51 protein-coding genes and 1 tRNA gene are annotated in these 54,693 nt (G+C 72.2%); 34 read left to right on the forward strand and 18 right to left on the reverse strand.

What is annotated here, in order from left to right; genetic code table 11:
- Nucleotides 1-934 (reverse strand): lytic transglycosylase domain-containing protein (locus UO65_RS33740; RefSeq protein ID WP_233427866.1); only part of this gene is annotated, 934 nt, incomplete at its 3' end.
- Nucleotides 935-1,664: 730 nt separating this feature from the next.
- Here UO65_RS33740 and UO65_RS37630 point away from each other — a divergent pair.
- The 8 genes from UO65_RS37630 (at nt 1,665) to UO65_RS27160 (ending at nt 11,549) form a co-directional block, all read left to right on the forward strand.
- A complete protein-coding gene (locus UO65_RS37630; RefSeq protein WP_035287974.1) occupies nt 1,665-2,909 on the forward strand; it encodes a DUF6801 domain-containing protein in 1,245 nt (414 codons plus the stop codon).
- 49 nt (nt 2,910-2,958) lie between these two features.
- Entirely contained in the window at nt 2,959-3,906 is a 948-nt protein-coding gene (locus UO65_RS27130; RefSeq protein ID WP_035287977.1) for a Ppx/GppA phosphatase family protein, read from the forward strand.
- A 228-nt stretch (nt 3,907-4,134) separates the two neighbouring features.
- A complete protein-coding gene (locus UO65_RS27135) occupies nt 4,135-5,784 on the forward strand; it encodes a peptide ABC transporter substrate-binding protein (protein WP_035287979.1) in 1,650 nt (549 codons plus the stop codon).
- Nucleotides 5,785-5,849: 65 nt separating this feature from the next.
- Nucleotides 5,850-6,779 (forward strand): ABC transporter permease, encoded by a 930-nt coding sequence (locus tag UO65_RS27140; protein ID WP_035287982.1) that lies wholly within the window; start codon nt 5,850-5,852, stop codon nt 6,777-6,779.
- Nucleotides 6,772-7,749: an ABC transporter permease gene (locus tag UO65_RS27145; RefSeq protein WP_035287984.1), complete on the forward strand. Its 978-nt coding sequence runs from the start codon at nt 6,772-6,774 to the stop codon at nt 7,747-7,749. Before UO65_RS27140 ends, UO65_RS27145 begins: the two co-directional genes overlap by 8 nt.
- Nucleotides 7,750-7,752: 3 nt before the next feature.
- Complete coding sequence (locus UO65_RS27150; protein ID WP_200873484.1) at nt 7,753-8,775, forward strand: ABC transporter ATP-binding protein; 1,023 nt, start codon at nt 7,753-7,755, stop codon at nt 8,773-8,775.
- Nucleotides 8,768-9,787 (forward strand): ABC transporter ATP-binding protein, encoded by a 1,020-nt coding sequence (locus UO65_RS27155; protein ID WP_035287986.1) that lies wholly within the window; start codon nt 8,768-8,770, stop codon nt 9,785-9,787. Before UO65_RS27150 ends, UO65_RS27155 begins: the two co-directional genes overlap by 8 nt.
- Nucleotides 9,788-9,875: 88 nt before the next feature.
- Nucleotides 9,876-11,549 (forward strand): S8 family serine peptidase, encoded by a 1,674-nt coding sequence (locus UO65_RS27160; protein WP_052021852.1) that lies wholly within the window; start codon nt 9,876-9,878, stop codon nt 11,547-11,549.
- 121 nt (nt 11,550-11,670) lie between these two features.
- Here the strand turns inward: UO65_RS27160 and UO65_RS27165 are convergent, their stop codons facing one another.
- The gene (locus UO65_RS27165; RefSeq protein ID WP_052021845.1) at nt 11,671-12,408 is read right to left on the reverse strand and encodes a uracil-DNA glycosylase; all 738 of its coding nucleotides are present in this window, start codon (nt 12,406-12,408) and stop codon (nt 11,671-11,673) included.
- An 84-nt stretch (nt 12,409-12,492) separates the two neighbouring features.
- Here UO65_RS27165 and UO65_RS27170 point away from each other — a divergent pair, with 84 nt between their 5' ends.
- The 12 genes from UO65_RS27170 (at nt 12,493) to UO65_RS27230 (ending at nt 24,726) form a co-directional block, all read left to right on the forward strand.
- Nucleotides 12,493-13,965, forward strand: coding sequence for a S10 family peptidase (locus UO65_RS27170; RefSeq protein WP_035287990.1), 1,473 nt, complete (start codon nt 12,493-12,495; stop codon nt 13,963-13,965).
- A 413-nt stretch (nt 13,966-14,378) separates the two neighbouring features.
- On the forward strand, nt 14,379-15,062 hold the full coding sequence (locus UO65_RS33750) for a DUF4129 domain-containing protein (protein WP_152552309.1): 684 nt from the start codon (nt 14,379-14,381) through the stop codon (nt 15,060-15,062).
- Nucleotides 15,059-15,523: a hypothetical protein gene (locus UO65_RS27185; protein WP_035287995.1), complete on the forward strand. Its 465-nt coding sequence runs from the start codon at nt 15,059-15,061 to the stop codon at nt 15,521-15,523. Before UO65_RS33750 ends, UO65_RS27185 begins: the two co-directional genes overlap by 4 nt.
- A complete protein-coding gene (locus UO65_RS27190) occupies nt 15,520-16,473 on the forward strand; it encodes an AAA family ATPase (RefSeq protein ID WP_035287997.1) in 954 nt (317 codons plus the stop codon). Before UO65_RS27185 ends, UO65_RS27190 begins: the two co-directional genes overlap by 4 nt.
- Nucleotides 16,470-17,804, forward strand: a complete 1,335-nt coding sequence (locus UO65_RS27195; protein WP_035288000.1) for a DUF58 domain-containing protein — start codon at nt 16,470-16,472, stop codon at nt 17,802-17,804. The genes UO65_RS27190 and UO65_RS27195 overlap by 4 nt, the downstream gene beginning before the upstream one ends.
- Nucleotides 17,801-18,301, forward strand: coding sequence for a hypothetical protein (locus tag UO65_RS33755; protein WP_052021847.1), 501 nt, complete (start codon nt 17,801-17,803; stop codon nt 18,299-18,301). Before UO65_RS27195 ends, UO65_RS33755 begins: the two co-directional genes overlap by 4 nt.
- A gap of 104 nt (nt 18,302-18,405) precedes the next feature.
- Complete coding sequence (locus UO65_RS27205) at nt 18,406-19,731, forward strand: NAD(P)/FAD-dependent oxidoreductase (protein WP_035288003.1); 1,326 nt, start codon at nt 18,406-18,408, stop codon at nt 19,729-19,731.
- 89 nt (nt 19,732-19,820) lie between these two features.
- Nucleotides 19,821-19,897 (forward strand) — tRNA-Leu (locus UO65_RS27210).
- 296 nt (nt 19,898-20,193) lie between these two features.
- Nucleotides 20,194-20,943 (forward strand): MerR family transcriptional regulator, encoded by a 750-nt coding sequence (locus tag UO65_RS27215; RefSeq protein ID WP_035288006.1) that lies wholly within the window; start codon nt 20,194-20,196, stop codon nt 20,941-20,943.
- 95 nt (nt 20,944-21,038) lie between these two features.
- Nucleotides 21,039-22,811, forward strand: coding sequence for an SDR family oxidoreductase (locus tag UO65_RS27220; protein ID WP_084176306.1), 1,773 nt, complete (start codon nt 21,039-21,041; stop codon nt 22,809-22,811).
- A 47-nt stretch (nt 22,812-22,858) separates the two neighbouring features.
- A complete protein-coding gene (locus UO65_RS27225) occupies nt 22,859-23,713 on the forward strand; it encodes a metal-dependent hydrolase (RefSeq protein WP_035288009.1) in 855 nt (284 codons plus the stop codon).
- Entirely contained in the window at nt 23,710-24,726 is a 1,017-nt protein-coding gene (locus tag UO65_RS27230) for a PDR/VanB family oxidoreductase (protein ID WP_084176308.1), read from the forward strand. Before UO65_RS27225 ends, UO65_RS27230 begins: the two co-directional genes overlap by 4 nt.
- Here the strand turns inward: UO65_RS27230 and UO65_RS27235 are convergent.
- The 4 genes from UO65_RS27235 to UO65_RS27250 all read right to left on the reverse strand — a co-directional run bounded on the left by UO65_RS27235 (nt 24,723) and on the right by UO65_RS27250 (nt 28,558).
- Nucleotides 24,723-25,106, reverse strand: a complete 384-nt coding sequence (locus UO65_RS27235; RefSeq protein WP_152552310.1) for a hypothetical protein — start codon at nt 25,104-25,106, stop codon at nt 24,723-24,725. The two genes, UO65_RS27230 and UO65_RS27235, sit on opposite strands and share 4 nt — an antisense overlap.
- A 159-nt stretch (nt 25,107-25,265) precedes the next feature.
- The gene (locus tag UO65_RS27240) at nt 25,266-26,153 is read right to left on the reverse strand and encodes a coiled-coil domain-containing protein (protein ID WP_035288017.1); all 888 of its coding nucleotides are present in this window, start codon (nt 26,151-26,153) and stop codon (nt 25,266-25,268) included.
- Between the two features lie 185 nt (nt 26,154-26,338).
- Nucleotides 26,339-27,100, reverse strand: coding sequence for a class F sortase (locus tag UO65_RS27245; RefSeq protein WP_035288019.1), 762 nt, complete (start codon nt 27,098-27,100; stop codon nt 26,339-26,341).
- A gap of 6 nt (nt 27,101-27,106) precedes the next feature.
- Entirely contained in the window at nt 27,107-28,558 is a 1,452-nt protein-coding gene (locus UO65_RS27250) for a SpaA isopeptide-forming pilin-related protein (RefSeq protein ID WP_052021849.1), read from the reverse strand.
- 425 nt (nt 28,559-28,983) lie between these two features.
- On the opposite strand from UO65_RS27250, the gene UO65_RS27255 reads away from it, so the two are divergent.
- The 3 genes from UO65_RS27255 (at nt 28,984) to UO65_RS39080 (ending at nt 31,205) form a co-directional block, all read left to right on the forward strand.
- Nucleotides 28,984-29,796 carry a Bax inhibitor-1/YccA family protein gene (locus UO65_RS27255; RefSeq protein WP_035288021.1) on the forward strand — a complete coding sequence of 271 codons (813 nt, stop codon included), beginning with the start codon at nt 28,984-28,986 and terminating at the stop codon, nt 29,794-29,796.
- A 184-nt stretch (nt 29,797-29,980) separates the two neighbouring features.
- Nucleotides 29,981-30,568 carry a Panacea domain-containing protein gene (locus UO65_RS27260; RefSeq protein WP_035288023.1) on the forward strand — a complete coding sequence of 196 codons (588 nt, stop codon included), beginning with the start codon at nt 29,981-29,983 and terminating at the stop codon, nt 30,566-30,568.
- A gap of 37 nt (nt 30,569-30,605) precedes the next feature.
- Nucleotides 30,606-31,205: a Fic/DOC family protein gene (locus tag UO65_RS39080; RefSeq protein ID WP_411431381.1), complete on the forward strand. Its 600-nt coding sequence runs from the start codon at nt 30,606-30,608 to the stop codon at nt 31,203-31,205.
- On the opposite strand, the gene UO65_RS27265 is transcribed toward UO65_RS39080, so the two are convergent.
- Together UO65_RS27265 and UO65_RS27270 are read right to left on the reverse strand one after the other, a co-directional pair.
- The gene (locus UO65_RS27265; protein WP_035288026.1) at nt 31,108-32,328 is read right to left on the reverse strand and encodes an acetyl-CoA C-acetyltransferase; all 1,221 of its coding nucleotides are present in this window, start codon (nt 32,326-32,328) and stop codon (nt 31,108-31,110) included. The two genes, UO65_RS39080 and UO65_RS27265, sit on opposite strands and share 98 nt — an antisense overlap.
- A gap of 86 nt (nt 32,329-32,414) precedes the next feature.
- Complete coding sequence (locus UO65_RS27270; protein ID WP_035288028.1) at nt 32,415-33,227, reverse strand: SGNH/GDSL hydrolase family protein; 813 nt, start codon at nt 33,225-33,227, stop codon at nt 32,415-32,417.
- Between the two features lie 160 nt (nt 33,228-33,387).
- Here UO65_RS27270 and UO65_RS27275 point away from each other — a divergent pair, with 160 nt between their 5' ends.
- The 3 genes from UO65_RS27275 to UO65_RS27285 all read left to right on the forward strand — a co-directional run bounded on the left by UO65_RS27275 (nt 33,388) and on the right by UO65_RS27285 (nt 37,462).
- Nucleotides 33,388-34,767, forward strand: a complete 1,380-nt coding sequence (locus UO65_RS27275) for a cystathionine beta-synthase (protein WP_035288086.1) — start codon at nt 33,388-33,390, stop codon at nt 34,765-34,767.
- 160 nt (nt 34,768-34,927) lie between these two features.
- The gene (locus tag UO65_RS27280; protein ID WP_035288030.1) at nt 34,928-36,166 is read left to right on the forward strand and encodes a hypothetical protein; all 1,239 of its coding nucleotides are present in this window, start codon (nt 34,928-34,930) and stop codon (nt 36,164-36,166) included.
- Nucleotides 36,167-36,304: 138 nt separating this feature from the next.
- Entirely contained in the window at nt 36,305-37,462 is a 1,158-nt protein-coding gene (locus tag UO65_RS27285) for a cystathionine gamma-synthase (RefSeq protein WP_035288033.1), read from the forward strand.
- A gap of 58 nt (nt 37,463-37,520) precedes the next feature.
- Here the strand turns inward: UO65_RS27285 and UO65_RS27290 are convergent, their stop codons facing one another.
- Together UO65_RS27290 and hppD are read right to left on the reverse strand one after the other, a co-directional pair.
- On the reverse strand, nt 37,521-37,757 hold the full coding sequence (locus UO65_RS27290) for a hypothetical protein (RefSeq protein ID WP_052021850.1): 237 nt from the start codon (nt 37,755-37,757) through the stop codon (nt 37,521-37,523).
- A 118-nt stretch (nt 37,758-37,875) separates the two neighbouring features.
- Nucleotides 37,876-39,045 (reverse strand): 4-hydroxyphenylpyruvate dioxygenase, encoded by a 1,170-nt coding sequence (gene hppD, locus UO65_RS27295; protein ID WP_035288038.1) that lies wholly within the window; start codon nt 39,043-39,045, stop codon nt 37,876-37,878.
- Nucleotides 39,046-39,210: 165 nt separating this feature from the next.
- Between hppD and UO65_RS27300 the strand changes: the two genes are divergently transcribed.
- Entirely contained in the window at nt 39,211-39,669 is a 459-nt protein-coding gene (locus UO65_RS27300) for an Lrp/AsnC family transcriptional regulator (RefSeq protein WP_035288040.1), read from the forward strand.
- A 417-nt stretch (nt 39,670-40,086) separates the two neighbouring features.
- On the opposite strand, the gene UO65_RS36280 is transcribed toward UO65_RS27300, so the two are convergent.
- The 3 genes from UO65_RS36280 to UO65_RS27310 form a co-directional block, all read right to left on the reverse strand.
- Nucleotides 40,087-40,815 (reverse strand): hypothetical protein, encoded by a 729-nt coding sequence (locus UO65_RS36280; protein ID WP_152552311.1) that lies wholly within the window; start codon nt 40,813-40,815, stop codon nt 40,087-40,089.
- A 151-nt stretch (nt 40,816-40,966) separates the two neighbouring features.
- Nucleotides 40,967-41,461 carry a transcription elongation factor GreA gene (gene greA / locus UO65_RS27305; protein ID WP_035288042.1) on the reverse strand — a complete coding sequence of 165 codons (495 nt, stop codon included), beginning with the start codon at nt 41,459-41,461 and terminating at the stop codon, nt 40,967-40,969.
- A 156-nt stretch (nt 41,462-41,617) separates the two neighbouring features.
- Nucleotides 41,618-42,058, reverse strand: coding sequence for a DUF4307 domain-containing protein (locus UO65_RS27310; protein WP_035288044.1), 441 nt, complete (start codon nt 42,056-42,058; stop codon nt 41,618-41,620).
- 136 nt (nt 42,059-42,194) lie between these two features.
- Here UO65_RS27310 and mca point away from each other — a divergent pair, with 136 nt between their 5' ends.
- Both mca and UO65_RS27320 read left to right on the forward strand, forming a co-directional pair.
- Nucleotides 42,195-43,076: a mycothiol conjugate amidase Mca gene (gene mca / locus UO65_RS27315; RefSeq protein ID WP_035288047.1), complete on the forward strand. Its 882-nt coding sequence runs from the start codon at nt 42,195-42,197 to the stop codon at nt 43,074-43,076.
- 17 nt (nt 43,077-43,093) lie between these two features.
- Nucleotides 43,094-43,369 (forward strand): hypothetical protein, encoded by a 276-nt coding sequence (locus UO65_RS27320; RefSeq protein WP_411431380.1) that lies wholly within the window; start codon nt 43,094-43,096, stop codon nt 43,367-43,369.
- A 3-nt stretch (nt 43,370-43,372) separates the two neighbouring features.
- Here UO65_RS27320 and UO65_RS27325 read toward each other — a convergent pair whose 3' ends face one another.
- The 3 genes from UO65_RS27325 to UO65_RS27335 form a co-directional block, all read right to left on the reverse strand.
- Entirely contained in the window at nt 43,373-45,886 is a 2,514-nt protein-coding gene (locus UO65_RS27325; protein WP_035288050.1) for a polynucleotide kinase-phosphatase, read from the reverse strand.
- Nucleotides 45,886-47,298 carry a 3' terminal RNA ribose 2'-O-methyltransferase Hen1 gene (locus tag UO65_RS27330; RefSeq protein ID WP_035288090.1) on the reverse strand — a complete coding sequence of 471 codons (1,413 nt, stop codon included), beginning with the start codon at nt 47,296-47,298 and terminating at the stop codon, nt 45,886-45,888. Before UO65_RS27330 ends, UO65_RS27325 begins: the two co-directional genes overlap by 1 nt.
- Before the next feature lie 110 nt (nt 47,299-47,408).
- Entirely contained in the window at nt 47,409-48,266 is an 858-nt protein-coding gene (locus UO65_RS27335) for a class I SAM-dependent methyltransferase (protein ID WP_035288053.1), read from the reverse strand.
- 113 nt (nt 48,267-48,379) lie between these two features.
- On the opposite strand from UO65_RS27335, the gene UO65_RS27340 reads away from it, so the two are divergent.
- On the forward strand, nt 48,380-48,967 hold the full coding sequence (locus UO65_RS27340) for a hypothetical protein (protein ID WP_052021851.1): 588 nt from the start codon (nt 48,380-48,382) through the stop codon (nt 48,965-48,967).
- 103 nt (nt 48,968-49,070) lie between these two features.
- Nucleotides 49,071-49,601 (forward strand): GNAT family N-acetyltransferase, encoded by a 531-nt coding sequence (locus tag UO65_RS27345; RefSeq protein ID WP_035288056.1) that lies wholly within the window; start codon nt 49,071-49,073, stop codon nt 49,599-49,601.
- A 10-nt stretch (nt 49,602-49,611) separates the two neighbouring features.
- Here the strand turns inward: UO65_RS27345 and trhA are convergent, their stop codons facing one another.
- Nucleotides 49,612-50,232, reverse strand: coding sequence for a PAQR family membrane homeostasis protein TrhA (gene trhA, locus UO65_RS27350; protein ID WP_035288096.1), 621 nt, complete (start codon nt 50,230-50,232; stop codon nt 49,612-49,614).
- Between the two features lie 120 nt (nt 50,233-50,352).
- The gene (locus UO65_RS27355; protein WP_035288059.1) at nt 50,353-50,790 is read right to left on the reverse strand and encodes a CoA-binding protein; all 438 of its coding nucleotides are present in this window, start codon (nt 50,788-50,790) and stop codon (nt 50,353-50,355) included.
- Between the two features lie 49 nt (nt 50,791-50,839).
- Here UO65_RS27355 and UO65_RS27360 point away from each other — a divergent pair, with 49 nt between their 5' ends.
- The 3 genes from UO65_RS27360 to UO65_RS27370 all read left to right on the forward strand — a co-directional run bounded on the left by UO65_RS27360 (nt 50,840) and on the right by UO65_RS27370 (nt 54,484).
- Nucleotides 50,840-51,616, forward strand: a complete 777-nt coding sequence (locus UO65_RS27360; protein ID WP_035288062.1) for an isoprenyl transferase — start codon at nt 50,840-50,842, stop codon at nt 51,614-51,616.
- 501 nt (nt 51,617-52,117) lie between these two features.
- Complete coding sequence (locus tag UO65_RS27365; protein ID WP_035288065.1) at nt 52,118-53,491, forward strand: PhoH family protein; 1,374 nt, start codon at nt 52,118-52,120, stop codon at nt 53,489-53,491.
- Between the two features lie 132 nt (nt 53,492-53,623).
- The gene (locus UO65_RS27370) at nt 53,624-54,484 is read left to right on the forward strand and encodes an SGNH/GDSL hydrolase family protein (RefSeq protein ID WP_035288068.1); all 861 of its coding nucleotides are present in this window, start codon (nt 53,624-53,626) and stop codon (nt 54,482-54,484) included.
- Nucleotides 54,485-54,693 lie beyond the last annotated feature (209 nt).

The following is a 54,693-nucleotide window of genomic DNA, read 5'->3' on the forward strand; positions in this document are numbered from 1 at the left end:
TGGAGTTGACGTCGCTGCTCAACGTCCTGCCCCCGGACCGGAAGACGACCGTGCCGGGGGCCGACGGGAGTGCCAGGTCGACCGCGGTGACCGGGGTGGTGGCGACCGGGGTGACGCCCTTGGCGTAGGCGTCCGCCCAGACCAGCACCGTGCGGACGTAGGTGTCGGAGTGGTTGTAGCGGAACACCGCCGTCGCGCGCTGCTGGGGGTTGGCGACGTTCATCCCGCCCGAGCACAGGTACTTGGCCGACCCGAGGGCGGCGTCGTAGATGTTGTTGGGGTCGGTCTGGCCGTCGCCGTTGCCGTCGGAGGCGTAGCCGCGCCAGGTGGAGGGGATGAACTGCATGGGGCCGACCGCGCGGTCCCAGCGGGCGTCGCCGTCCCACTTGCCGCCGTCGCTGTCGGCGATGGCGGCGAAGCCGCCGCCGTTGAGGACCGGGCCCAGGATGGGGGTGGCGGTCTTGCCCGCCGCGTCGGTGCGGCCGCCGCGGGCGTGGTTGGACTCGATGCGGCCGATGGAGGCCAGCAGCGGCCAGTCCATGTTGCAGGCGGCGGGCATGGCGGCCGCGGCCTGCTGGTATGCCTTGAGCATGTTGCCGGGGATGCCGAGCGCCCCGGTGGGGGTGGCGATCTCCGGGCCCGCGCCGTACGCCAGCAGGTCGGGGTTGCCCGCCAGGGCGAGGACCTGGGCGTCGAGCGCGCTGTCCTCCGCCGGGGAGCCGTCCGCGGCGCCGGAACCGGCGCTCAGGCCGATGAGCCCACCACCGGTGGCCAGGGCGGCCGGGACGATGTCCTCGGGGTGGTCGCTCCAGTTCACCGGCTCACCCGCGGCGGCCACGGGCACCAGCAGCAGCGCACCCGCCGCCGCCATCACCCCGCGCCCCCTGGGCCGCTTGTGCCTGTGCTTCCCGACCCGCGACTTGCCCGACTTCACAGCGTGACCCCGTCCCTCGTTCTTCCTCGAAGAAACCGGGTTCGCACCCGGTTCGGCTGACCTGACCGGCCACCCACACTGCCTCATCCATCGCACCGAGTCACGGTGTTGAAACACAATCACCGCGAGAAAGTCCGGAACTCATCACCGGCCTGCCCCATCCGGGCGGGACCATTGACGCACACGGACAAATTTTGCGGCACCCCTGTTCTACGCCCCGTGGCGTCACTTTCGGGTGAGGGCAGCCGCCGAACCCGCCGTGCGCCCCTCGGCGCGACCCGTGCGGGCACCGACCGGGCGTCGCCGCCGCGCGGGACCGCCACCCGGTCGCCCGGGGGCGGCCGGGACTCCCCGGATCTGACAAACCCGCCGGTGCGGTTTGCCCCCGGGGTGCGCGTTCGGGTAATCGCCCAGTGGGTTTCCCGTATCCGGTGACAGATGTGCTCAACTGTTTTCACCGGTGTGCGATGAGGTGGGGTATCGCATCGTACCCAGGTGTCAATACTCCTTCTGAGCTGCGGGTTCTCGCTGGAAGACAAGTTCGACCGAGGTGTTCATGGTCGACTGACAAATTGTCCCGCGAGCTTGTGTGCACTTCTGTGGCGGCTCTACTCTGGTCGGTGCGCGGCGGTCCGGGAAAGACAATTCCCTTTCGGCCCCCCGCATTCCGAAAGCCACCCTCGCGCGCATTCGGTCTCGTGTCAGTCGTCGATACCGAGGAAGGAAGACCGTGAGTCCTCGCAAGGTTTCCCGGAAGCTGGTGGCCGCCCTCGCGGCCACCACCACGTCCGGACTGGTCGCGGCCGGGCTGGTGCTCGGCACCGGCAGCAGCGGTGCGGTGCCGGTCTCGCTGACCCTGAACTACACCTGCCCGTTCCCGCTGATCGGCAACCAGGCGATCAAGGCCGTCATCTCGACGGACCTGCCCGCCACCGTGGGTATCGGTGAGCCGACCGGCGAGATCAAGATCAACGCCGTCACCACGGTCCCGGAGACCGCCACCCAGGGCCTGACCCTGGTCGGCGCGACCACCGTCGAGGGCACCGCCCTCGCCGCCTCGACCGTCGCGGCCCCCGGCATCACCCTGCCGGTGAACGTGCCGATCACCGTGGCGAAGACGAACGTCCCCGCCTCGGGCGCGTTCGACGTGAACGCCACCGGTTCCGCCCCGTCGCTGTCGTTCACGCAGCCGGGCGAGGCCAAGATCACCGTCGGTGACCTGAAGCTGACCCTGACCCCGAAGACCGCCACGGGCGCGGAGACCGGTCTGGGCACCTTCGACTCGGCCTGCACCCAGGTGCCGGGCCAGAACAACCTGCTGCACACCTTCACCATCGCCAACACCACCCCGACGTGGACGACCACCATCGGCGGCACCCCTCCGCCGTCGACGACCACCACCCCGCCGCCGATCACCACCACCACGCCGACCACCAGCCCGTCGACGCCGCCCACCCTGCCGCCCGGCGAGGGGGTCGACATCGACTACGGCCTCTCCGGCTCGTCCACCCTGCCCCGCCTCGGCGGCACGGTGCCGCTCAGCGGTTCCGTGGACGCGAAGGCCAACCTGGGCCAGGGCACGTTCACCGCCGCGCTGGCGCTGAACAAGACCAAGGGCGACTTCAAGATCGTGGGCGTGCTGCCCGCCACCGCCGAGATCGACTTCGAGATGGTCGGGCAGGGCAGCGGCACCATGTCCGCCGGTGCGGCGACCTTCCAGCAGCAGTTGTACGTGAAGCTCACCAGCGTCAGCATCTTCGGGCTGCCGATCTACTCCGGCGACACCTGCAGGACGCAGAAGCCCGCCGACATCAAGCTGGCCTCCTCGGGCACCTTCGACCCGCTCGGCGGCGGCAAGCTCAAGGGCACCTACAGCCTGACCCGCGCCGACGGCTGCGGCCCGCTGAACGACTACATCGGTCCGTTCGTGTTCAGCCAGAACAACACCATCGACGTGACCCTCGCGGCCAAGTAGCACCCACCGCACCACCCCGCACCGGTGGCGGCGGCCTAAGCTCAGCGCCATGAGCAGGGTCGCCGCCATCGACTGCGGAACGAACTCCATCCGCCTCCTCGTGGCCGAGGTCCAGGACGGCCGGATCACCCGCGACCTGCACCGCGAGATGCGGGTGGTGCGCCTCGGCGAGGGCGTCGACGCCACCGGCCGGATCAGCGCGGCGGCCCTGGAGCGCACCCGCGCCGCCCTGGTCGACTACGTCGCGGTGCTGCGCCGCAAGGGCGTCGAGCGGGCGCGGATGGTGGCCACCTCCGCCACCCGCGACGCGGCGAACAAAGACGAGTTCTTCGCCATGACCGAGCAGGTCCTCGGTTTCCCGGCCGAGGTCATCACCGGGGACGAGGAGGCCGAGCTGTCCTTCGTGGGCGCGGTCGGCGAACTCGACCCCGACGACGGCCCGTTCCTCGTCGCCGACGTCGGCGGCGGCTCCACCGAGCTGGTCCTGGGCACCTGGGACGGCACCCGGGCCAGGGTGAGCGCCGCGAGGTCGACCGACATCGGCTGCGTCCGGCTGACCGAGCGCGCCCTGCCGCACGACCCGCCCACCCCCGAGGACGTGGCCGCGGCCCGCGACATCGCCCGCGCCGCGCTCGCCGACGCCTTCGCCGCGGTCCCGGTGGCCGAGGCCCGCACGTGGGTTGGGGTGGCGGGCACGGTCACCACCATCGCGGGCACCGCCCGGCGGCTGCCCGCCTACGACCCCGACGCCATCCACCTCGCCGAGCTGACGCCCGAGGAACTGGCCGAGACCACCGCGTTCCTCCTCGGCGCCGACCGCGACACCCGGGCGGCCGTCGGGGTGATGCACCCGGGCCGGGTCGACGTCATCGGCGGCGGCTGCGTCGTGGTCGACGCGCTGGCCGAGCGGATCTTCGCCGGGTCGGCGGTGGCGCGGCTGGTCGTCAGCGAGCACGACATCCTCGACGGAATCGCGTTGTCGATCACCGCGCAATAGCGACGCGGAGTGATCGCGATCGGCCCCATATCCTTGGGATTATGGGCTGTATAACGCCACTGCGATAGTGGTGTCGGCGCAAGCGAATTTCGTCCGAATGGCTGAGTAACGTGCGATTGTGACTTGTTTGTGACGTCCGTTGTGTTCGCCCGATTCGCACCAGCGGTTAACTTCCACTCACTTTGGGACGGGCGGACGCCCGTTCCGGTCCGGTTCGGGAGGAGACCCATGCGCAGACCACGCTGGATCGCGGCATCGACGATGTCGCTGGCAGTCGCGCTCACGATCGCGGGCTGCGGGGGCGGTGCCGAGGACGGCGCGGACGACAGCGGCGCGGGCAACGCCGACGGCGCGCTCTCGGCGTTCACCACCGAACCGGAGAACCCGCTGGTTCCCGGCAACACCACCGAAAGCGGTGGCAGCAAGGCGATCCGCGCCATGTTCACCGGATTGACCAGCTACGACCCGGTGACCGGCGAGTCGAAGAACGCCATGGCCGAGGACATCGCCACCACCGACTCCAAGGTCTTCACCATCAAGATCAAGCCGGGGTGGACCTTCCACGACGGCACCCCGGTCAAGGCCAAGAACTTCGTCGATGCCTGGAACTACACCGCCCACAGCACCAACGGCTTCCAGGGCGCCAGCTTCTTCGAGCAGGTCGCCGGTTACCAGGACGTGCACACCAGCGACCCGGACGGCACCGCAGGCCCGCAGAAGGCGCCGGAACCGACCGCCAAGGAGATGTCCGGCCTCAAGGTCGTCGACGACACCACCTTCGAGGTGACGCTGTCCGCGCCGTTCTCGGTGTTCCCGCTCAAGTTCGGCTACAACCCGTTCTACCCGCTGCCGGACGCGTTCTTCGCCGACCCCAAGGCGTTCGAGGCCAAGCCGATCGGCAACGGCCCGTTCAAGTTCGTCTCCCGCCAGGCCAACGCGAACATCGTGATGACCAGGTACGACGAGTACAAGGGCGACGACAGGCCGAAGTTCAAGGATCTCACCTGGAAGATCTACGAGACCAACGAGGCCGCCTACGCCGCCGTGGTCTCCGGTGACCTGGACTTCCTCGACACCATCCCGCCCACCGGCATCGTCGGCGGCAAGTACAAGCAGGACCTGGAGGGCCGCAACGGCTCGGTGCCCTACATGGGCAACCAGACCCTGGCGTTCCCGTTCTACGACCCGATCTACCAGAACGTCGACCTGCGCAAGGCCATCTCGATGGCGATCAACCGCCAGGAGATCATCGACAAGATCTACGACGGCACTCGCATCGCGGCCGACGGCTGGGTCAACCCGGCGGTGCCCGGCTACGCCAAGGACCAGTGCGGCGAGCTGTGCACGTTCAACCCGGACAAGGCCAAGGAGTACCTGGCCAAGTCCGGCTACACCGGCCCGATCACGCTGGTCACCAACGCCGACGGCGGCCACAAGGACTGGATGACCGCCACCTGCAACAGCATCAAGAACGCGATCGGCCTGGAGTGCACCTACGCGCCCATCCCGACCTTCGCCGAGACCCGCCAGGCGGCCAACGCCCGGCAGCTCAAGGGTCCCTACCGCGCGGGGTGGATCGCCGACTACCCGTCGATCGAGAACTTCCTGAACCAGCTCTACCGCACCGACGCCTCGTCCAACGACGGCGAGTACTCCAACCCCAAGCTCGACGAGCTGCTGGCCAAGGCCGACTCCGCGCCGACGGTCGAGGAGGCCAACAAGCTCTACCAGGAGGGTGAGCGGGTCCTCGCCGAGGACATGCCGGTCATCCCGCTGTGGAACCAGACCGCGCAGTACGGCTGGTCCGACCGGTTGGGCAACGCCCGGCTGAGCTCGCTGCGCGAGCTGGACCTCTCGACGGTCACGGTCAAGAACTGAGTACCGACCCGGTCGGGGCGCGGTGATCCCGTGCCCCGACCGGACCCCGGTGGGGAGAGAGCCTGATGGGACGCTACGTCCTGCGCCGCCTGCTGCAACTGGTCCCCGTGTTCATCGGGACCACCTTCCTGATCTACTGGCTGGTCTGGAGCCTGCCCGGTGACCCGTTCGCCGGGAAGTGCGGCGACCGGCCCTGCCCGGACGCCTACATCGCGGTGATGCGCGAGCGCTTCCACCTCGACGAACCGCTGGTCGTGCAGTACGGGCGCTACCTGTGGAACCTGCTCCAGGGCGACTTCGGCGAGACCTTCCGCGGCCTGGAGGTCGGGGAGCTGATCTCCAACGCCTACCCGAACACCATCCGGCTGGCCGTGGTGGCGCTGCTCATCGAAGCCGTCATCGGCCTGGCCGCCGGGGTGCTGACCGGCCTGCGCGGGCGCGGTTTCCTGGACAACCTGACCCTGGTGTCCACCCTGTTCCTCATCTCGCTGCCGGTGTTCGTCACCGGTTTCGCGCTCCAGATCTTCTTCGGCTTCGAACTCGGCTGGATCAAGACGACGGTCGCGAAGTCACCCGCGCCCTGGGAGCAGCTCATCGCCCCCGGGTTCGTCCTGGGCAGCCTGTCCATGGCGTACGTGACCCGGCTGACCCGGACCTCGATCGCGGAGAACAAGCACGCCGACTTCGTGCGCACCGCCGTGGCCAAGGGGCTGCCGCAGCGCCGGGTCGTCGGGGTGCACCTGCTGCGCAACTCGGCCATCCCGGTCGTGACGTTCCTGGGCACCGACCTCGGCGCGCTGATGGGCGGCGCGATCGTCACCGAGGGCATCTTCGACATCAAGGGCATCGGCAACCTCGTCTTCGACGGGATCATCGGCAAGGACGGGCTGATCGTCACCGGCGTGGTCACCCTGCTGGTGCTGGTCTACCTGCTGTCCAACCTGCTGGTGGACCTGCTCTACGCCGTACTCGACCCAAGGATTCGCTATGACTGACCCGAGCACGGCGGCGTCCGCGTCGTCGATCGAGGCGCACACCCACGTCCTCGCCGCCGAGCACGCGGGCACCGAGACCGCGGGCGCCCCCGGCAAGCCGGACAAGCCGCGCAGCCTCGCCTCCGACGCCTGGGACGACCTGCGCCGCAGGCCGCTGTTCCTGATCGCCGGGTCGCTGATCGCGCTGGTGCTGCTGATGGCGCTGTTCCCGTTCCTGTTCACCCAGACCGACCCCGGCTACGCCGACCTGGCCCGCAGCCGCCAGGGCCCGTCCGCGCAGGCCTGGTTCGGCTACGACAACCAGGGCTACGACATCTACGCCCGCACCATCCACGGCGCCCGCGCCTCGATCGTCGTGGGCATCTGCGCGACCACGCTGACCGTGCTCATCGGCGGCACCCTCGGCCTGCTCGCAGGCTACTACGGCGGCTGGCTCGACGGGCTGATGTCGCGCGTCGCCGACGTGTTCTTCGGGCTGCCGTTCGTGCTCGGCGCCATCATCATCCTGTCCAGCTTCGGCAGCACCGGCACCACCAGCGTCGCGCAGATCATGTTCCTGGTGGTCATGTCGATCGCGGTGCTGTCCTGGCCGGTGTGCATGCGGATCATGCGCTCGGCGGCGATCACCGCCAAGCAGCAGGACTACGTCAAGGCGGCCCGCGCGCTCGGGGCCAGTTCCAGCCGGATCATCCTGCGGCACATGCTGCCCAACGCGGTGGCGCCGGTGCTGGTCTACGCCACCATCGCGCTGGGTGCGTTCATCGGCGCCGAGGCCACCCTGTCGTTCCTGGGGCTGGGCCTGCGCGCGCCGGTGGTGTCCTGGGGCGTGATGATCGCCGACTCGCGCGACATCATCCGGGTCGCCCCGCACACCCTGCTGTTCCCGGCGGCGTTCCTGACCGCGACCGTGCTCGCCTTCGTGATGCTCGGCGACGCCGTGCGCGAGGCGCTCGACCCGAAGACGAGGTGACCGGTGTCCACGGTGGATGAGACGGGGGCCGGGCCGATCCCGAGCGCCCCGCTGCTGGAGGTCGACGACCTGTTCGTCGAGTTCCACACCCGCGACGGCGTGGCGCGGGTGCTCAACGGCGTCAGCTACCGGGTGGCGGCGGGGGAGACCCTGGCCGTGCTCGGCGAATCCGGCTCCGGCAAGAGCGTCACCGCGCAGACCGTCATGGGCATCCTCGACACGCCGCCGGGGGTCATCACCGGCGGCGCGGTCCGCTTCCACGGCGAGGACCTGCTCACCGCTCCCGACCGGCGCCGCCGCGCGGTCCGCGGCTCCGGCATCGCGATGATCTTCCAGGACGCGCTGTCCGCGCTGAACCCGGTGTTCACCGTGGGCTTCCAGATCGAGGAGCAGCTCCGGGTGCGCCGCGGCATGTCCCGCAAGGACGCCCGCAAGCGCGCGGTGGAGCTGCTGGAACTGGTGAAGATCCCCAACGCCCGCGGCCGGGTGCGCCAGTACCCGCACGAGTTCTCCGGCGGGATGCGCCAGCGCGCCATGATCGCCATGTCGCTGGCGCTGGACCCGGAACTGCTCATCGCCGACGAGCCCACCACCGCCCTCGACGTCACCGTGCAGGCGCAGATCATGGACCTGCTCAAGGAGATCCAGGTCGAGCGGCACATGGGGCTCATCCTCATCACCCACGACCTCGGTGTGGTCGCCGAGGTCGCCGACCGGATCGCGGTGATGTACGCGGGCCGCATCGTCGAGCAGGCCGACGCGCGGTCGGTCTACCGCAGGCCCGGGCACCCGTACACGGCCGCGCTGCTGGACTCGCTGCCGCGGCTGGACCAGAAGGGCACCGAGCTGAACACCATCAAGGGGTTGCCGCCGAGCCTGCTGCGCATCCCCGACGGCTGCCCGTTCCACCCGCGCTGCGCCCGCGCGCAGGACGTCTGCCGCACCGAGGTGCCGCCGCAGCACCGGCCCGAGCCGGGCAGGCTCAGCGCGTGCCACTTCGCCGAGGAGCTGATCGCTGATGCATGAGACCGGCGAGAACAGCGGTGACAACATTCTCGAAGTCCGCGACCTGGTGAAGCACTTCCCGGTCCGGGTGGGCGTGCTGTTCAAGCGGGTCATCGGGCACGTGCGCGCGGTCGACGGCGTTTCCTTCGACCTCAAGCGCGGCGAAACCCTCGGCGTGGTCGGCGAATCCGGCTGCGGCAAGTCGACGCTGGCGCAGGTGCTGATGCGGCTGGAGCCGCCGACGTCCGGCTCGGCCACCTTCGAGGGCCGCGACATGCTGGCCATGAAGGGCGCCGAGCTGCGCAAGCTGCGCCGTGACATCCAGATCGTGCTCCAGGACCCGTACACCTCGCTCAACCCCAGGATGACCGTCGGCGACATCGTCGGCGAACCGTTCGAGATCCACCCCGAGGTGGCGCCCAAGGGTTCCCGGGCGGGCAGGGTGCGCGACCTGCTCGACGTGGTCGGCCTCAACCCCGAGCACCTCAACCGCTACCCGCACCAGTTCTCCGGCGGGCAGCGCCAGCGCATCGGCATCGCCAGGGCGCTCGCGCTCAAGCCCAAGGTGATCGTCTGCGACGAACCGGTGTCCGCGCTGGACGTGTCGATCCAGGCGCAGGTGATGAACCTGCTCGGCGACCTGCAGTCGGAGTTCGGGCTGTCCTACGTGTTCATCGCCCACGACCTGTCCGTGGTCCGCCACCTGTCCGACCGGGTCGCGGTGATGTACCTGGGCAAGGTCGTCGAGATCGGCACCGAGGAGGAGATCTACGAGCGGCCGACGCACCCCTACACCCAGGCGCTGCTGTCCGCCGTCCCGGTGCCCGACCCCGAACTGCGGGGCAGGCGCCAGGTCATCCGGCTGGAGGGCGACGTCCCCAGCCCGGTCGACCCCCCGTCCGGGTGCCGGTTCCGCACCCGCTGCTGGAAAGCGCAGGACGTGTGCGCCGAGGAGGAACCCGCGCTCGAGATCCGGGCCGCGAACCACCCGAGCGCCTGCCACTTCGCCGAACAGCGATCCATCGTCCCCTGATGCCAGGGGTTTGCAGGCAACGAGGAGGAATCGCGTGAAGCGAGGCAGATTATTGGCAGCGGTGCTCGCCGCACCGCTGCTGGCGACCATGGCGTCGGTCGCGGCACCGGTGGCGGCCACCGCCGCACCGGAGCTGTCCGGCAAGGTGGTCGAGTTCAACGTGCTCGCCGCCGACGGCGCGTCCACCGCGTCGGCGGAGGCGGCGGTCCGCGCGGCGGGCGGCACGGTCGTCACCAGCAACGCGGCGGCCGGTCTGCTGACCGTCAGCGCGCCGGAGAACGGCTTCACCGCCCGGCTCGCGGGCAACCGGGCCGTCGAGGGCGCCGCCCGGATTCGCTCGATCGGGCAGGCCCCCAGGTCGGAGAAGTCGGCCAAGGCCAAGGCCGAGGCCGTCGAGAAGGACAACCGCAACGGCGCCAAGAAGGGCAAGGCCGACGCCGCCACCGCCGGGATGGACCCCCTGGACGGGCAGCTCTGGGGCCTGACGGCGGTCCGCTCCGACCTGGCGCGCACCAAGCAGGCCGGGGACAAGCGGGTCAAGGTCGGCGTCCTCGACACCGGTGTGGACGGTTCGCACCCGGACATCGCCCCCAACTTCGACCGGGCCCTGTCGCGCAACTTCACCCGCGACATCCCGTTCGACGAGAACGGCGCCGCCGTCGACGGCCCGTGCGAGTACCGCGGCTGCGTCGACCCGGCCGACGTCGACAACGGCGGCCACGGCACCCACGTGGCGGGCACCATCGCCGCCGCGGCCGACGGCTTCGGCATCTCCGGCGTCGCCCCGAACGTCTCCATCGTCAACATCCGCGGCGGCCAGGACTCCGGCTACTTCTTCCTGCAGCCGGTCGTCGACGCCATGACCTACTCGGGCGACGCGGGCCTGGACGTGGTCAACATGTCCTTCTACGTCGACCCGTGGCTGTTCAACTGCGCGGCCAACCCGGCGGACACCCCCGAGCAGCAGGCCGAGCAGCGGCTGGTCGTCAAGTCGATCAACCGCGCCATGGAGTACGCGCACCGCAAGGGCGTCTCCCAGGTCGTCTCGCTGGGCAACGGCCACATGGACCTGGGCAACCCCCTCCCGGACGCCTCCAGCCCCGACTACCCGGCCGGTGCCGCCCACCCCCGCACCATCGACAACGCCACCTGCTTCTCCCTCCCCATCGAGGGCCCGCACGCCATCGGCGTCGGCGCCTACGGCCCCTCGCAGGCCAAGGCCGACTTCTCCAACTACGGCGAGCACATCTCGGTCGCGGCCCCCGGCGGCTACTTCCGCGACGGCTTCGGCACCGACTGGTACCGCACCAACGAGAACCTCATCCTCTCGGCGTACCCCCGCAACGTCGCCCTCACCGAGGGCGCCATCGACGAGGCGGGCAACGTCACCCCCGACGGCGCCGCCCTCGGCGTCCAGAAGGCCTGCAGGGACGACGGCACCTGCGGCTACTACCAGTTCCTGCAGGGCACCTCGATGGCCGCCCCGCACGCCTCCGGCGTCGCGGCGCTGATCGTCGCCCAGTACGGCAACTACAGCGGCAAGGGCGTCACCCTGTCCCCGGACAAGGTCCGCAAGGTCCTCGAGGGCACGGCCGCCCCCATCGCCTGCCCCACCCCCCGCACCGTCACCTACACCAACGAAGGCCGCCCGGCCGAGTTCACCGCCACCTGCGTCGGCGGCCTGGAGTACAACGGCTTCTACGGCAACGGTTCCGTGGACGCCTGGGCCGCCGTCACCGGCGGCAAGAAGTTCCTGAAGTGATCGGCTGATCGTGGACGGGCCCCCTCCCGCGATCGGGAGGGGGCCCGTCCACGCGGCGCGGTGCTCGGCGCGGTGCCACGGCGCTCCCCGGGCGGCGGAGGTCGCCGGGCCGGTCCTGCGCTCAGGACAGGCCAGCCGCCGCTTTCGCCGAGGTGAACACGTCCTCCACCATCCTCGGCGTGAGCCTGCCGGTGAAGGTGTTCTGCTGGCTCACGTGGTAGCAGCCGAACAGGTGCAGCGGTGCCTCCGTGTCGTGCGGCTCCAGGACCACGTGCGCGGCGTGCCCGAACTTCGGCCGCGGCGTCGGGACGGTCCAGAAGGCGCTCAGGACCGGCAGCAGCGCCTGCCAGCCGAACGCGCCCAGCACGACCACCGCCCGCAGCGTCGGCCGCAGCAGGGCCAGTTCCCCGACCAGCCACGGGCGGCAGTTGTCCCGCTCCCGCGGCGTGGGCTTGTTCGCGGGCGGCGCGCACTTCACCGGGGAGGTGATGCGGACGCCGAGCAGTTCCAGGCCGTCGCCGATGTGGTTGGCGGTGGGCTGGGTGGCCAGGCCGACGGCGTGCATGGCGGCGTAGAGGACGTCACCGGAGCGGTCGCCGGTGAACATGCGGCCGGTGCGGTTGGCGCCGTGGGCGGCGGGGGCGAGGCCGACGACGGCGATGCGGGCGTCCGCCGGGCCGAAGCCGGGGACCGGGCGGCCCCAGTAGTCCTGGTCGCGGAAGGCGGCCCGCTTGACCTCGGCCACCTCCTCGCGCCAGGCCACCAGCCGGGGGCAGCGGCGGCAGGTCGTCACGCGGCGGTCGAGGTCGGGCAGGTCGGACGGGTCGGGCAGGTCGGGCAGGTCGGGCAGGTCGGGCACGGACCGATCCCACCACAGCCGGGCGGTGTTCGCGGTGCGCGGACGCCCGCCGCCCGCGCGCGGCGGGCACGTAGGGTCACGACCATGGGATCACAGGACACCGGCGACGACGCCGCCCGCACCAGCCCGGAACCGGCGGACGACCTGGTCACCACCAGCCACTCGCTGACCATCCGCAGGCGCAAGCTCAACTACACCGCCACCACCGGGCGGGTCGTGCTGCGCCGCGAGGTGGTCACCGACGGCAAGGTCGACGGGCACCTGCCCAAGGCCGAGGTGTTCCTCACCGCCTACACCCTCGACGGCGCCGACCCGGCCCAGCGCCCGGTGACCTTCGCCTTCAACGGCGGCCCCGGCTCCGCCAGCGTCTGGCTGCACCTGGGGGTCCTGGGCCCCCGCCGGGTCGTCTCCGGCGACGCGGGTGCCCCCGTCGGCCCGCCGTACAGCCTGGTCGACAACCCCGAGACCCTGCTGGCGCACAGCGACCTGGTGTTCATCGACCCGGTCGGCACCGGCCTGTCCCGCGCGGCCAAGGGCGAGAAGTCCGCCGACTTCCACGGCTTCAAGCCCGACGTGGAGTCCGTCGCCGAGGTCATCCGGCTGTGGACGACCCGCAACGGCCGCTGGCTGTCGCCGAAGTTCCTCGCGGGCGAGTCCTACGGCACCACCCGGGCGGCCGGGCTCGCCGAGCACCTGCAGAACCGGCACGGCATGTACCTCAACGGCCTCGTCCTGATCTCCGCGGTGCTCGACTTCGGCACCCTGCTGTTCAACGAGGGCAACGACCTGGCCTACCCGCTCTACCTGCCCTCGTACGCCGCGATCGCCCACTACCACGGCCTGCACGGCGACCGGGAGCTGAGCGAGGTGCTCGCCGAGGCCGAGGACTTCGCCTCGAGGGACTACCCGTGGGCCCTCGCCCGCGGCGCCCGCCTGACCGCCGAGGAGCGGGCCGAGGCGGTGACCCGCCTGGCCCGGCTGACCGGCCTGTCCGAGGACTACGTCGACCGGGTCGACCTCCGCGTGGAGCACATCCGCTTCTTCACCGAACTCCTCCGCCACCGCAAGCTCACCGTCGGCCGCCTCGACGGCCGCTTCACCGGCTGGGAGGCCGACTACGGCCGCGAGCACATGGGCGGCGACCCCGCCCACGCCGCCATCCAGGGCGCGTACACGGCCGGGATCAACCACTACCTCCAGGTCGAGCTGGGCTACCCCAACGACCTGCCGTACGAGGTCCTCAGCAACGAGGTCTTCCGCCAGTGGTCGTACAAGGAGTTCGAGAACGCCCACGTCACCGTCGCCGACAAGCTCGCGGCGGCGATGCGCGCCAACCCCTCCCTCAAGGTCCACGTGGCCTCCGGCTACCACGACGGCGCGACCCCGTACTACGCCACCGAGCACACCCTGGCCGCACTGTCCATCCCGGACGAACTGCGGGACAACATCGAGGTCCGCCACTACGAGGCGGGCCACATGATGTACGTCCACGACGAGTCCCGGGCACAGCAGTCGAAGGACATCGCCGAATTCGTCACGAGGGCTTCGAATCGTTGAGGTAGCCGGTCGATCGTGCGGTGCGCGCCGTTCCTCGCGCACCGCACGATCACTTCCGGCTTCTGCCGAGTGCTGTGGTGGCCCCGTTCGGGCGGGCCGACACCGGTCTCGGTCGCGCGCTGGTGTGAAGGCGTCGAGCGTTCGGCGGTACGGACCCCTGGTCGGCGTGGGTAAGGTGGAGGGCAAGCGTCACCGCCACGCCCGGGGAGGGTTCGTGTTCCAGGCGGTGTGAGGGAAATCCGTGTTGGCTGTCGTCGCGCTGGTCGGTGTCGTCGGGGGGTCGGGGTTCCTCTTCCTGTTGCTGCGGTTGTTGGCGGTCGGGAAGGTTTCCGAGGTCAGGGTGTCCGTGCGGGCGCTTTCCGCGTTCTCGGTCGACTTCCGCGTGCACGCGGTTGTGGGGGATGCTGCCTGTCATGAGGTCACGTCCGGCGGTGCTGGTGGCGGTGGGGGCGCTGCTGGTGGTCGCGGTCGTGGCGGCGCGCGGTGAGTCGCCGATCTCGGCCGGGCCCGGGGTGGTGTACCGGCCGGAGCAGGCCGCGGAGAGCGCGCCGCCGCCGGGGGAGTTCCGGTTGGAGCCGAATTCGTTCCTCAGCCTGCTGAGCGGGATCAGCACCGGCGTGCTGCTCCTGCTGGTCCTGGCCGTCCTGCTGATCGGCACCGCCGGGCTGCCGGCGATGCTCGCGGGGGTTCGGCGGCGCAGAACCCCCGCCGGGCGGCCCGGGTTCGCGGCGGCCGACGCCGAGGACTCCTCCGGGTACCCGGCCGCCGCCGCGCTCGCGGCGCGGGTGCGCCGGGCGCGGGTGGAGCTGAGCAGGCGGGCCCCGGACCGGGAACCCGGTGACGCCGTGATCGCCGCGTGGGTGGCGTTGGAGGCCGCGGCCGAGGGGGTGGGGACGCCCCGGGCGGCGCACCACACCCCGACGGAGTTCACCGCCGAGGTGTCGGCCCACCACGACGTCGACACCGCCGCCCTCGCCGACCTGCGCGGGCTCTACCACCGGGCGCGGTTCGCCGCGCACCGGCCGTTGTCGCAGGCGGACGCCGATGGGGCCGAGCGGGCGTTGGCGCGGATCGAGCGTTCGCTGGTCGCCCGGTGAGCGCCGTCCGGACCGTGGCCATCGCTGTCGCCGCCGGGGTGGCGGTGGCGGGGTTGGGCGTGTGGCCGGGGGACCTGCCGGTGTTCTGGGCCGTGACCCTCGGGGTGCCCGCCGCCGCGGTGGCGGCGGTGGGGGCCCGGTTCTCCGGGGCGCTGGAGCCGCAGTGGGCGCCCCTGCCGGAGCAGGCCGACTCGGCGAGCGAGCCGCAGGCGGCGAACCTGGCGACCCGGTTGGCCGAGGCGGCCGACGACCCGGTGCGCTTCCGCGCCCGGCTCCGGCCCCGGTTGCGCAGGCTGGCCGCGGCCACCCTGCGCGCCGAGCACGGTGTGTCCGGTTTGGACGACCCGAGGGCGGTCGACCTGCTGGGCGCGGACCTGCACGCCCTGCTCACCGACCCCGCCGCCGTGCTGCCCGGCCCCGAGCGGCTGGAGCGGATGCTCGCCGGACTGGAGGAACTGTGACAGCGGACGAGGTCAAGCGGGTCGCCGACGCCGTGACCGGGGCCGTGGGGGCGGTGGTCGTGGGGCGGGAGCGGGCGGTGCGGCTCGCCCTCGCGGCCGTCCTGGCCGGTGGGCACGTGCTGGTGGAGGACGTGCCGGGGCTGGGCAAGACGCTGCTGGCGCGGGGGCTCGCGCAGGCGCTCGGGCTGGGGTTCGCCCGGTTGCAGTGCACCCCCGACCTGCAACCCGCCGACATCACCGGGTCCTTCGTCTTCGACCCGGTGCGGCGCGGGTTCGACTTCCGGCCCGGCCCCGTCTTCACCGGCCTGCTGCTCGCCGACGAGATCAACCGCACCCCGCCGAAGACGCAGTCCGCGCTGCTGGAGGCCATGCAGGAGCGGCAGGTCACCGTGGAGGGCCGCACCTTCGGGCTGCCGCGCCCCTTCCACGTGCTGGCCACCTCCAACCCGGTCGAGTACGAGGGCACCTACCCGCTGCCCGAGGCGCAGCTCGACCGCTTCCTGCTGCGCCTCGACGTCGGCTACCCGCCCGCCGAGAAGGAGGTGGAGGTGCTGCGCCGCAGGCTGGCCCGCCGCAGCGAGGACGCGTCCGTCGAACCCGTGGTCGACGCCGAGCGGCTGGTTCGGGTGCAGGCCGCGGTGGAGACCGTGCCGGTGGACGAGGACGTGCTGCGCTACTGCGTGGACCTGGCCCGCGCCAGCCGGGGGCACCCGGCGGTGGAGGTCGGCGCCTCGCCGCGCGGTTCGCAGGCGCTGCTGCTGGTGGCGCGGGCCCTGGCGCTGCTCGACGGGCGGGACCACGTGCTGCCCGAGGACGTCAAGGAGTGCGCCGTGCCCGCGCTGGCGCACCGGTTGACGCTGCGGGCCGAGACCTGGAGTTCCGGCACCACCGCTGCCGAGGTCGTCGCCGAACTGCTGCGCACCGTCCCCGGACCCGCGGGCTCCCGGTGAACCGGGTCCTGGCCTGGGCCACCGCGCGGCGGGCCGCGGGCCGGGCCGGGTGGCGCGGCACCGACGCGCTGCTGCGCGGCGCGTTCGGCGGGCTCGGGCTGGTCGGCGCGGGGGTGGCGCTGCACCGGGTCGACCTGGTGGTGATCGGGTTGCCGCTGCTGGTCTCCACCGTGCTCGCGCTGTCGGTGCCGCCGGGCAGACCGGTGCGGGTCACCGCGCAGAAGCTGCCCCGGTCGGTGGAGGCGGGGGACAGCGCGCGGGTGGCGATCACCGTCGACCACGGCGGCGGTGTCGAGTTCACCGCCGTCCGGCTGCCGCTGCCCGGCCGCCCCGGTGTCGGGCCGGTGCACCTGCTGCCCGGGGCCGACCGCGAGCTGCGCACCCACCTGCGCTGGAACACCTGGGGGGAGGGGGTCGACCTGCGGCCCGACCACCTCGCCGGGGGCCGCGACGGGCTGCTCGTCTCCGGCCCGGTCGTGGGCGTGGAGAGCAGGCGGACCGTGCTGCCGCCCCTCGCCCCGCCGCCAGCCGGGCCGCTGCCCGCGCGGCTGACCGGGGTGGTCGGGGCGCACCGCTCGCCCCGGCCCGGCGACGGCGCCGAACCGCGCGCGGTCCGGCCGTTCCGCCCCGGCGACCGCGTCCGGCGCATCGACTGGCGGGTGTCGCTGCGCGCGGGCGCGGCGACCGGCGAGGCGCTGGGCAGCCCGCACGTGCGCGAGCGGCACGCCGAGGCCGACGCCGACCTGGTCTTCGCCCTCGACTCGCGCGCCGACGTCGGCCCCGACCTGGGCTCCTGGTCCACGGCGGAGCCGGGCGGCCCGGTGCGCCGCGGCGGCAGCCTGGACACCGCCGTGCGGGCGATCGCCGCGCTGGCCGCCGCGCACCTGCGCCAGGGCGACCGGGTCGGCCTGGTCGACCTGGGCAGGCCGCAGCTCGGCGTGCCGCCCGGCGTCGGCAGGCGCCAGTTGCTGCGGCTGCGCCACCAGCTCGTCGCCTGCACCCGCTCCGCCGGGTGGTCGCCCCGGCCGGTGCTGCGGCCGGGGCAGGTGCCCGCGGGCGCCGCCGTGGTCGTGCTCTCCCCCTTCCTCGACGACGCGGTCGTCGACGCCGCCATCCGCGCCGCCGGTCACACCCGGCTGCTGCTGGCCGTCGACGTGCTGCCCGCCGAGCTGGTCGCGGACCCGGAGACGCCGTGGGGCGGTGCGGTGCGCCGCGTCCTGCTCGCCGAGCACCGGGTGCGGCTGGCCGCGCTGCGCGCGCACGGCGTCGCCGTCGTGCCGCCCGAGGGGGTCGCCGCCGCGCTGGCGCGGCACCGCCGGGGGCGCCGGTGACCGACGTCGGGGCGGGGATCTCCGCGCGGTGGCTGCCGGTGGCCGTCGCGCTGGCGGGGGCGGGCGTCGTGGCCGACCTGTGGTGGCAGGGGGCGGCGGTGGGGCTGCTGGTGGTCGCCGGTGCGCTGGCGGCCGCCGCGGCGCTCGTGCCCGCCTCGCCCGCGCCGCTGCTGCTGCTCCTGGTGGCCGCCGCGGTCACCACCGCGCTCGGCGACGACCCGCTGCGGCCCGCCGTCCTGGTGCTGGTGCCGCTCGGGCACGCGGTGCACCTCGGGGCGGCGCTGGGCGCGCTGCTGCCCCGGGGCGCGCGGCTGCACCCGGCCGCGCTCGGGCCGCCGCTGCGCCGGGCCGCCGCCGTGCAGGCCGGGGTGTTCGCCGCGGTCGGGGTGCTCGCGCTGCTGCCCGCCGGGCGGACGCCGCCGGTGCTCGAGGTGGCGGCGTTGCTGTCCGTCGCGGGAGTGGCCGTTCTGGTGCTGGTCCTTGATCGATCCCGCTGACCCCGGCGATGCCGGTCACACCTGCGGAAACACCACCAGCGACGGGGGTCACACCCGGGTGGGGGCGGCTCGCGGGGATCGCTCCCCGGTGCGACCATTGACCCATGGCGAACGGTAAGTCGGAGCCCACCCGGATTCTGATCCTCGGTGGCGGTTACGTCGGCCTCTACGCGGCCCTCGGGCTGCAGCGCAAGCTGCGCTCCGGCGAGGCCTCCGTGACGGTCGTCGACCCGCAGCCGCACATGACCTACCTGCCGTTCCTCCCCGAGGCCGCGGCGGGCGCGATCGAGCCCCGGCACGTGGTCGTGCCGCTGCGCCGCGCGCTCAAGCGCTGCCACGTCATCACCGCCCGCACCACCGCGATCGAGCACGCCCGCAAGGTCGTCACGGTCGAGGCGCCGGACGGGCACACCGAGGAGCTGGGCTACGACGTGCTGGTCGTGGCGCTGGGCTCGGTGGCCCGGCTGCTGCCGATCCCCGGCCTGGTCGAGCAGGGCATCGCCTTCAAGACCATCGGCGAGGCCATCTACCTGCGCAACCACGTGATGACCAAGCTCGACGAGGCCGACTCCACGCTCGACCCCGAGCTGCGCAAGCGGTTGCTCACCTTCACCTTCGTCGGCGGCGGCTTCGCGGGCATCGAGGCGCTCGGCGAGCTGGAGGACATGGCCCGCTTCGCCACCCAGTACTACAAGAACGTCGAGCCGGAGGACCTGCGGTTCGTCCTGGTCGAGGCCGCCGGGCGGGTGCTGCCCGAGGTGCGCGAGAGCCTGGGCGTCTACACCGTGATGCAGCTCGAGAAGCGCGGCATCGAGGTCTACCTGTCGACGCTGGCCAAGTCGTTCGAGGGCGGGCACGTGCAGCTCTCCGACGGCACCGAGTTCGACAGCGACACCATCGTCTGGACCGCGGGCGTCAAGTCCAGCCCGGTCCTGGGCAACTCGGACCTGCCGCTGACCAAGCAGGGCCGCCTGCGCGCCACCGCGGCCATGCAGGTCGAGGGCCTGCCGGACGTGTGGACCGCTGGCGACTGCGCCGCGGTGCCCGACCTGGCCCGCACCGGCGAGGACCCGACCGCCATCTGCGCCCCCAACGCGCAGAACGCGGTGCGCCAGGCGCGGCTGCTGGCCAAGAACATCGTGGCCTCGCTGCGCGGCGGCAAGCCCAAGGACTACTACCACAAGAACATCGGCTCGGTGGCCAGCCTCGGCCTGCACAAGGGCGTCGGCGACGTCATGAACTTCAAGGCCAAGGGCTTCGTCGCCTGGGCCATGCACCGCGCCTACCACGTCAAGGCGATGCCGACCTTCAACCGCAAGGTCCGGATCACCCTCGACTGGTTAACCGGTGGGTTGTTCCGGCGCGAGGTCATCTCGATGGGGCAGATCAACGACCCGAAGGCGGAGTTCGCCCGAGTCTCCAAGGGCTGATTCGGCAAACGGCCCAAGGACTTGGGCCACCCGGGCGGAACTCTCCGAAACTGTTCCCGCGATTTGTTTCCGCGCCTTAGGCTGCGTTCGCCCCCGTAGCCCAACAGGCAGAGGCAGCCCCCTTAAAAGGGGTCGAGTGCCGGTTCGAATCCGGTCGGGGGCACCACATGGAGCCGATCACTCACGCAGAGTCAGTGTGCGCGCATGGTTTCCCACGGTGGTGCGGTCTGCTGAGGACGTCCACATGACCCGGTGGCCGCCCTTGGTGGTCAAATCACCGCAATTGGTTCTTGCCTGTGAAATTATGGCCTAATCCGGTCATCCGCTGTTTTCGCGGCGCGTTCCGCGATAAGGCGGAGTCGTGCCGCGCCCGCCGGAGTCGGAGATCCGCGCCCGCCGACCCGCCCGGGGTCCGGTCGCGCCGAACTCCCGGTGGTCCCCGGCGCGAACTAGGCTCACCCGGTGGCTGAGTACCGGATCGACGACCTCGCCAGGGCGGCGGGCACCTCGGTGCGCAACATCCGCGTCTACCAGGACCGCGACCTGCTGGCGCCCCCGGCCCGCCGCGGCCGCACCGCCATCTACGGCGACGGGCACCTGGCCCGGCTGCGGCTGATCCGCAACATGCTCGACCGCGGCTACGCGTTCGCCCAGATCAAGGAGATGATCGACGCCTGGACCGCCGGGCACAGCCTGGCCGACGTGCTCGGGCTGGAGGAGGCGACCGGCGCGGCCTGGTCGCACGAGCGGCCCGCCGTGGTCCCGATGGCGGACCTGGTGCGCATGTTCGGCACCCAGCTCACCCCGGCCAACCTCCGCAGGGCGCTGGAGCTGGGTGTGCTGGAGCGCCGGGGCGCGCAGTTCGTCGCCCCCAGCCCCGGGCTGCTCGAAGCCGGGCACGAGCTGGTCAGGCTGGACGTCCCGCTGGCCGAGGCGCTGGCGCTGGCGGCCGAGCTGCAGACCGAGACCGACCGGATCACCGGGCTGCTGATCGGCCTGGTGCGCCGCTACGTGCTGGACCCGAAGGGCCCGGACTGGCTGCCCAGCGGCGAGGAGCTGCCGCACTACGCGGACGTGATCTCCCGGCTGCACCCGCTGGTCATGTCGGCCCTGTCGGCCGCGGTCGACCGGTCCGCGCGGCGGGTCATCCCGGAGATCATCGGCGACCGGCTGGTCGCCATGGCCGAGCGCGCGGCGGCTGAGCAGGGCTGATCGGACCGGATCGACCCTTGCACCGTGACAATGGGCATTGTAACGTTCGGCCCGTCCTGTAACGCCGTTCACATTGCCGACGCCCGGGGGTCGCCGTGGGTACTGAGCCGATTCGGTCGTCGATCACCGGAGTGCGGCGGCGGACCGTGCACCAGGGCGGGGTCGACCTCGCGGTGTTCGAGCAGGGCGACCCCGGTTCGCCGACGGTGCTGCTGGTGCACGGCTACCCCGACACGCACGCCATGTGGGACGGCGTCGCCGAACGGCTCGCCGAGAACCACCACGTCGTCCGCTACGACACCCGCGGCGCGGGGGCGTCCACCGCACCCCGGCGCCGCGCCGCCTACCGGCTGCCGGAACTGGGCGAGGACCTGTTCGCCGTCGCCGACGCGGTCAGCCCGAACCGGCCGGTGCACGTCGTGGCGCACGACTGGGGCTCCATCCAGTCCTGGGAGGCGGTCACCGACCCGCGCGCCGACGCCAGGATCGCCTCGTTCACCTCGATCTCCGGGCCGTGCCTGGACCACGTCGGGCACTGGATGCGCCGCCGCCTCGCCGCCCCCACCCCGGCGAACCTGCGCCAGGCGCTCGGGCAGCTCGCGCACTCCTGGTACATCTACTTCTTCCACATCCCGGTGCTGCCCGCCCTGCTGTGGCGCTCGTTCCTCGGGCCGCGCTGGGGTGCGGTGCTGCACCGCGTCGAGGGCGTGCCGAGGGTGCCGGGGCACCCGGCGCCGACCATCGGCGCGGACGCCGCGCACGGCGTGCAGCTCTACCGGGCCAACGTGTTCCCCCGCCTGGGCTCCCCGCGCACGCGCCGGACCCGGGTGCCGGTGCAGGTCGTCATCCCGACCCGCGACCGGTTCGTCACCGCCGGTCTCGCGGAGGACCTGGAGCGCTGGGTCGACCGCCTGTGGCGGCGCACGCTGCGGGCCTCGCACTGGGCCCCGACGTCGCACCCGGGCGCGGTCGCGCGGATGGTGGAGGAGTTCGTCGACCACGTCGGCGGGGCGCCGATGACCCGCGGCCTGCAACGGGCCAGGGCGGGCGCACCGGAGCGGGGCTTCGAGAACCGCCTGGTCGTCGTCACCGGGGCCGCGCGCGGGATCGGCCGGGCCACCGCCGAGGCGTTCGCCGCCCGCGGCGCCGAGGTCGTCGTCGCCGACATCGATGGGGAGGCGGCCCGCCGCGCCGCCGCCGACATCGGCCCCGCCGCCTACCCCTACCGGGTCGACGTCGCCGACGCCGCGGCGGTGCAGGCCTTCGCCGAGGACGTCGCCGACGAGCACGGCGTGCCGGACGTGGTGGTCAACAACGCCGGGATCGGGGTGGCCGGGGCGTTCCTCGACACCACCGAGGAGGACTGGCAGCGGGTCGTGGACGTGAACCTGCTCGGCGTGGTGCACGGCTGCCGCTCGTTCGGCGCCATGATGGTCGAGCGGGGCGAGGGCGGGCACGTGGTCAACCTGTCCTCCGCCGCGGCGTACACGATCAGCCGCGCCCTGCCCGCCTACTCGGCGACCAAGGCGGCCGTGCTCGCGCTGTCGGAGTCGCTGCGCGCCGAGTTCGCCGCGCACGGCATCGGGGTCAGCGCCATCTGCCCGGGCATCGTCGCCACCGACATCACCAACACCACCCGCTTCGCCGGGGTGGACGACGTCGAGCAGCAGCGCCTGCGGCGCAAGGCGGGCAAGGCCTACGCCCGCCGCGGGTTCGGCCCGGAACGGGTCGCCGAGGACATCGTCCGCGCGGTCGAGCGCGACAGCGCGGTGGTGCCGGTGACCCCCGAGGCCAAGGTCGGCCGCGTGCTGTCCCGGTTCGCCCCCGGGCTGATGCGCCGCCTGGGCAGGCTGGACGTGATCCGGTGACGGCGGGTCCCACTCGATCGGCTCGTGACCGGCTGGAGGAGGCTCCCGTGCCCGAACCCGCCCTCGTGCTCGCCCCGCGCGCGGTGACCTTCGACTGGTCGGCCGTCCCCGCGCACTGGGTGCCCGGCGAACCGCTGGCCACGCACGTGATGAACACCCTGCACCTGGTCCTGCCCGAGGGCGAGCGCTGGTTCGTGCACGTCTTCGGCCAGGCCCTGCCGCACATCCGCGACGACAAGCTCCGCGAGGAGGTCATCGGCTTCATCGGCCAGGAGGCCGTGCACGCCGAGGCCCACCAGGGCGCCGCAGACCACCTCGCCGCCCAGGGCCTCGACCCGGCGCCGTTCGTGGACCAGGTGTCCTGGCTCTTCCGCACCCTCCTCGGCGACCGCGACCTGCCCGCCCCGGTGGCCCACCAGTGGCTCCTGGAGCGGCTGGCGATGATCGCCGCCATCGAGCACTTCACCGCCGTCCTGGGCCGCTGGGTCCTGCGGGCCCCGCTGGAGCGCGCGGGCGCCGACCCCACCATGGTCGACCTGCTGCGCTGGCACGGGGCCGAGGAGGTCGAACACCGCTCGGTCGCCTTCGACCTGTACGCGCACCTCGACGGCCGCTGGCCGCGCCGGGTCCGGACGATGGCGGTGGCGGGCCCGGTCCTGCTGTGGCTGTTCGCCCGCTGCACCCGCTGGCTCATGCGCAACGACCCCCTGCGCCCCGGCCCCGCCCGCCTCCGCGACGCCCACCGGGCCGCCCGCCGCGGCCTCCTCCCGGACCTGGCGGGCCTGCTGCGCGCCACCTGGCAGTACCTGCCGCGCGCGTACCACCCGAGCCAGGACGGGACGACGGACGAAGCGGTCGCCTACCTCGCCACCTCCCCAGCGGCCAGGGCGGCAGCGCGGTGACGCCGGAGACGCGGACGCCCCCGCCCGCGGTGGCGCCGCCGGACCTCTACGGCCGGGCGCGGCCGGATCGGATGTACCGGCTGCTGCGCCCGGTCGTCGCGGCGCACCTGTGGTTGAGCAAGCGCAGCGTGCGCCGTGGTCGCCCCGTTCCCGTGGTCGACCGCGACCTGCCCGTGGTGGTCTCGGATCGCCGCGTCGAGGCCGACGGGGTGGTCTCGTTGACCCTCACCGCGCCCTCCGGGGACCCGCTGCCGCCGTGGCGGCCCGGCTGCCACCTGGACGTCCGCCTCCCGTCGGGCCTGCGCAGGCAGTACTCGCTGTGCGGCGACCCGGCCGACCGCGCCTCCTACCGGATCGCGGTGCGCCTGGTCGGGGAGGGTTCCGGCGAGGTCCACTCGGCGGTGCGCGTCGGCACCCCGCTGGTCGTGCGCGGCCCCCGCACCGCGTTTCCCCTGGTCGGCCCCGGACCCCACCTGTTCATCGCGGGCGGCATCGGCATCACCCCGATCCTGCCGATGCTGCGCGCCGCCACCGACTGGCACCTCGTCTACGCGGGCCGCTCCCGCGCCACCATGCCGTTCCTGGCCGAACTCGAACCCCACGGCGACCGGGTCACGGTCCTGACCGGTGTGCCCGCGGCGCCGGAACTCCTGACCCGAGCCCGGCCCGGGACCGCTGTCTACGCCTGCGGCCCGCCGCCCATGCTCGACGCGATCAAGGCCCACTGGTCCGGCGCCCTGCACTGCGAGCGCTTCTCCCCGCCGCCGGTGGTCGACGGCGAACCGTTCGAACTGCAACTGGGCCCAGGCGGCCCCGTCGTCCCCGTCGCCGCCGACGAGTCGGCGCTGACGGCCTTGCGCCGCGCCCGCCCGCAGACGGTTTACTCCTGCCAACAGGGGTTCTGCGGCACGTGCAGGCTGAACCTGGTGTCCACAACGGACTCGATGCTCGTCTGCACCGACCGCCGCCCGGGCCGAGTGGTCCTCGACGTGCGGGACTCCCGGGACTCCTAGGACCTGCGCGCCGTCGCGGCACCGACCAGCACGAGCAGGCTGCCGCACACCGTGTTCCACACCCCGGATTCCAACGACCCCAGCGACACCACCTCGCGCGCCTGCGCCACCCACCCCAGACTGACCGCCACCAGCAGCACCCCGCCGACCCGCGCCAGCCCCCGGGACAGCAGCAACCCGTACAGCGACACCAGCCCCGCCACGGCGATCGGCGCGGCCAGCGAGGTCAGCAGCGACGCGGTGTCCCGCGTGACCCCGCCGAACAGGTCCGCGACCGGCAACTCGGTGCCCCGGCGGCCCTCGAACCACGGCCGCGTCACCCCGAACCCGACCGCCACGAGCCCACCGATCCCCAGAAGCCACGACAGCACCATGCGCACCCCCGCATGGTACGGAGCCGCACGTCGGTCGAGGGTCAAAGCCGTGGACCGACCTGGGCGGGCCCGCGGTCCGGACTCCTCAGCCCGCTGCGGGACGGCGGACCGAGCGGCGGCTCCTCCGACGATGAGGGGGTCGTCCCCCGGTGACCCGCGCCGGGGTCAGGGCGTGCTGGGGGCGGGCCGCTTGACCGGCGGGAGGTCCGCCAGGTCCGCCGGGGTCTCGGCGGTGAACTCGGCCTCGGCCTCGAGGGGTTCGAGCAGGGAGACGCTGCGGGTGAGCAGGTCGTTGGTGCCGCGCAGGCGGGTGGCGAGCTGCTCGCGCAGGGCGGTCAGGCGCTCGACGACGCTGGTGGCGGCGGCGATGCGCTTGTCGGCCTCGTCGGTGGCCTCCTGGACCAGGCGGGCGGCCTCGCGCTCGGCGGCGGCGCGGTTGCTCTCGATCTCCTCGGCGAGGGCGGCGCGGCGCTCGGCCTGCTGCTCCTGGAACTGCTGCTCCAGGCGCTGGCGCTCGCGCTCGGCCCGGTCGTCGATGTCCTTCTGGCGCTGGTCGGCGACCTTGGTCATCGCGGTGACCTTGGCGCGGGCCTCGTCCATGACCCTCTTGTGCGCGCCGTGCAGCTCGTTGTGCTGGGTGTCGAGGTCGGCCAGCAGCCTGCGGTAGCGGTCGCGCAGGGCGGTGGAGGCCTCCTCGGCGGCGGTCCACGCGGTCTCGGCGGCGGCCTGGGCGCGGGCGTTGACCTCGTTCGCCTGGGCCTTCGCCACCACGACGGCCCGCGCGGCCCGCTCCCCGGCGTTGGGGGCCGACGCCGCCGCGGCGGCGGTGCCGATCTTGTCCAGCCGCTCGGTCAGCGCGTCGATCTCCCGCCGGGCCAGCTCCAGTTGCCCGGACAGCTCGGCCACCTCGGCCCTGGCCTCCCGCACCTGGGCCTCGGACCGCTCGGCGGCGGCCTCGGCCGTCCGCACGTACTCCTTCACCTGGCTGCGGTCGAACCCGTTCCGCACCACGGCGAACCCGGGGTCAGCGTCACGTTCCTGCTGGAAGGCCATGCTGTTGACGGTACCCGGGTGGGGGGTCGCGGTGGGCGCCCGGGGGAAGCATCACTCTGATGTGGGTACCGGTCGATCCGGCCGTCCCGATGATCACCTGTGCCGCCATCGTCCCCCCGCTCCTGCCGGCTCCGGGGACGGGCATCGCACTGGTGCGCGGTGGTGGCGAACAGTTGTCCACAGGGTCAGGCGGGGACCGCGGTGACCACCTGGTTCGACTCGTAGCCGTCGTGCCCGCCGACCCAGCGGCCGCCGCAGGTGACCAGGACCAGGCGGTGCGGGCCTGCTTGGCCGAACAGCTCCTCCGCGCGGACCGGGAGGTCGTCCTTCGCCACCGTGTCGATCTTGGCGACCCGGTAGGCGAAGGTCCGCCCGTCGGCGCCGACCACCGTCACCGCGTCGCCGACGCGGGTGTCCCACAGCTCGGCGAACGGGCCGGTCTGGCCCCTCCAGTTGACGTGCCCGGCCAGCACCGTCGCCCCCGTCGAGGCGTCGAGCCCGGCACCCCACCAGGTGGCCTCGCGCAGCGAGGTGGGCACCGGCAGCGTCGCGCCGGGGCCGAGTTCCTCGCGCACCAGCGTCGCCGTGCCGCCGTGGGCCAGCTTGACCGTGCCCGGTCGCTGGCCGGGGGGCTGCTTGGCGGGCGGCTTCTGCGCGGGCGGCGGCGCGGCGGGCGGGGCGGCCGGGGGAGCCGTTGTCGTCGGCGCGGCGGCGGGCGGTGGGGCCGCGGTGGGGGTTGCCCTGGTCAGGTCGGCCAAGACGTCCTTGCTCTTGGCCGCGGCGGCCCGGACGTCCGGCAGCGACCGCGGCGGCGCGGTCGCGCCCGCGAACGGGATGCCCTCGACCCGGGTCGGTCCGGCCACCGACAGCGCGCCGATCAGGACGATCAGCACGCCCGCCCCACCCGCTGCCGCGGGTGGGGCGAACCGTGGGTTCCGCCGTGCCATGACCGGTCAGTGCCCCCAGTCGCGGCGCATGCTCCGGCTGACGACCCGCTTGCCGCGGGCGGTCTTGAACAGGAAGCCGCCGCCCGCCGCGGCCAGCAGCACCAGGCCGCCGAGCGCGACCAGCAGACCGCTGGAGGGGCCGCCGCCGACCGCCGCCGCGTTCGCGGGCCTGTCCCCCGCCGGGATCACGTGCGGGACGGTCGGGGTGTTGGGCGTGTTCGTCAGCGCCAGGGCGAGGGTCTTGCCGGGTTCGAGCTTCCCGCAGCTCGCCGGTGGGGCGGCCGGGTTGAACGACTGCTCGTAGCCGGGTGCCGCCGCGACCTCCACCACGCAGACGTCCTGCGGGGTCTTGAGGTTCGGGACCTCCACCGTGCCGTCGGCGCCGGTCGTGACGACGACCGCCGCGCCGTCGGTGCCCACCAGCGGCTTGCCGTCCTGGCCTACCGCGGGGGCGGTCTTGTCCGGGCCGGTGACGCGCAACCGCACGCCCGCGATGCCCTTGCCGGTCTTGTCGTCGACCTTGGCGACCTTCACCGCGCCGGGCGCGGTGACCGCGGTGACCTTCTCGGTCGCGGTCAGCGGCTTCTCGCCGCCGGTGCTGACCACCCGCTGGGTGTCGACCTGCACGGCCTGCTGCACCACCGGCCGGTCCGCCGGGCTCAGCAGCGAGATCGCCACGGCCGGGTTCGGGCCGGTCGGGGTGACCGCGAGGTCGATGCCCGAGCCGTCCTCCTTGGTCGCCAGCGCCACCTCGGCCTTGCCCTCGACGGTGGCGTCGGTGAGCTTGATCGTCACCGGGACCTCCGACACGCCCTTGCCCGCGGCGTTGCGGACCTCCACGGTCCACTTGTCCGGCGTGCCGATGACCTGCGCGGCGCTCGGCTTGGTGATCTTCGTGGTCCACGGGCCGTGGTTGGCGGTGGCGTCGGCCTTGAGCTTGTCGACGGTGGTCTGCGCGCTCGCGGGCAGCTTCGACAGGTGGAACGACGGGTCGTAGGCGACGTTGCGGAAGTCCGCCTCCGGGCTGAGCTGGTCCGGGCTCTGCGGGGCCGCCGTCCAGGTGTGCAGCAGGTGCGCCAGCGCCGCGGCCTCGTCCGCGCTCTTGGTGTTGGTGTAGCGCAGCAGCAGGTAGGAGATGTCCGCCGCGACGTCGGGGGCCAGTTCCGTGCCCCACTTGGTCTTGAGCGCCTCGCCGGGCTGGTACTGCTCGTCGGTGTCCGGCGCCAGGTGCGCGTACTGCACGCACCAGACCTGCTTGCCGTTGACGATGTACGAGCCGAGCCAGTCGGAGGTCTCCGGGTTGCCCTTGTACGGCTGCGACGGCGAGGTCGCGTAGCCCAGGCCCTGCTGGATGGCGGCGGCGGCGGTGGGGGCGCCCGCGACGAGGGCGGCACCGGCGAGCAGCGCCACGCCGGACACCCCCGCGGTCAACCGGGCGGCGAGAGTGGTTCGCGCCATGGGTGGATCGGCTCCTTGCCGCGCCTTCGGCAGCGCACGCCTCGGCGCTCGACGTCAGGGACGAGCAGGCGCGCGGAACAACCCGGCGACGGGGAGTGGCCGGGTGGACACAGGGAGCGCACCACGGGTAACCCTGGTGCCTGCGGCCACCGCGCACAATCCACCGACCGTGCGAACTCCGTCACTGGCCAGGGTGGAACTTCCCCGGGAAGCGCTCGCCGCGTGGCGGTGCCCGCCCCCGGATGGCGGATCGCCCGGTCGGGAAGCGCCAGGTCCGGTCACCCAGCGCGTCCCGATCGGGAATACCGGGTTCGCGCTGGTCGTTGCGCCGGATGTGGGTAAAGTGGGTTTTACCCACGGGAACCGGTCGGCCGGGTCGATCGTTGACTCCCTGAAGGCGCCAGCAAGGCCCTATGGAGGATCAGGTGCGTTCTACCAGCAACCCCGCATTCCGCAACCTGCCGGTCGGCAGCGGCGGCTACGCGGGATTCCAGCAGCAGGCCCAGGGCTACCCGCAGGCGGCGCCCGGCTACGGCGGCTACCAGCAGCCGGTCTCCGACGACCGCCCGATGACCGTGGACGACGTGGTCACCAAGACCGCGATGACCCTGGGCCTGGCCCTCGTCGTCGGCATCATCACCGCCGTCGCGGTGCTCGGCGAGGTGATCAGCCCCTACCCGCCGATGATCATCGGTCTGATCGTCGGCCTGGTGCTCTCGCTCGTCATCATCTTCAAGAAGCTCCCGAGCCCCGCCCTGGTGCTGGGCTACTCCGCGGCCGAGGGCCTGTTCCTCGGCGCGATCACCGGGGTCTTCGAGTACCTCGTCCCCGGCGTGGCCCTGCAGGCGATCCTCGGCACCGCCCTGGTGTTCGGCGCGATGCTGGTCGTCTACAAGACCGGCGCGGTCAAGGTCACCCCCCGCCTCACCAAGTGGATCATCGGCGCCACCGCCGCGGCGGCGGGCCTGATGCTGATCAACCTGGTGCTCTCGCTCTTCGGCGTCGACATGGGCATCCGCGGCGAGACGGCCACCCCGCTGACGATCGGCATCAGCCTGCTGTTCATCGGCATCGCCGCCTTCAACTTCCTGCTCGACTTCGACATGGCGGACCAGATGATCCGCACCGGCACGCCGTCCAAGTTCGCGTGGTACGTGGCCTTCGGCCTGATGACCACCCTGGTCTGGCTGTACCTGGAAATGCTCCGACTGCTGTACATGCTGCAGAGCAGCGACTGACAGCGGTCGTTCCCAGGGGCAGGGCGTTCGGCATCGGCCGGGCGCCCTGTTTCGCTTTTCCCGCAGATGCTGCGATCGGCCTTGACGGGGCGTGAGCTTGTTCCCCGAGGGTGTCTCGTCGGGTGGTTACCCCTGCTCAACTGCGGTTACGCTGGTTTGACGGTGCTGCTGAGAGGAGGTTGGGATGGCGCGTGTCGACGACGTGGCGGCAGCTGTACTGGAAAAGACCGGTGCGGTGACGACGATGAAGCTCCAGAAACTCGTGTACTACTGTCAGGCCTGGCATCTGGTCCGCACCAAGCAAGCCATGTTCGAGGACAGGATCGAAGCGTGGCCGCAGGGGCCGGTGGTGAAGTCCCTCTTCCTCAAGCACCGTGGACAGCTCTTGGTCGGAGCCTGGCCCGGAGACGCCCGCAACCTCGATGTCGAAGAACGGGCGACGCTCGACTGGGTTCACCAGAAGTACGGCAAGCTCTCCGCGGAATCTCTCTCCGGCATGACGCACATCGAGTCTCCGTGGAAGAACGCCAGAGGGCTTTCGGGCCCGGAAGAGAAGAGTTCTGAAGAGATCACCAAGGAGCAGATCCACCACTACTACGCCAGACAGGTGGTCGACCCCGAGCAGGCTGTCGCCTACGCGGCGGCGAACGCGGCCATCGAAGGCGTCGAGTTCGACGACGACTGGCAGGCCGTGCTGAGGTCTGTCGCGAACTCGACCGTATCGCCCGACGACGCGATCCGAGCGGAGATCGAGCGGGCTCTGCGCACGTGAGCGATCCGTACCTCTTGTCGAGCTGGCGAGGACGACCATTCCCGGCGAGTACAACTCCCAGCACCTCCAGGCCTTTCACCGCCATCTGTTCCGGGACGTGTACGACTGGGCGGGCGATTTTCGGACGGTCGACATCTCCAAGGGCAATGTCCGATTCGCGCACTGGAACTACTTGAACGACTCGGTTTCCGCTGTGCTGGGTCAACTGAAGGATGACTACTGGCTGGCCAACCTGCGTCGGGACCACTTCATCAAGCGACTCGCCTTCTACTACGGCGAACTGAACGTCTGTCATCCGTTTCGCGAAGGGAACGGACTTACGCAGCGCGCGTTCTTGCGACAACTCTCCGCCTCGGCTGGATGGCGCCTCGACTGGACGGAACTTCCTCCCCGAGGGCAACATCCGCGCCTCCGAGCACTATGTCCACACAGGGCGCAGCGAACCGCTGGTCGACATCCTCGATGCGGTCGTGGTCAAGATCTGACATGCGAACGGCCCCACCCGCCACGGGCGGATGGGGCCGTTCGGCGTGCCCGGACTAGCTCAGGCGCTCGAGGACCATGGCCATGCCCTGGCCGCCGCCGACGCACATCGTCTCCAGGCCGAACTGCTTGTCGTGCCACTGGAGGCTGTTGATCAGGGTGGTGGCGATGCGGGCGCCGGTCATGCCGAAGGGGTGGCCGACGGCGATGGCGCCGCCGTTGACGTTGAGCCGGTCCTCCGGGATGCCGAGGTCGCGGGCCGAGGGGAGGACCTGGGCGGCGAACGCCTCGTTGATCTCGAACAGGTCGATGTCGCCGACCGACAGGCCCGCCTTGGCGAGGGCCTTCTTCGACGCCTCGACCGGGCCGAGGCCCATGATCTCCGGGGACAGGCCGGAGACGCCGGTGGAGACGATGCGGGCGAGCGGGGTCAGGCCCAGCTCCTTGGCCTTGGTGTCGGACATGATCACCAGGGCCGCCGCGCCGTCGTTGAGCGGGCAGCAGTTGCCCGCGGTGACGCGGCCGTCGGGGCGGAAGACCGGCTTGAGGGTGGCGGTCTTCTCGTAGGTGATGCCCGGGCGGGGGCCGTCGTCGGTGTCGACCACGGTGCCGTCGGGGAGGGTGACCGGGACGATCTCGCGGGCCCAGAAGCCGGACTTGATGGCTTCCTCGGCGAGGTTCTGCGAGCGGACGCCGAAGTGGTCCATGTCCTCGCGGGTGACGCCCTTGAGCAGCGCCAGGTTCTCCGCGGTCTGGCCCATGGCGATGTAGGCGTCGGGCAGCAGGCCGTCCTGGCGCGGGTCGTGCCACTCCGCCGCGCCCTTCTCGGCGACGGCGGCGGTGCGGTCGGTGGCCTCGGCGAACAGCGGGTTGTGCGTGTCCGGCCACGAGTCGGAGCTGCCCTTGGCGAAGCGGGACACCGTCTCCACGCCCGCGGAGATGAACACGTCGCCCTCGCCCGCCTTGATCGCGTGCAGCGCCATCCGGGTGGTCTGGAGCGAGGACGCGCAGTAGCGGGTGACGGTGCACCCGGGCAGGTGGTCGTAGCCCGCGAGCACGGCGACGATCCGGCCCAGGTTGAAGCCCTGCTCGCCGCCGGGCAGGCCGCAGCCGAGCATCAGGTCGTCGATGTCGCGGGGGTCCAGGGCGGGCACCTTGTCCAGCGCGGCCTTGACCATCCGCGCGGCCAGGTCGTCGGGCCGGATGTCGACCAGGGAACCCTTCCCCGCCCGGCCGATCGGGGACCGGGCGGCGGAGACGATGACAGCCTCTGGCATGGGGGCACTCCTTCAGCGGGGCAGCACGACCAGAGCGATGTTACTCGCAGGTAACCAATCGGCAAGTGTGGTGTCGCCCGCGCCGGTCAGCGGGCTCGCCGGACGCCCGCTGCGGCGCACAGGGGAGCGAGCATGACTTCGGCTGCCAAGGCGTAGCCCGCGCCGTTGGGGTGGAAGCGGTCGCCGCTGAACAGGTCCTGCGGGCGGGCCAGGAAGTGCGGGGAGAGCAGGGCGGCCAGCGGGACCGAGGTGGCCCCGGTGCTCGCCAGCTCCCGGGCCTGCGCCCTGGCCAGCGCCAGGCTCCAGCGGCGGGCGACCGCGCGCAGCGGCTGCGGGATGGGGACGATCGCGCCCAGGTCGGGGCAGGTGCCGACGACGACCGCCGTGCCCGCCGCGATCAGGCGGCGGACCTCGGCGGCCAGCAGGGCCGCCGAGGCGTTCGGGCCGAGCCGGGCGGTGACGTCGTTGCCGCCGACGATGACGACCGCGACGTCCGGGGGGTGCCGCAGCGCCTCGTCGACCTGGGGGGCGAGGCCGGTGGTGCGGGAACCGCCGACGGCGTGGGTGGTGAGGCGGACCGGGCGGTCGGACTCCGCGGCCAGACCCCTGGCCAGCAGGACGCCGGGCAGCAGGTCCGGGCTCTCCGCGCCCAGGCCCGCCGCGGTGGAGTCGCCCAGGACGGCGAAGGTGATCAGGTGCCGGGCGTCGGCCATGGGCAGGGGACCGGTGCCGTCGGGCAGGTAGCAGCCGTCGGCGTTGAGGGGCAGCTCGACCGGGGGGCCGATCACCGTGCGCGCCTGGCGGGACTGGCTGGTGAGCAGCGAGTAGGCCGCGCCGGACAACCCGCCCACCGAGCCCGCGGCCAGCGCCAGCACCCGGAGTCCCCGTGCTCCGACCATGGGTGGCCTCCATCCGCCGGGGTCGGTCGCTCCGGACGCGTCGCTCGAACCAGGGGTTTCCTCGTCGTCGAAGACAGTAACTCGGGGCTCCGACCCTAGTGGGCGGTTAGGGTGAGCGGCAGGTCCGAATGGTGTGATCAAACCGCAGAAGGAGCGCCCGGTGGAGTACGTCGAGCACATCATCGATCTCGTCGGCGACACGCCGCTGGTGAAGCTGAACACCATGGCCGCGGGGCTCAAGCCCACCGTGCTGGCCAAGGTCGAGTACTTCAACCCCGGCGGCAGCGTCAAGGACCGGATCGCCGTGCGCATGGTGGAGGCGGCGGAGAAGTCCGGGGCGCTCAAGCCCGGGGGGACGATCGTGGAGCCCACCTCCGGCAACACCGGGGTGGGGCTGGCGCTGATCGCCCAGCGCAAGGGCTACAAGTGCGTCTTCGTCTGCCCGGACAAGGTCAGCGAGGACAAGCGCAACGTCCTCAAGGCCTACGGCGCCGAGGTCGTGGTCTGCCCGACCTCGGTGGCACCCGAGCACCCCGACTCCTACTACAACGTCTCCGACCGGCTGGTCCGCGAGATCGAGGGCGCCTGGAAGCCCAACCAGTACGCCAACGAGGAGAACCCGGCCAGCCACTACCACTCCACCGGCCCCGAGCTGTGGAAGCAGACCGACGGGCGGATCACGCACTTCGTCGCGGGCGTCGGCACCGGCGGGACGATCTCCGGCACCGGCCGCTACCTCAAGGAGGTCTCCGACGGCCGGGTCCGGGTCATCGGCGCCGACCCGGAGGGCTCGGTGTACTCCGGCGGGTCCGGGCGGCCGTACCTGGTCGAGGGCGTCGGCGAGGACTTCTGGCCGACCACCTACGACCGCGGGGTCGCCGACGAGATCATCGCGGTGAGCGACCGCGAGTCCTTCGAGGTGACCCGGCGCCTGGCCAGGGAGGAGGGCCTGCTGGTCGGCGGCTCCTGCGGGATGGCCGCCGCGGCGGCGCTGCGGCTGGCCGAGCGGCTCGGCCCGGACGACGTGGTAGTGGTGCTGCTGCCCGACGGCGGCCGCGGCTACCTGTCGAAGGTCTTCAACGACTCGTGGATGAGCCAGTACGGCTTCCTGCCGCCCGAGCACACCGGCGCCACCGTCGGCGACGTGCTGCGGCGCAAGGCCGGGTCGAGCAGCGCGCTGCCCGACTTCATCCACGGCCACCCCACCGAGACCGTGGCCGACGCGGTGGCGATCCTGCGCGAGTACGGGGTCAGCCAGATGCCCGTGGTCAACGCCGAGCCCCCGGTCATGGCGGCCGAGATCGTCGGCGCGGTCAACGAGAAGGACCTGCTCGACGCGCTGTTCACCGGCAAGGCCGAACTGGCCGACACCCTCGACCGGCACATGGGGGCCCCGCTGCCCACGATCGGCGCCGGGGAGCAGGTCAAGTCCGCCATGGAGGCGCTGGCCGAGGCCGACGCGGCGCTGGTCCTGCTGGACGGCAAGCCCGCGGGCGTGGTGACCCGGCAGGACCTGCTGGGCTTCCTGGCCCGCCGGTGACGGCGCGCGGGCGCGGGGCCCACCGCGCCCGCGCATTCCGCACCGCGCCCGCGCGCACGCTGCGTCGCTGTCGAGGTACTACCGGCACTCGGATGGCGTATCCGATAGCGTTACCGCCCAGACAAGCTGACATTCCAGGTCAAAAGGGGTGGAGAACCCGATGAGCGCTCCCCAGCCGCCCAACCCGCCGTGGCAGGGCGGGCAGCCCCAGCAGGAGCCGGGGCAGTCCGGACCCGAGTACACCGCACCCCCGGGTGACACGGCAGGCGCCGACGGCGTGGAGCGCACCCAGGCGATCCGCCCCGGTCAGCCCGTTCCCGGCCAGGACGAGTCCGACCGCACCCAGGTCGTGCAGCCGGGGCAGACCGGTGCGCAGCCCGGCGGTGGCGACGCGACCCAGATGGTGCCCCCGGGCTCGGTCCCGCAGTCGCCGCCGTACGCCCCGCCGCCCAGCGCCGCGGACCTGTCCTCGCCCGCGGGCGGCTTCGGCCAGCCGCCGAACCCGTACGGGCAGCAGCAGCCGGGCCAGTTCGGCCAGCAGCCGCCGCCCGGGCAGTACGGGCAGCCCCAGCAGCAGAACCCGTACGGCCAGCCCGGCCCGTACGGCCAGCCGCAGGGCGGGTTCGCCCAGCAGGGCGGCCTCGGCTACGCGCCGCAGATGGGCGGGCAGGGCGCCAACACCGGCGTGATCGCCACGGTCATCCAGGGCGCGGTCGCGCTGCTCGGCCTGATCAGCCTGATCCTGTCGATCGTGTCGCTGTCGTCGGTGATCAAGTCGGCTTCCTACGACCCGGCCGACGGCTGCGACACGCTCAGCGACCCCGACCTGCGCGCCTCCTGCGTCTCCGCGGCGAACCGGTACGCCGGTGACGTCGGCGGTGCGAGCGCGCTGAGCGTCATCATCGCCGTCGTCCTGCTGCTGGCCTCGGCCACGGCGCTCGCGGGCGCGGTGCTGCTGTTCCTGAAGAAGACCGAGTTCGCGCACCTGCTGGTGCTCGGCGGTGGCGCGGCCCTGCTGGTCCTGTCGATCGTGCTGGGCGCGTCGTACTACTTCACCGGTGGCGTCATCACGATCCTGGTGTTCGGCCTGCTGATCACGGCCGCGGGCGCGCTGTGGTTCTTCCCGCAGACCAAGCCGTTCCTGGTGTCGAACCAGCCGCTCGGCGGCCTCGGCGGCGGCCCCAAGCCGCCCGCCGGCCCCGGCGGCTACGGCCAGCCCCAGCAGCACAACCCGTACGGCCCGCCCCCGGGACAGCAGCAGCACAACCCGTACGGGCAGCAGCAGCCGGGCCAGTTCGGCCAGCAGCCGCCGCCGGGGCAGTACGGGCAGCCGCAGCAGCAGAACCCCTACGGGCAGCCGCCCGGTGGCCAGCCGCAGCAGCCGCCGCAGCAGTGGTGATCCACCAGTCCTCCCCGATGGGCCCCGACCGACCGGTCGGGGCCCATCGGCGTACTAGCCCCTTTTGGGCTTTCATTCCCCACAGTGGGAAACCTCCCGAATACTGGGCGCCATCCCGTGGACCCGTAACCTGGACACATGGCTGAAGACACGTCGCGTTGGGGCTTCGAGACCCGGGCTATCCACGCGGGTCAGGACCCGGACCCACGCACCGGAGCGGTCATCGTCCCGATCTACGCCACCTCCACCTTCGCCCAGGACGGCGTGGGCGGTGTGCGCGACGGCGGCTACGAGTACTCCCGCACCGCGAACCCGACCCGCAGCGCGCTGGAACAGGCACTGGCCTCTTTGGAGGGCGGGCGGCACGGGCTGGCCTTCGCCTCCGGCATGGCCGCCGCCGACATCGCGCTGCGGTCGATGACCCGGCCCGGTGACCACGTGGTGCTCGGCAGCGACGCCTACGGCGGCACGTTCCGGCTGCTGGACAAGGTCCTGTCGCTGTGGGGCGTGGAGTACACCCCGGTCGAGCTGTCCGACATCGACGCCACCCGCGCCGCGATCCGGCCGAACACCAAGGTGGTCTGGTCGGAGACGCCGACGAACCCGCTGCTGGGCATCGCCGACATCGCCGCGCTGGCCGCGGTGTCCGCCGAGGCGGGCGCCAAGCTGGTCATCGACAACACCTTCGCCACCCCGTACCTGCAGTCCCCGTTGGGCCTGGGCGCCGACGTGGTGCTGCACTCCACCACCAAGTACCTCGGCGGGCACTCCGACGTGGTCGGCGGCGCGCTGATCACCTCCGACGACGAGCTGCACGAGAAGTTCGCGTTCCTGCGCAACGCCGCGGGCGCGGTGCCCAGCCCGTTCGACTCCTGGCTGGTGCTGCGCGGGGCGAAGACGCTGGCGCTGCGGATGGAGCGGCACAGCGACAACGCCGAGCGCGTGGTCGAGGCGCTGCTCAGCCACGACAAGGTCACCAAGGTCTACTACCCGGGCCTGGTCGACCACCCCGGGCACGAGATCGCCGCGAAGCAGATGCGCCGCTTCGGCGGCATGGTCTCCTTCGCGGTGCAGGGCGGCGAGCGGGCCGCGCTGGACATCGCGGCGCGGACGAAGCTGTTCATCCTGGGCGAGTCGCTCGGCGGCATCGAGTCGCTGATCGAGCACCCGGGCAAGATGACCCACGCGAGCACCGCCGGGTCGCCGTTGCAGGTGGCCGGGGACATCCTGCGCATCTCGGTCGGCATCGAGGACAGCACCGACCTGGTCGGCGACCTGCTCTACGCCCTCGACTGAGGCTCCGCACACGTGAAGAGGCCCCCGTCCTGGTGGACGGGGGCCTCTTCACGTGTGTTCAGGGACTGACCTGGCGGAGCCGGTCGATGCCCGCGCCCGGGTCGGCGCCGGGCTCGTGGCCGGTCGGCTCCGGGGCCCGGGGCAGGTCGTCGGGGTCGAGGCAGCCGCCGACCAGCTCGACCTGGGAGCCGCGCTGGACGTACTCGCCCGCGGTCGCGCAGCCCGCGCTGCCGACGGTGAACACCGCCACGCCCGCCAGGGTGAGCGCCGCCGCGGCCGCGGAGGCCAAGGCCACCGCTCCCGTCGATCGTGTGCCGCGCGCCATGCCACTCGCTCCCGGTTCCGGACTTCTTCACCGGGAGCCTACTCCCCGGTCGGTTCAGGCACCTGAGGAGTGGCTGAGACGGCCCGGCCTAGAGGTTGCCGCGCCGGTCCTGCTCGCGCTCGATGGCCTCGAACAGGGCCTTGAAGTTGCCCTTGCCGAAGCCCAGCGAGCCGTGCCGCTCGATCATCTCGTAGAACACCGTGGGCCGGTCGCCGATCGGCTTGGTGAAGATCTGCAGCAGGTAGCCGTCCTCGTCGCGGTCGACCAGGATCGCGTTGGCCTTGAGCACCTCGATCGGCACCCGGACCTCGCCGATGCGCGCGCGCAGCTCGGGGTCCTCGTAGTAGGAGTCCGGCACGTCGAGGAACTCCACGCCCGCCGCGCGCATGGCGGCGACGGTGCCGATGATGTCGTTGGTGGCCAGCGCGATGTGCTGGCAGCCGGGGCCGCCGTAGAACTCCAGGTACTCGTCGATCTGCGACTTCTTCTGCGCGATCGCGGGCTCGTTCAGCGGGAACTTGACCCGGTGGTTGCCGTTGGAGACGACCTTGCTCATCAGCGCCGAGTACTCGGTGGCGATGTCGTCGCCGACGAACTCCGCCATGTTCACGAAGCCCATGACGCGGTTGTACCAGTCGACCCAGTGGTCCATCTTGCCCAGCTCGACGTTGCCGACGCAGTGGTCGACGGCCTGGAAGATGCGCTTGGGGGCGTCGGCGGGCCGGGTCAGCGTGCCCTGCTTGGCGACGTAACCGGGCAGGTACGGGCCCTGGTAGCGGGACCGGTCGACCAGGGTGTGCCGGGTCTTGCCGTAGGTGGCGATGGCGGCGACGCGCACCGTGCCGTGCTCGTCGGACACGTCGTGCGGCTCCTCCAGCACGGTCGCCCCCTCGCGCCGGGCGTGCTCGACGCACTTGTCGACGTCGACGACCTCCAGGGCCAGGTCGGTGACCCCGTCGCCGTGCTCGCGCTGGTGGTCGAGCAGCGGGCTCTTCGGGTCCACCCCGCCCTTGATGACGAACCGCGCGGAACCGGACTTGAGCACGTAGGACTTGTGGTCCCGGTTGCCGGTCTCGGGCCCGGAGTAGGCGACCAGGGTCATCCCGAAGGCGGCCTGGTAGAACAGCGACGTCTGGGTCGCGTTGCCGACCACGAACACCACCGCGTCCATCGCCTTCACCGGGAACGGGTCGCGGCTCTCGTCGTAGTCGACCAAGCCGACGAGCTGGCGGAGCTGGTCGTAGCTCACCTCGTCCATCGCACGGGTCACGGCGGTGTCCTCCTTCTCGGGTCTGCGGTACCTCCGAGCATCCGGCGACCGGTCAGGATGTGCAAGAGCCGTCGATTTCACTGGGCAGGTTGCCTGGTGTTCCCCGGTCACCCTGCGGCAAAGTGGACAGCCTGACCAGGGAGGAACCCAGCGATGGACGCTTTGGACGCACGCCTGCTGCTGCTGTTGACCGACGAACCCCGGCTGGGCGTGCTGGAGTGCTCCCGCAGGCTCGGGGTGGCGCGCGGCACGGTGCAGGCCCGGATGGACCGCCTGGAGGCGCGCGGGGTCCTCGTCGGCTTCCCACCCGCCCTGGACCTGGCGGCGATGGGCTACGGCCTCACGGCGTTCGCGGTGCTGGAGATCGCCCAGGGCAAGCGCGCCTCGGTCGCGGGCCGCCTGCGCGACATCCCGGAGGTCTGCGAGGTCCACGCCACCACCGGCGAGGGCGACCTCCTGGTCCGCATGGTCGCCAAGGACAACGACGACCTGCAACGGGTGATCGACCAGGTCGTGGACGTCGAGTGGGTCCGCCGCACCTCCACCTCGATCGCCCTGTCGACCCCGGTCCCGCCGAGGGTGCGCCCGCTGCTGGAGCGGATGGTGCGCTGACCGCGCGCACGGCCTCGTGACGGTGAACGCGCACGCGATGAGCTGCGACCTAGTCAGGCCGATGATTTGCCCACCACTGCCGCCAGCGGCGCCACCACCGCGCTGGCTGCTCCTGCACGCCGGTCCCGGGCGGCTCCGGGGTCAGACCCGCAGCACAAGGACCGGTGTGACCGGCTTGCACCATCCGCTCGGTCCCGGCCTAGAACCGGCGGGTCGCCGCGTCTTGCAGGTCTGGCCACCGGACCAACACCACGACGATCAACACCACCGCCATGAGCAGCGCCAGGTGCCCCCAAGGCATCCCGAGCTTCCACGCCCCGGTGAACCCACTGATCAAACCGGTGATCACACCGACCCAGCAACGTCCGGACACAGCAGCGAACTCCACGGTTCTCGCCGCGGAACCGGCAGCAAGCCCTAGGTCAGAGCGAACCGATCTCCGCGAATGGTCGACACCAACGCCGAAACCACTCGCGACATATCAGGACCACGTGGAACGCAGGGGGAGGCCACCACAACCTCACCAGGCGGCACGTCCGGCGACGACCTCACCGATCGGCACATCAACTTCAACCGCTGCACCGCTAACTGCCTCGACACGTCACTGCGACGGCCGAAGTGGACCAATCGCTGCAAGAACTCCCGTAGCGCCACCATGGGATCCACGAAAATGAAAAGCCACCGGCGAACAGCTCGAGCACCGGCATGGAAGAGAGCGTGGGATGACGGCGGAGTCACGATGGCGCTGCGGGCGCACTCCCGTGCTGCCAGCCACTCCAGAGACAGCCCGTGATGTCCATGACCAGGCCCATCATGGTCCCAGTCGCCGACAGCACCCACCAAGAGCTTCGATTGGAAGTCGCTTGAGGTGTTGGCGTGAGTGACGAAGCGGGTGCGGTCGAACAGTTCGCTGCGGACCGCGAGTCGGACCTCGCGACGGGACAACCCGCTTGCGTCAGCAGCGTGGGTGATCGCGAACATGAGGATGTTCATGGAAACTTTGCCGCTGCTTGTGGGAGATGCGATTACAGAACCCGCTCGACTCAAGGCCACAGCAGCGGAGTTCGCTGCGAACTTCATCGGCGCCTGATTGCCGTAGAGGCGCGTGGACCAGCACACTTCTGAGCTGGCCAGCCTGGTGAACACCAATCGAGTATGGCAGAACTTCCCGGTCGGCAAGTTCCAGTCGACGGGATGGACCCCCGTGCGTGTGCGGGAATCCTATTTTGTGCGGGCTTGCGCATGCAACGAGGCCCCCACCCTAGGTGCGGGTGGGGGCCTCGATCAAGCTCACGACTCAGCCCTCGTACGGCACGGCCTTGTTCAGGGCCACCTTCTGGATCTTGCCGTTGGGGAGCGCGTACTCGCGGGTCTCGCCCTCCTTGGCGCCCAGCAGCGCGCGGCCGAGGGGCGACTCGGGGGAGTAGACCTCGATCGAGCCCTCGCCGCCCTCCTCGCGGGTGGCGAGGAGGAAGGTCTCGTCCTCGTCGTCGCCCTCGTAGCGCACGGTCAGGACCATGCCGGGGCCCGCGATGCCGTTGGCGGGGGGCGTCTCGCCGACCTTGGCCCCGCGCAGGAGCTCCTGGAGGTGGCGGATGCGGGCCTCCTGCTGGCCCTGCTCCTCGCGGGCGGCGTGGTAGCCGCCGTTCTCCTTGAGGTCGCCTTCCTCGCGGCTGGTGTTGATCTTCTGCGCGATGACCGGGCGGTTCTCAATCAGCTCGTCGAGCTCCTGCTTGAGCCGGTTGTAGGCCTCCTGGGTAAGCCAGGTCACCTGGGTGTCGCTCACGGTCACCAACTCCTCGTCGTACCAGGCAGTCCCGGGTTTCGTGGTACACCCGGGATGTGAAAAACACGGCCCGCCTAGGGGCCGTGCAGATGAATCAGAATACCATGCCTGCGCGTGCTAAATAGCCCGAAATGTCCGTTTCGGGCCTGCTCGGCGCGGAGTTCACCCCGTTGGCGGCTGACCTGTGGACAGGTAGGCGGGCACCTGGTAGGAGCAGCCGAACACGTCGGCCGTGACCGGCTCGGACGTGCTGCGGATGACCGTCGACACCCGCGACACCTCCGGTCCGGCGGGCACCAGCACCTCCTTGCGGCCGCCCTCGTTGCCGTCGATGCCCCGGGTGCGCACCACGCACACGGCGGGCCGCTCCGGGGTCGCGCGGGTCACCTCGAAGGTCAGCCGCATCCGGTTGTCCGGCAGGTTCTCGAACGCGGCCCGCTCGGTCTCGATCGGCGCGGACCCCAGGTTGGTGTAGGCCAGCCACGCGACGACCGCGCCGAGCGCCAGCCCGCAGGCGGTCAGCACCACGACGGTCCGCCGCGACCGGGGTGCCTTCGCCTTGCCGTAGCGGCCCTCCGGGAGGCCCCGGGTCGCCGTGCTCATCGTGCGGTCACCGACATACTGGGAGCCTCCTGCGGCCGCGGTCCTCCCGGCGGGAACAATGGGGCCCGCGCGGAGCGTTGCGAATCGAGTATCCGCTGCGCGCGGGATCACAGAGCAACAGGGGGCTGGAGAGGTCATGGCGGAGAAGCTTCGGTTGATGGCGGTGCACGCCCACCCCGACGACGAGTCGAGCAAGGGCGCCGCGACCATGGCGCGGTACGTGTCCGAGGGGCACGAGGTGATGGTGGTGACCTGCACGGGGGGCGAGCGGGGCGACATCCTCAACCCGGCGATGGACCGGCCGGAGATCACCGCCGACATCCACGCCGTGCGGCAGCAGGAGATGGCCAAGGCCGCCGAGATCCTCGGCGTGCGGCACCGCTGGCTGGGCTTCGTCGACTCGGGCCTGCCCGAGGGCGACCCGCTGCCGCCGCTGCCGGAGGGCTGCTTCGCGCTGGTGCCGCTGGAGGAGTCGGTGCCGCCGCTGGTGCGCGAGATCCGCGAGTTCCGCCCGCACGTCGTGATCACCTACGACGAGAACGGCGGCTACCCGCACCCGGACCACATCCGCTGCCACGAGGTGTCCGTCGCCGCCTTCGACGCCGCGGGCGACCCGGACCTGCACCCGGAGGCGGGCGAGCCGTGGCAGCCGCTGAAGCTGTACTACTCGCACGGGTTCTCCCGGGCCCGGATCGCCGCGGTCCACGAGGCGCTGCTGGCCGCGGGCCTGGAGTCGCCGTACCAGGAGTGGCTGGACAACTGGTCGACCGACCGCGGTGACATCGCCGACCGGGTCACCAGCCGGGTCGAGTGCGCCGACTTCTTCGAGGTCCGCGACGCCGCGCTGCTCGCGCACGCCACCCAGATCGACCCGAACAGCCGCTGGTTCGCCGTGCCGATGGAGATCCAGCGGCAGGTGTGGCCGTTCGAGGAGTACGAGCTGGTCCGGTCGCTGGTCGACAGCACGCTGCCGGAGGACGACCTGTTCTCGGGGCTGCGGGAGAAGGCCGCCTTGTGACGTTTACCGTGGACACCGTGATCGCCGCCCCGGACGCCTCGCTGTACGTCGCCCAGACCACCCCCGCCCCGCCCGCCGGTCCGGCCGACCCGGGCGGGCAGGGGGAGGACTTCGGCAAGTCCTCCCCGCTGGGCTTCCTCATCCTGGTGCTGTTCTTCGTGGCGGTCGCGTTCCTGATCCGCTCGATGACCAAGCACCTCAAGCGGCTCCCGGCCAGCTTCGACGAGCCGGTCGCCGACAAGTCGGCGGACGCGGACGAGGCGGACTCGGGGACCGGCTCCAAGCCCGCCTGAGCGTCACAGCCGCGGGTCCACCGGTTCGGACTCCATGGCCAGGACCGCGAACACGCACTCGTGCACCCGCCACAGCGGCTCGCCCGCGGCGACGCGGTCCAGGGCCGCCAGGCCCAGGGCGTACTCGCGCAGCGCCAGCGACCGCTTGTGCGCGACGTTGCGCTTGCGCAGCCGGTCCAGGTGGTCGGGGTAGTCCGGCCCGTAGATGATCCGCAGGTACTCCGGTCCGCGGACCTTCACCCCCGGCTGCACCAGGTCGCGGCCCGCGCCGACGAGGTTCGCCGCGGGCTTGACCACCATGCCCTCACCGCCCGCCGCGGTCAGCGCTTCCCACCACGCGGTGCCCTCGGCCACCGACTCCGGTGAGCCGGTGTCGACGGCGATGCGCCGGGTCTCGGCGAACAGCGGGTCGACCGCGCGCAGCCGGTCGGCGACGCCCAGGTGCCACAGGTGCGGCTGCCGGTGGTGGGTCGCCCCCTCCGAAGCCAACACCTGGAACGGCGCCAGCCGAACGCCGTCGAGGCCGGTCGTGGGCGCGCAGTAGCGGCGGTAGGCGTCGCGGAAGCCGACCGCGTTGTCCGCGCGGCGGGAGGTGCGGGCGAGCAGGTCCGCCACGCCCACGCCCCGCCCGGCCGCGGCGGCCAGCGCCGACACCGCGGGCGGCAGCACCGCCGTGGCCGCCGCGCCGACGGCCGCGTACTGGTCGGTGATCAGCTCGCGGGCCTTGGCGTTCCACGGCATCAGCTCCGCGTCGAGCAGCAGCCAGTCGGTGCCCAGTTCCTCCCACAGCCCCGCCGCGGTCACCGCCGAGCGCACCCGGGCCAGCAGTTCGGCGGTCAGCGGCTCGTCGAAGAACGAGCGGCCGGTCCGGGTGTGCACGGCGCCGTCGCCCTCGATGTCGAAGCGGCGCGGGGCCACCGAGGGGTCTCGGGTGACCAGGACGACCGCGCGGGAGCCCATGTGCTTCTCCTCGCACAGCACCTCCCGTACCCCGCGGGCGTGGAAGCCCGCGAACGCCTCCGCCGGGTGCTCCAGCAGGTCCCCGTCCCCGTGTGCCTCGGTGGGCGCCATCGTCGGCGGTAGGTACAGCAGCCAGCGCGGGTCGACGGCGAAGCGGCTCATCACCTCCAGCGCCGCCGCGGCCTGGTCGCCGCGCACGGTCACCTTGCCCTGCACGGCCGTTTCCACGACCCGCTTGCCCAGCACGTCGTCCAGGGCGAGCTGCCGGGGCGGGCGGGTCGGGGTCAGCGGGCGGGTCGGCTCGTACCAGGTTTCGCGCGCCTCGACCGAGACGACCTCGCGCTCCGGGTAGCGCAGCGCGGTCAGCTTCCCGCCGAACACGCACCCGGTGTCCAGGCACATGGTCCCGTTGACCCACTCGACCTCCGGGGTCGGCGTGTGTCCATAGAGGACTATCGCGGCGCCGCGGTAGTCCTCCGCCCATGGGTAGCGCACCGGCAGGCCGTACTCGTCGGTCTCACCGGTCGTGTCGCCGTAGAGGGCGAAGCTGCGCACCTTGCCCGACGCGCGGCCGTGGTAGTGCTCGGGCAACCCGGCGTGCGCGACGACGAGCCTGCCGCCGTCGAGGACGTAGTGCGCGATCAGGGTGTCGCAGAACTTCCGCGCCGCCGCGACGAAATCCGGGTCCTCGGCCTCCAGTTGCGCGAGCGACTCGGCCAAGCCGTGCGCGACCTTGACGTTGCGGCCGTCGAGGGCGCGCACCAGCTTCTGCTCGTGGTTGCCGCACACCGCGAACGCGTCGCCGTCGCCGACCATGCCCATCGCCAGCCGCAGCACCCCCGGGGTGTCCGGGCCGCGGTCGACGAGGTCGCCGACGAACACCGCGCGCCTGCCGCCGGGGTGCGTGGCCCCGACCGGGCGGCCCCGGTCGTCGCGGCGCAGCCGGTAGCCCAGCTCGCCGAGCAGGTCCTCCAACTCGGCGCGGCAGCCGTGCACGTCGCCGATGACGTCGAACGGGCCGGTCTCGTGCCGCAGGTCGTTGCGCAGCCGCTCGGTGCTGAACACGGCCGCGTCGACCTGCTCTTGCCCGCGCAGGTGGTGCACGCGGCGGAACCCCTCGCGGTGCAGGCCGGGCAGCGAGCGCCGGAGCTGGGCGACGTGCCGCTTGACCACGTGCGGGCCGAAGTCGCGGTCCGGGCGGTCGGCGTTGCGCTCCTGGCAGACCCGCTCGGGCAGGTCCAGCACCACCGCGACCGGCATGACGTGGTTGTCGCGGGCCAGTTTCACCAGCTCCGCGCGCCCCTCGCGCTGCACGTTGGTCGCGTCCACCACGGTGACCAGCCCCCGCCGCAAACGCTTGCCCGCGACGTGGTGCAGCGCGTCGAACGCGTCGGCCGAGGCGGCCTGGTCGTTCTCGTCGTCGCTGACCAGGCCGCGGAAGAAGTCGCTGGAGAGCACCTGCGTCGTGGCGAAGTGCTTGCGGGCGAAGGTCGACTTGCCGGACCCGGAGGCGCCGACGAGCACCACCAGCGCCATGTCGGGGATCAGCAGCTCCATCAGTTCACCCCTTCCAGGCGGGAGAACACGGCCATCTGGGTCGGCGGGCCGTGCTCGGGGTCCTCCGGGCCGACGGGCAGGTACCGCACGGTGTAGCCGGTGCGCTCGGCGGTGGCGTCGCCCCACTCCCGGAACTGCGCCCTGGTCCACTCGAAACGGTGGTCGCGGTGGCGCGGCCGTCCCGCCGGGAGGGTCGGGAAGAGCACGTTGTACTCGACGTTCGGCGTGGTCACCACCACGTGCTGTGGCCGGGCGGTGCCGAACACCGACTGCTCCAGCGCCCGGTGCCTGCTCGGGTCGACGTGCTCGACGACCTCCATCAGCACCGCCGCGTCGTACCCGACCAGCGACGGGTCGCCGTAGGTCAGCGACGATTGGCGCACCTCCACCCGGTCGCGCACCCGGTCCGGCAGCTTCTCCAACCTGCGCCCGGCCACCCGCAGCGCACCGGCCGACACGTCCGTGCCCAGGACCTCGACGAACGAGGGGTCCGCCAGCAGGTCGCGGATCAGTGCCCCGCCGCCGCAGCCCAGGTCCAGCACGCGCCGCGCCCCCACCTCGCGCAGCGCCGCCACCACCGCCCGGCGCCGGGTGACGGCCAGCGGCTCCGGCGCCTCGGGGGCGGTGTCGACCACCGGTTCGACGAGCGCGTCGTCCAAGGTCTCCTCCGCTGCCCCGTCCAGTTCGGCGAGCTGCGCCAGCGCGGTCGTGACGTAACCGCGGCGGTGCGCCAGGTACCGGTCGCTGATCAGCTCGCGCTCCGGGTGCGCGGCGAGCCAACCCTCACCCGCGCGCAGCAGCTTGTCCACCTCGGCCTCGCCGACGTAGTAGTGCTTGGAGCCGTCCATCACCGGCAGCAGCACGTAGAGCTGCCGCAGCGCGTCGGCGAGCCGCAGGTCCCCGGTGAGCACCAGGTCCAGGTACGGCGAGTCGCCCCACTCCGGGAACAGCGGGTCCAGCGGGACCGCGGTCGCCGCCACCGCCCACCCGAGCGGCTCGAACAGCCGCGCGGCCAGCTCGGCGCCGCCGCGGCAGGCCACCGCGGGCAGGCCGACGCGCAGCGGGATCGGGTTGTCCGCCAGCTCCTGGCGGACGTCGCAGCGGCCGGTCATCGCGGTGCGGAACACGCTCGACAGCGCCACCGCCAGCATCGACCCCGCGGCGTAGGGGCGGTCGTTGACGTAGCTGCCCAGGGTCGCCACCCGCTTGCGGTCGCCCTTGCCGCGCGCCAGGGCCACGGGGTCCACCTCGACCAGCAGCGCCGCCGTGCACTCCTCGGGGTCCGCGCGCGGGTAGAACACGTGCGCGGTCCCGGTGGCCGTCGGGAACGACTGCGCCTTGTCGGGATGCTTGAACAGCAGGAAACCGAGGTCGGTGGCCGGGTCTCCGGTCGTGGTCAGGGTCAGCAGCACCGCCACAGTCTGTCCCACCGCCGGGCCGGGGGACACCGGGTTTCGGCGAACCGCCCGCAGCCCCACCGGACTGTCCGCTGTGGACCGGGCGGGTGCCGCCAGCGGACCGGTCAGCCGCGTCGCCAGTGCGCGACGAGCATGGCGGGCCTGCCCCCGGTCGCCGCCCGGGTCGCCTCGGGGACCATCGCGGCCAGGCTCCACGGCCACACGTCCCACGGCCCCGGGTCGGTGCTCGCCTCCCGCGGCGGCGCGGGCGGCGGAACGGGTTCGGTGAACCGGCGCAGTTCCAGGCCTGCGGCCAGGGCGGCGCGCAGGTAGTCGCCCAGCAGGTGCTCGTGGGTGACCAGGCGCATCGGCCGGTTCCCCCGGCCGCGGACCGTCGGCACTGACCCGCGGGCCACCGCCTCGGGGTGCACCTCGGAGAGCACGAGGTGGCCGCCGGGGCGCAGGACGCGGGCGAACTCGGCGAACACCGGGCCCAGGTCCGGCACGTGGGTCAGCGCCAGGCCGCAGACCACCACGTCGACCTCGGCGTCCCCGACCGGCAGCGCGCGCAGGTCGCCCACCCGGGTGTCGTCGGCGGGGTTGTGCCCGAGCATGTCCGGCGAGCTGTCGACGGCGGTCACCCGGTGACCGCGGTCGAGGAGCAGCCGGGTGAGGCGGCCGGTGCCCGCGGCGGCGTCGAGGGCCGGACCGGGGGCGATCCCGTCGAGAACCTCGGTGAGCACCGGGGTGTCGAGGGGGAAGGCGCCGTTGTCCTCACCGTCGTAGGACGCCGCCCAGAGGCCGTAGCCCTCGACGGCCCCGGCGCGCTCGACGTCCACCGGGTCCATCGGGGTGTCCAGGATGCAGCGGACCTCGGCCAGCCGAGCCCGCACGAACTCGCGGTCGTGGTGCCCGGTGAACGCCCGGAGCAGGGCGGCGCCCTCCATCCCGAGCAGGTACGCGCGAGGGTCCTCGTGGATCACGGCGGGGAACGCTAGCCGGGCGCGGCGTTCACCTGCCAGTGAAATTCGCCCCCACGAGCACCGAGAGCGCGTAACTTCGGTGGGGACGTAATCATGTAATCAAGGAGCTGGACATGCGCAAGCACTGGAGTCCCGGACCCCGCGGCGGCTGGCAGCAGTCCGAGGTCCCACCCGCGGACGACGCGGCCGCCTGGTTCACCGGCAGGCTGCCCGAGGGCTGGTTCACCACCACCGACGTGGTCGTCGACCGCGAGGAGATCATCGTCGTCGGCACCCTCCCCGACCTCGACGGCGACTTCGCCGACGACGCCGCCCGCGCCGCCGCCGAGTCCGGCCGCATCGCCCGCCACCGCGAGGAGACCCGCGAGGAGCGCATCGAGATCGCCCGGCAGGCCGAGCACCGCTACGGCCGCAAGGTCGCCTGGGGCGCGCGCCAGGGCGGCACCGAGGAACTGTTCACTCATCTGTCCGTCCCGGTCATGACCCGGCTGCGCCAGCCCGAGCGCCAGGTCCTCGACACCCTGGTGGACGCCGGGGTGGCCCGGTCCCGCTCGGACGCCCTGGCCTGGGCGGTCCGCCTGGTCGGCAAGCACTCCGAGGAGTGGCTGGGCGAACTGCGCGCCGCCATGGCCAAGGTCGACGACCTGCGCGCCAAGGGCCCCGACCAGGACACCACCGAGAAGCCCGACCAGGACGGCTGAGCGGACCGGAACGGCGGGGCACCCGACGGCCGCCGCGCCCGCAAAACAGGTTGCCACCCCTCTCGCCCCCGGCCATGGTGTCGGGGACGAGAGGGGTTTCGCCATGCTGGTGGGGGACCGGGTCCGGCTGCGCGCGATGGAACCGGAGGACGCCGAGGCGCTGTGGCGCTGGAACAACGACCCCGAGGTCATGCGCTGGATGGTGGACACCCACCCGACCACGCTGCACGACACCCGGACCCGAATGGCCGAGTGGCCGCGCAACAGCCACGCCCGCCTGACCCTGGGCATCGAGACCCGGGCGGACATGCGCCTGGTCGGCGCCATCGCCCTGTCCGGCGCCGAACCCGAGCACGGCCGCGGCACCATCGACCTCTACCTGGGCGAACGCGACACCTGGGGTTCCGGCTTCGCCACCGAGGCGCTGCGCCTGATCTGCGCCTACGGCTTCGACGAGATGCGCCTGCACTCGATCGACCTCAGCGTGGCCGACGGGAACGCGGCGGCCCGCCGGGTCTACGCCAAGGTCGGCTTCCAGGAGATCGGCCGCGCCCGCCACGCCTTCCGCCGCGCGGGCCGCTGGCACGACATGGTCCTGATGGACCTCCTCGAACCCGACCTCGTCCGCGCCTGACCGAACCCGATCAGGCGTACATGACCAGCCAGATCGCGATGTAGTGGCTCAGGGCGGCGAGGACGGTCGCGGCGTGGAAGAACTCGTGGTGGCCGAAGGCGGGCCAGGGGTTGGGCCACTTGGTGGCGTAGAAGACCGCGCCCACCGTGTAGAACAGGCCGCCGACCAGGAGCAGGACCAGGGCGGCGACGCCGCCGATGGCGAGCAGGTCGGGCAGGACGAAGACCGCGACCCAGCCCAGGGCGATGTAGATCGGGGTGCCCAGCCAGCGGGGCGCCTGCGGCCACAGCAGCTTGAGCGCCACGCCGAGCACGGCGCCGGACCAGACGATGGCCAGGACGACGTAGCCGGTGGGCTTGGCCATCGACAGCAGGCAGAACGGGGTGTAGGTGCCCGCGATGAACAGGAAGATCATCGAGTGGTCGAGGCGCTTCATCCAGATGCGCGCGCGCTCGGTCACCCACCAGCGGCGGTGGTAGAGGGCGCTGACGCCGAACAGGCCCAGGATGGTCACCGAGTACACCGAGGTGGCCAGCACCGCGACACCGGAGACGGTGGCGGCGAGGGAGACGAGGGCGGCGCCCGCTCCGATGGACACCATGAAGGACCAGAAGTGGATGACCCCGCGCATCTTGGGTTTCACGAACCCCGGCGGCGGGCCGGAGATGGTCACTGACGTCACCTCCGCAAGGTTACGGGACCGTAGGTTTGTCAACCATTTGCTGTGATGCCGGACACAAGCCCCGGCGGGTCAGGACCAGCCGACGACCTCGCGGTGCTCCACCGCGAGGCAGCGGTCGACCACCACGTCCAGGCCCGCGTCGGCGGCGAGGCGGGCGGCGGGTTCGTTGACGACCCCCAGTTGCAGCCACAGCGCGCCCGCGCCGACGGCCACCGCGTCCCGGGCGACCTCGTCGACGAACTCGGGCTGGCGGAACACGTCGACGATGTCGATGTGCTCCGGGACCTCCGACAGCGACGCGTACGCGGGCAGCCCCTCCCACGTCCGCAGCGCCGGGTTGACCGGGAACACCGTCAGCCCGCTGTCCACCAGGTAGCGCGCCACCCCGTGGCTCGGCCGGTCGGGGCGGGCGCTGAGGCCCACCACCGCCACCGTCCGCGATTCCCTGACCAGGCGTTCGATGACGCCGAGGTCCTGCCATACCGGATCGATGCCGTTGCGCTGCACCTGACCAGTGTGCCCCGGTCGGCCCAAACGCGGCGTACGCTGATCGGCCGTGAGTCTGCGCAGGCGCGTTGCCGACATCGTTTACGGCCTCTACGAGAAGCGGCTCTACCAGCAGGCGGGCGGGCGCATCCCCCGGCACGTCGGGGTGATGCTCGACGGGAACCGGCGGTGGGCGCGCGAGGCCGGGTTCACCGACGTCAACGACGGGCACCGGGTGGGCGCGCAGCGCATCGCCGACTTCCTGGGCTGGTGCGCGGAGGCCGGGGTCGAGGTGGCGACCCTGTGGCTGCTCTCCACCGACAACCTGACCAGGGCGGAGTCGGAGCTGGCGCCGTTGCTGGAGATCATCGGCGACGTGGTCGACGAACTGGCCGAGCCCGCCCAGCCGTGGCGGCTGCGGATCATCGGCGCCCTGGACATCCTGCCCGCGGACACCGCGCAGCGGCTGTCGGCGGCGGCGACCAGGACCGCCGGGCGCACCGGCATGGAGGTCAACATCGCGGTCGGCTACGGCGGCCGCCGGGAGATCGCCGACGCGGTGCGCAAGCTGCTGCAGCAGCACGCCGAGGCGGGGACGTCGATCGAGGAGCTGGCCGAGGTCCTCGACGTCGACCACATCGCCGAGCACCTCTACACCTCCGGGCAGCCCGACCCGGACCTGGTGATCCGCACGTCGGGGGAGCAGCGGCTGTCGGGGTTCCTGCTCTGGCAGTCGGCGCACTCGGAGTTCCACTTCTGCGAGGCCTACTGGCCCGACTTCCGCCGCACCGACTTCCTGCGCGCGCTGCGCGCCTACGGAATCCGGCACCGGCGATTCGGCAGTTGACGCCGCCGCGGTGAATTCCGGGCGCGTCGGAAGCCTGATTCCCGTGGCCGGAAAACCCCGGCGGAGACCGAAAAACCGTTCACTGCCGGTGATCACCCAGGGTGATGGCCAGGTGTCGCTCCGGGATCGGCGGTGCTGTTCACGAACGGCGGAACCGCTGGTCACCCAGCGTGGTATGTGGACTGACCTCGGCGAACGTCCGCTCACGTGGCGTGCGCGTGTCGAGGTGATGACAAAATCGAAAATCACCTGGGTGGCAGCCTGGCAGGGTGTCGGTCCGCGCCGGTAGCTTTCGAAGTGTCGGACCGTGTCCACAGCGGTCCGGCCCGGGAGGCCCTGGTCGTGAGCGAGTCGAGCGCGAGGGGGCCGGCACCCGGCCCTCGTGGGAGGTGGGTGACGGCGGCCCGGCCGCTGTCGCGCCACTGACCGACCAGGGTCCTGTGCCCGGCCCACCGAGGTGCGGATGCGGTGCCGCGTCCGCGGGGAGTTGCCGTGACCGCTATGCGTTCCAGCGTTTCCTCAGGTTCGACCACCGGCTCGTCAGACACCCGCTCCGGATCGGAGAGCGACCCAGCCAGGCGCACCTACGTCCTCGACACCTCCGTCCTGCTCTCGGACCCGTGGGCCGCGACCCGCTTCGCCGAGCACTCGGTGGTCATCCCGCTGGTCGTGATCAGCGAGCTGGAGGCCAAGCGCCACCACCCCGAACTGGGCTGGTTCGCCCGCGAGACCCTGCGGATGCTCGACGACCTGCGCCTGCGCCACGGCAGGCTCGACGTGCCGCTCCCCGTCGGCGACGCGGGCGGCAGCCTGCACGTCGAGCTCAACCACTCCGACCCCTCGGTGCTGCCGCAGGGCTTCCGCACCGACGGCAACGACGCGCGCATCCTGGCCTGCGCGCTCAACCTCGCCGCCGAACTGCCCGGCGTCACCCTGGTCACCAAGGACATCCCGCTGCGGGTCAAGGCGGGCGCGGTCGGCCTGGACGCCGAGGAGTACCGGGCGGGCGAGGTCACCCCGTCCGGCTGGACCGGCATCGCCGACCTGGAGGTCCCCCAGGACGCCATCGACGCCCTGTTCAGCGACGACAACACCATCGACCTCGCCGACCACGACGTGCCCACCGAGCACCCGTGCAACACCGGTCTGCGCCTGTTCGCGGGCACCAGCCACGCGTTGGGCCGGGTCACCCCGGACAAGCGCATCCGGCTGGTGCGCGGCGACCGGGAGGCCTTCGGCCTGCACGGCCGCTCCGCCGAGCAGCGCATCGCCCTGGACCTGCTGCTCGACCCGGAGGTCGGGATCGTGTCGCTGGGCGGCCGGGCGGGCACCGGCAAGTCGGCGCTGGCGCTGTGCGCGGGGCTGGAGGCGGTGCTGGAGCGCGGCCTGCACAAGAAGGTCGTCGTCTTCCGCCCGATGTACGCCGTGGGCGGGCAGGACCTCGGGTACCTGCCGGGGTCCGAGAGCGAGAAGATGCAGCCGTGGGCGCAGGCGGTGTTCGACACCCTCGGCGCGCTGGCGGGCAAGACGGTCATCGACGAGGTGCTCAGCCGCGGGATGCTGGAGGTCCTGCCGCTGACCCACATCCGCGGCCGCTCGCTGCACGACGCGTTCGTCATCGTCGACGAGGCGCAGTCGCTGGAGCGCAACGTCCTGCTGACCGTGCTGTCGCGGCTGGGCACCGGCTCGCGGGTCGTGCTGACCCACGACGTCGCCCAGCGCGACAACCTCCGCGTCGGCAGGCACGACGGCGTGGCCGCGGTCATCGAGAAGCTCAAGGGCCACCCGCTGTTCGCGCACGTGACCCTGACCCGCTCGGAGCGCTCGCCGATCGCCGCCCTGGTGACGGAGATGTTGGAGGAGCACACCCCCTGAGTCCCACTTCGCCCGGGCACCCCCTGGTCGGGGGTGCCCGGGCGTTGACAGGCGGACGTGGGGTGGGACACGCTGCGACGGCGTTACCTACTTCTGAGTAGTTGCCGAAGCCGCCAACGCCCGAGGGAAGCCATGTCCCGACGCCTGCTCGTCACCGCCGCCGCCGCCATGATCGCCGCGGCGGGCACCTTCGCCGTCACCACGTCCGCGAACGCCGCCGACCCGATCAACTACGTCGCCCTCGGCGACTCCTACAGCGCGGCTTCCGGCGTGTCGCCGTCCGCGCCAGGCGCCCCCTCGCAGTGCCTGCGCTCCGCGCTCAACTACCCCACCCTGATCGCCCAGGCGACCGGCGCGAACGTGGTCGACGTGACCTGCGGCGCCGCCCAGACCAGCCACTTCACCACCAGCCAGTACCCGGGCCTGGCCCCGCAGGTCGACGCGCTGAGCGCCAACACCGACGTGGTCACCATGACCATCGGCGGCAACGACAGCGGCATCTTCATCCGCGCCGCGGCCACCTGCGCCCTCGCGGGCTTCTTCACCGGCGGCAAGGGCAGCCCCTGCAAGGACGGCAACGGTTCCAGCTTCGAGGACACCGTCCGCAACACCACCTACCCCGACCTGGTCAAGGCACTGACCGCGGTCCGCGACAAGGCCCCGAACGCCAAGGTCGGCATCATCGGCTACCCGTGGATCGTCCCCGCCACCGGCGGCTGCTTCGACAAGATCCCGGTCGCCACCGGCGACGTCCCCTACATGCGCTCCCTCCAGGCCACCCTCAACGACGCCATCGGCCGCGCCGCCGCCGCGACCGGCGTGACCTACGTCGACATCAACCAGCTCGCCGACGGCCACGACGTGTGCGCCGCCCCTGGCGTCCGCTGGATCGAACCGCCGATCAACGCCCAGAACTCCATCTTCGCCCACCCCAACGCCCTCGGCGAGCGCGAGATGGCCGCCGCGGCGATGGCGGCCCTGAACCTGAACTGACCCCAGGACAACGAGAACGCCCGGCCGGGACCTCCCGGCCGGGCGTTCCGCTTTCCGGGCTCCCCCCACCACAAACCGGTCAACCGCCCCGAAAGTCGCCGACCCGCCCCCAGCCACGCCGAACCCCAGGGCGCAGCCGCCGACCACCCCGTCGCCCCCCGGCCTGGCGGCCCGCCACCCGAACCTCACAGTGCGCAGCCGGCGACCAC

Origin of the sequence: Actinokineospora spheciospongiae (assembly GCF_000564855.1) — a bacterium.
Lineage (GTDB): Bacteria > Actinomycetota > Actinomycetes > Mycobacteriales > Pseudonocardiaceae > Actinokineospora > Actinokineospora spheciospongiae.

What these genes read in the sequence shown, in the direction of transcription:
- trhA (WP_035288096.1), bottom strand. Translation starts at nt 50,232, where the DNA reads ATGCGCGGGGTCATCCACTTCTGGTCCTTCATGGTGTCCATCGGAGCG.
- UO65_RS27170 (WP_035287990.1), top strand. Translation starts at nt 12,493, where the DNA reads ATGGGATCACAGGACACCGGCGACGACGCCGCCCGCACCAGCCCGGAA.
- UO65_RS27370 (WP_035288068.1), top strand. Translation starts at nt 53,624, where the DNA reads ATGTCCCGACGCCTGCTCGTCACCGCCGCCGCCGCCATGATCGCCGCG.
- UO65_RS27265 (WP_035288026.1), bottom strand. Translation starts at nt 32,328, where the DNA reads ATGCCAGAGGCTGTCATCGTCTCCGCCGCCCGGTCCCCGATCGGCCGG.
- UO65_RS33750 (WP_152552309.1), top strand. Translation starts at nt 14,379, where the DNA reads ATGAGGTCACGTCCGGCGGTGCTGGTGGCGGTGGGGGCGCTGCTGGTG.
- hppD (WP_035288038.1), bottom strand. Translation starts at nt 39,045, where the DNA reads ATGGACGAGGTGAGCTACGACCAGCTCCGCCAGCTCGTCGGCTTGGTC.
- UO65_RS27245 (WP_035288019.1), bottom strand. Translation starts at nt 27,100, where the DNA reads ATGGCACGGCGGAACCCACGGTTCGCCCCACCCGCGGCAGCGGGTGGG.
- UO65_RS27140 (WP_035287982.1), top strand. Translation starts at nt 5,850, where the DNA reads ATGGGACGCTACGTCCTGCGCCGCCTGCTGCAACTGGTCCCCGTGTTC.
- UO65_RS27240 (WP_035288017.1), bottom strand. Translation starts at nt 26,153, where the DNA reads ATGGCCTTCCAGCAGGAACGTGACGCTGACCCCGGGTTCGCCGTGGTG.
- UO65_RS27310 (WP_035288044.1), bottom strand. Translation starts at nt 42,058, where the DNA reads ATGAGCACGGCGACCCGGGGCCTCCCGGAGGGCCGCTACGGCAAGGCG.
- UO65_RS27280 (WP_035288030.1), top strand. Translation starts at nt 34,928, where the DNA reads ATGAGCGCTCCCCAGCCGCCCAACCCGCCGTGGCAGGGCGGGCAGCCC.
- UO65_RS27135 (WP_035287979.1), top strand. Translation starts at nt 4,135, where the DNA reads ATGCGCAGACCACGCTGGATCGCGGCATCGACGATGTCGCTGGCAGTC.
- UO65_RS27345 (WP_035288056.1), top strand. Translation starts at nt 49,071, where the DNA reads ATGCTGGTGGGGGACCGGGTCCGGCTGCGCGCGATGGAACCGGAGGAC.
- UO65_RS27325 (WP_035288050.1), bottom strand. Translation starts at nt 45,886, where the DNA reads ATGGAGCTGCTGATCCCCGACATGGCGCTGGTGGTGCTCGTCGGCGCC.
- UO65_RS27155 (WP_035287986.1), top strand. Translation starts at nt 8,768, where the DNA reads ATGCATGAGACCGGCGAGAACAGCGGTGACAACATTCTCGAAGTCCGC.
- UO65_RS27145 (WP_035287984.1), top strand. Translation starts at nt 6,772, where the DNA reads ATGACTGACCCGAGCACGGCGGCGTCCGCGTCGTCGATCGAGGCGCAC.
- UO65_RS27250 (WP_052021849.1), bottom strand. Translation starts at nt 28,558, where the DNA reads ATGGCGCGAACCACTCTCGCCGCCCGGTTGACCGCGGGGGTGTCCGGC.
- UO65_RS27340 (WP_052021851.1), top strand. Translation starts at nt 48,380, where the DNA reads ATGCGCAAGCACTGGAGTCCCGGACCCCGCGGCGGCTGGCAGCAGTCC.
- mca (WP_035288047.1), top strand. Translation starts at nt 42,195, where the DNA reads ATGGCGGAGAAGCTTCGGTTGATGGCGGTGCACGCCCACCCCGACGAC.
- UO65_RS27260 (WP_035288023.1), top strand. Translation starts at nt 29,981, where the DNA reads ATGGCGCGTGTCGACGACGTGGCGGCAGCTGTACTGGAAAAGACCGGT.
- UO65_RS27300 (WP_035288040.1), top strand. Translation starts at nt 39,211, where the DNA reads ATGGACGCTTTGGACGCACGCCTGCTGCTGCTGTTGACCGACGAACCC.
- UO65_RS27285 (WP_035288033.1), top strand. Translation starts at nt 36,305, where the DNA reads ATGGCTGAAGACACGTCGCGTTGGGGCTTCGAGACCCGGGCTATCCAC.
- UO65_RS27365 (WP_035288065.1), top strand. Translation starts at nt 52,118, where the DNA reads ATGCGTTCCAGCGTTTCCTCAGGTTCGACCACCGGCTCGTCAGACACC.
- UO65_RS27270 (WP_035288028.1), bottom strand. Translation starts at nt 33,227, where the DNA reads ATGGTCGGAGCACGGGGACTCCGGGTGCTGGCGCTGGCCGCGGGCTCG.
- UO65_RS27205 (WP_035288003.1), top strand. Translation starts at nt 18,406, where the DNA reads ATGGCGAACGGTAAGTCGGAGCCCACCCGGATTCTGATCCTCGGTGGC.
- UO65_RS27130 (WP_035287977.1), top strand. Translation starts at nt 2,959, where the DNA reads ATGAGCAGGGTCGCCGCCATCGACTGCGGAACGAACTCCATCCGCCTC.
- UO65_RS27160 (WP_052021852.1), top strand. Translation starts at nt 9,876, where the DNA reads ATGGCGTCGGTCGCGGCACCGGTGGCGGCCACCGCCGCACCGGAGCTG.